Origin of the sequence: Enterobacter sp. T1-1, assembly GCF_000710795.1 — a bacterium.
In the GTDB taxonomy this organism is placed as follows: domain Bacteria; phylum Pseudomonadota; class Gammaproteobacteria; order Enterobacterales; family Enterobacteriaceae; genus Enterobacter; species Enterobacter cloacae.
Genome location: NZ_JALW01000065.1, coordinates 1 through 55,680, shown reverse-complemented (window position 1 = coordinate 55,680; position 55,680 = coordinate 1). Strand labels below are relative to the sequence as shown.

General features: G+C 57.8%; 59 protein-coding genes and 1 pseudogene (1 of these 60 only partly in view). 30 read left to right on the top strand and 30 right to left on the bottom strand.

Translation table 11 applies throughout. The features are described from left to right. The 5 genes in view from arnA to arnF are tightly spaced (each overlapping or abutting the next) and all read left to right on the top strand, a layout consistent with a single transcriptional unit that may run on beyond the window. Window positions 1-671: the final stretch of a bifunctional UDP-4-amino-4-deoxy-L-arabinose formyltransferase/UDP-glucuronic acid oxidase ArnA gene (arnA, locus tag AK59_RS0120000; RefSeq protein WP_029883621.1), read on the top strand. The gene continues 1,312 nt to the left of window position 1, outside the view; the window shows 671 of its 1,983 coding nt (coding positions 1,313-1,983); its start codon lies off the left edge, out of view; it ends in the stop codon at window positions 669-671. After that, a complete protein-coding gene (gene arnD, locus AK59_RS0119995; protein WP_013099174.1) occupies window positions 668-1,570 on the top strand; it encodes a 4-deoxy-4-formamido-L-arabinose-phosphoundecaprenol deformylase in 903 nt (300 codons plus the stop codon). The genes arnA and arnD overlap by 4 nt, the downstream gene beginning before the upstream one ends. Then, the gene (arnT, locus tag AK59_RS0119990; RefSeq protein ID WP_029883620.1) at window positions 1,567-3,222 is read left to right on the top strand and encodes a lipid IV(A) 4-amino-4-deoxy-L-arabinosyltransferase; all 1,656 of its coding nucleotides are present in this window, start codon (window positions 1,567-1,569) and stop codon (window positions 3,220-3,222) included. Before arnD ends, arnT begins: the two co-directional genes overlap by 4 nt. Continuing rightward, entirely contained in the window at window positions 3,219-3,557 is a 339-nt protein-coding gene (arnE, locus tag AK59_RS0119985) for a 4-amino-4-deoxy-L-arabinose-phosphoundecaprenol flippase subunit ArnE (protein ID WP_029883619.1), read from the top strand. The genes arnT and arnE overlap by 4 nt, the downstream gene beginning before the upstream one ends. Further along, on the top strand, window positions 3,554-3,958 hold the full coding sequence (gene arnF / locus AK59_RS0119980; protein ID WP_013099171.1) for a 4-amino-4-deoxy-L-arabinose-phosphoundecaprenol flippase subunit ArnF: 405 nt from the start codon (window positions 3,554-3,556) through the stop codon (window positions 3,956-3,958). The genes arnE and arnF overlap by 4 nt, the downstream gene beginning before the upstream one ends. Here the strand turns inward: arnF and acpT are convergent. The 18 genes from acpT to AK59_RS0119890 all read right to left on the bottom strand — a co-directional run bounded on the left by acpT (window position 3,891) and on the right by AK59_RS0119890 (window position 19,170). After that, window positions 3,891-4,508 carry a 4'-phosphopantetheinyl transferase AcpT gene (gene acpT, locus AK59_RS0119975; RefSeq protein ID WP_029883618.1) on the bottom strand — a complete coding sequence of 206 codons (618 nt, stop codon included), beginning with the start codon at window positions 4,506-4,508 and terminating at the stop codon, window positions 3,891-3,893. The genes arnF and acpT overlap by 68 nt on opposite strands. A gap of 2 nt (window positions 4,509-4,510) precedes the next feature. Further along, window positions 4,511-5,740, bottom strand: a complete 1,230-nt coding sequence (locus AK59_RS0119970; RefSeq protein WP_020687725.1) for a beta-ketoacyl-ACP synthase — start codon at window positions 5,738-5,740, stop codon at window positions 4,511-4,513. Continuing rightward, a complete protein-coding gene (locus tag AK59_RS0119965) occupies window positions 5,737-6,468 on the bottom strand; it encodes a 3-ketoacyl-ACP reductase FabG2 (protein WP_013099168.1) in 732 nt (243 codons plus the stop codon). The genes AK59_RS0119970 and AK59_RS0119965 overlap by 4 nt, the downstream gene beginning before the upstream one ends. After that, the gene (locus AK59_RS0119960; protein ID WP_023620062.1) at window positions 6,465-6,938 is read right to left on the bottom strand and encodes an ApeP family dehydratase; all 474 of its coding nucleotides are present in this window, start codon (window positions 6,936-6,938) and stop codon (window positions 6,465-6,467) included. Before AK59_RS0119960 ends, AK59_RS0119965 begins: the two co-directional genes overlap by 4 nt. After that, window positions 6,935-8,104 (bottom strand): beta-ketoacyl-[acyl-carrier-protein] synthase family protein, encoded by a 1,170-nt coding sequence (locus AK59_RS0119955; protein ID WP_029883617.1) that lies wholly within the window; start codon window positions 8,102-8,104, stop codon window positions 6,935-6,937. The genes AK59_RS0119960 and AK59_RS0119955 overlap by 4 nt, the downstream gene beginning before the upstream one ends. A gap of 1 nt (window position 8,105) precedes the next feature. Then, complete coding sequence (locus tag AK59_RS0119950; RefSeq protein ID WP_032618696.1) at window positions 8,106-8,684, bottom strand: DUF3261 domain-containing protein; 579 nt, start codon at window positions 8,682-8,684, stop codon at window positions 8,106-8,108. Continuing rightward, on the bottom strand, window positions 8,684-11,005 hold the full coding sequence (locus AK59_RS0119945; protein ID WP_029883616.1) for an MMPL family transporter: 2,322 nt from the start codon (window positions 11,003-11,005) through the stop codon (window positions 8,684-8,686). The genes AK59_RS0119950 and AK59_RS0119945 overlap by 1 nt, the downstream gene beginning before the upstream one ends. Beyond that, complete coding sequence (locus AK59_RS0119940) at window positions 10,974-11,579, bottom strand: LolA family protein (protein WP_020687731.1); 606 nt, start codon at window positions 11,577-11,579, stop codon at window positions 10,974-10,976. The genes AK59_RS0119945 and AK59_RS0119940 overlap by 32 nt, the downstream gene beginning before the upstream one ends. After that, complete coding sequence (locus tag AK59_RS0119935) at window positions 11,576-11,998, bottom strand: acyl-CoA thioesterase (protein ID WP_020687732.1); 423 nt, start codon at window positions 11,996-11,998, stop codon at window positions 11,576-11,578. Before AK59_RS0119935 ends, AK59_RS0119940 begins: the two co-directional genes overlap by 4 nt. A gap of 3 nt (window positions 11,999-12,001) precedes the next feature. Next, entirely contained in the window at window positions 12,002-13,693 is a 1,692-nt protein-coding gene (locus tag AK59_RS0119930; protein ID WP_029883615.1) for a glycosyltransferase family 2 protein, read from the bottom strand. Beyond that, complete coding sequence (locus tag AK59_RS0119925; RefSeq protein WP_029883614.1) at window positions 13,684-14,037, bottom strand: ApeI family dehydratase; 354 nt, start codon at window positions 14,035-14,037, stop codon at window positions 13,684-13,686. The genes AK59_RS0119930 and AK59_RS0119925 overlap by 10 nt, the downstream gene beginning before the upstream one ends. Beyond that, window positions 14,024-15,373 carry an AMP-binding protein gene (locus AK59_RS0119920; RefSeq protein WP_029883613.1) on the bottom strand — a complete coding sequence of 450 codons (1,350 nt, stop codon included), beginning with the start codon at window positions 15,371-15,373 and terminating at the stop codon, window positions 14,024-14,026. Before AK59_RS0119920 ends, AK59_RS0119925 begins: the two co-directional genes overlap by 14 nt. Further along, complete coding sequence (locus tag AK59_RS0119915; RefSeq protein ID WP_032618692.1) at window positions 15,366-15,962, bottom strand: hypothetical protein; 597 nt, start codon at window positions 15,960-15,962, stop codon at window positions 15,366-15,368. Before AK59_RS0119915 ends, AK59_RS0119920 begins: the two co-directional genes overlap by 8 nt. Next, window positions 15,934-16,185: an acyl carrier protein gene (locus tag AK59_RS0119910; protein ID WP_020687737.1), complete on the bottom strand. Its 252-nt coding sequence runs from the start codon at window positions 16,183-16,185 to the stop codon at window positions 15,934-15,936. Before AK59_RS0119910 ends, AK59_RS0119915 begins: the two co-directional genes overlap by 29 nt. A 12-nt stretch (window positions 16,186-16,197) precedes the next feature. Continuing rightward, the gene (locus AK59_RS0119905) at window positions 16,198-16,455 is read right to left on the bottom strand and encodes a phosphopantetheine-binding protein (protein WP_010436544.1); all 258 of its coding nucleotides are present in this window, start codon (window positions 16,453-16,455) and stop codon (window positions 16,198-16,200) included. Next, window positions 16,436-17,251 (bottom strand): lysophospholipid acyltransferase family protein, encoded by an 816-nt coding sequence (locus AK59_RS0119900; RefSeq protein WP_029883611.1) that lies wholly within the window; start codon window positions 17,249-17,251, stop codon window positions 16,436-16,438. Before AK59_RS0119900 ends, AK59_RS0119905 begins: the two co-directional genes overlap by 20 nt. After that, window positions 17,248-17,970, bottom strand: a complete 723-nt coding sequence (locus tag AK59_RS0119895) for a beta-ketoacyl synthase chain length factor (RefSeq protein WP_029883610.1) — start codon at window positions 17,968-17,970, stop codon at window positions 17,248-17,250. Before AK59_RS0119895 ends, AK59_RS0119900 begins: the two co-directional genes overlap by 4 nt. A gap of 150 nt (window positions 17,971-18,120) precedes the next feature. Then, window positions 18,121-19,170: an AI-2E family transporter gene (locus AK59_RS0119890; RefSeq protein ID WP_013099154.1), complete on the bottom strand. Its 1,050-nt coding sequence runs from the start codon at window positions 19,168-19,170 to the stop codon at window positions 18,121-18,123. Between the two features lie 109 nt (window positions 19,171-19,279). Between AK59_RS0119890 and AK59_RS0119885 the strand changes: the two are divergent. Next, window positions 19,280-20,532, top strand: a pseudogene (locus AK59_RS0119885) (MFS transporter). Window positions 20,533-20,536: 4 nt separating this feature from the next. Here the strand turns inward: AK59_RS0119885 and AK59_RS0119880 are convergent. Beyond that, entirely contained in the window at window positions 20,537-21,094 is a 558-nt protein-coding gene (locus tag AK59_RS0119880) for a DcrB family lipoprotein (protein ID WP_013099152.1), read from the bottom strand. 72 nt (window positions 21,095-21,166) lie between these two features. After that, a complete protein-coding gene (locus AK59_RS0119875; protein WP_013099151.1) occupies window positions 21,167-21,832 on the bottom strand; it encodes a 7-cyano-7-deazaguanine/7-aminomethyl-7-deazaguanine transporter in 666 nt (221 codons plus the stop codon). A gap of 167 nt (window positions 21,833-21,999) precedes the next feature. Between AK59_RS0119875 and tusA the strand changes: the two genes are divergently transcribed. Then, the gene (tusA, locus tag AK59_RS0119870; protein ID WP_014833603.1) at window positions 22,000-22,242 is read left to right on the top strand and encodes a sulfurtransferase TusA; all 243 of its coding nucleotides are present in this window, start codon (window positions 22,000-22,002) and stop codon (window positions 22,240-22,242) included. 5 nt (window positions 22,243-22,247) lie between these two features. Here tusA and AK59_RS0119865 read toward each other — a convergent pair whose 3' ends face one another. The 5 genes from AK59_RS0119865 to AK59_RS0119845 form a co-directional block, all read right to left on the bottom strand. Then, the gene (locus AK59_RS0119865; RefSeq protein ID WP_029883609.1) at window positions 22,248-23,534 is read right to left on the bottom strand and encodes a TRAP transporter large permease; all 1,287 of its coding nucleotides are present in this window, start codon (window positions 23,532-23,534) and stop codon (window positions 22,248-22,250) included. Between the two features lie 10 nt (window positions 23,535-23,544). Next, window positions 23,545-24,054, bottom strand: a complete 510-nt coding sequence (locus AK59_RS0119860) for a TRAP transporter small permease (RefSeq protein ID WP_013099148.1) — start codon at window positions 24,052-24,054, stop codon at window positions 23,545-23,547. 11 nt (window positions 24,055-24,065) lie between these two features. After that, a complete protein-coding gene (locus AK59_RS0119855; RefSeq protein ID WP_013099147.1) occupies window positions 24,066-25,037 on the bottom strand; it encodes a TRAP transporter substrate-binding protein in 972 nt (323 codons plus the stop codon). A gap of 196 nt (window positions 25,038-25,233) precedes the next feature. After that, the gene (zntA, locus tag AK59_RS0119850; protein ID WP_029883608.1) at window positions 25,234-27,408 is read right to left on the bottom strand and encodes a Zn(II)/Cd(II)/Pb(II) translocating P-type ATPase ZntA; all 2,175 of its coding nucleotides are present in this window, start codon (window positions 27,406-27,408) and stop codon (window positions 25,234-25,236) included. A gap of 76 nt (window positions 27,409-27,484) precedes the next feature. Further along, the gene (locus AK59_RS0119845) at window positions 27,485-28,111 is read right to left on the bottom strand and encodes a lysoplasmalogenase (protein WP_013099145.1); all 627 of its coding nucleotides are present in this window, start codon (window positions 28,109-28,111) and stop codon (window positions 27,485-27,487) included. Between the two features lie 129 nt (window positions 28,112-28,240). On the opposite strand from AK59_RS0119845, the gene AK59_RS0119840 reads away from it, so the two are divergent. After that, a complete protein-coding gene (locus tag AK59_RS0119840; protein WP_029883607.1) occupies window positions 28,241-28,597 on the top strand; it encodes a DUF2500 domain-containing protein in 357 nt (118 codons plus the stop codon). Between the two features lie 48 nt (window positions 28,598-28,645). Here AK59_RS0119840 and AK59_RS0119835 read toward each other — a convergent pair whose 3' ends face one another. Both AK59_RS0119835 and rsmD read right to left on the bottom strand, forming a co-directional pair. Further along, window positions 28,646-28,927, bottom strand: a complete 282-nt coding sequence (locus AK59_RS0119835; protein ID WP_013099143.1) for a DUF1145 family protein — start codon at window positions 28,925-28,927, stop codon at window positions 28,646-28,648. Then, on the bottom strand, window positions 28,911-29,513 hold the full coding sequence (gene rsmD / locus AK59_RS0119830) for a 16S rRNA (guanine(966)-N(2))-methyltransferase (protein WP_029883606.1): 603 nt from the start codon (window positions 29,511-29,513) through the stop codon (window positions 28,911-28,913). The genes AK59_RS0119835 and rsmD overlap by 17 nt, the downstream gene beginning before the upstream one ends. Before the next feature lie 127 nt (window positions 29,514-29,640). Here rsmD and ftsY point away from each other — a divergent pair, with 127 nt between their 5' ends. The 6 genes from ftsY to livJ all read left to right on the top strand — a co-directional run bounded on the left by ftsY (window position 29,641) and on the right by livJ (window position 36,622). Further along, on the top strand, window positions 29,641-31,098 hold the full coding sequence (ftsY, locus tag AK59_RS0119825) for a signal recognition particle-docking protein FtsY (protein ID WP_029883605.1): 1,458 nt from the start codon (window positions 29,641-29,643) through the stop codon (window positions 31,096-31,098). A gap of 2 nt (window positions 31,099-31,100) precedes the next feature. After that, a complete protein-coding gene (ftsE, locus tag AK59_RS0119820; protein ID WP_013099140.1) occupies window positions 31,101-31,772 on the top strand; it encodes a cell division ATP-binding protein FtsE in 672 nt (223 codons plus the stop codon). Further along, the gene (gene ftsX, locus AK59_RS0119815) at window positions 31,759-32,814 is read left to right on the top strand and encodes a permease-like cell division protein FtsX (RefSeq protein WP_013099139.1); all 1,056 of its coding nucleotides are present in this window, start codon (window positions 31,759-31,761) and stop codon (window positions 32,812-32,814) included. The genes ftsE and ftsX overlap by 14 nt, the downstream gene beginning before the upstream one ends. Window positions 32,815-33,065: 251 nt before the next feature. Next, window positions 33,066-33,923 (top strand): RNA polymerase sigma factor RpoH, encoded by an 858-nt coding sequence (gene rpoH / locus AK59_RS0119810; protein WP_008500093.1) that lies wholly within the window; start codon window positions 33,066-33,068, stop codon window positions 33,921-33,923. A 136-nt stretch (window positions 33,924-34,059) separates the two neighbouring features. After that, window positions 34,060-35,325 carry a 4-aminobutyrate--2-oxoglutarate transaminase gene (locus tag AK59_RS0119805; RefSeq protein ID WP_013099137.1) on the top strand — a complete coding sequence of 422 codons (1,266 nt, stop codon included), beginning with the start codon at window positions 34,060-34,062 and terminating at the stop codon, window positions 35,323-35,325. A gap of 196 nt (window positions 35,326-35,521) precedes the next feature. Beyond that, on the top strand, window positions 35,522-36,622 hold the full coding sequence (gene livJ / locus AK59_RS0119800) for a branched chain amino acid ABC transporter substrate-binding protein LivJ (protein ID WP_014833593.1): 1,101 nt from the start codon (window positions 35,522-35,524) through the stop codon (window positions 36,620-36,622). Between the two features lie 91 nt (window positions 36,623-36,713). Here livJ and panM read toward each other — a convergent pair whose 3' ends face one another. Beyond that, on the bottom strand, window positions 36,714-37,097 hold the full coding sequence (gene panM / locus AK59_RS0119795) for an aspartate 1-decarboxylase autocleavage activator PanM (RefSeq protein ID WP_023621800.1): 384 nt from the start codon (window positions 37,095-37,097) through the stop codon (window positions 36,714-36,716). A gap of 424 nt (window positions 37,098-37,521) precedes the next feature. Between panM and livK the strand changes: the two genes are divergently transcribed. From livK to ugpQ, 10 genes are all read left to right on the top strand, one after another. Next, on the top strand, window positions 37,522-38,631 hold the full coding sequence (gene livK, locus AK59_RS0119790; protein WP_028028112.1) for a high-affinity branched-chain amino acid ABC transporter substrate-binding protein LivK: 1,110 nt from the start codon (window positions 37,522-37,524) through the stop codon (window positions 38,629-38,631). A 46-nt stretch (window positions 38,632-38,677) separates the two neighbouring features. Next, on the top strand, window positions 38,678-39,604 hold the full coding sequence (livH, locus tag AK59_RS0119785) for a high-affinity branched-chain amino acid ABC transporter permease LivH (protein WP_013099131.1): 927 nt from the start codon (window positions 38,678-38,680) through the stop codon (window positions 39,602-39,604). Further along, on the top strand, window positions 39,601-40,878 hold the full coding sequence (gene livM, locus AK59_RS0119780) for a branched chain amino acid ABC transporter permease LivM (protein ID WP_013099130.1): 1,278 nt from the start codon (window positions 39,601-39,603) through the stop codon (window positions 40,876-40,878). Before livH ends, livM begins: the two co-directional genes overlap by 4 nt. After that, window positions 40,875-41,642 (top strand): high-affinity branched-chain amino acid ABC transporter ATP-binding protein LivG, encoded by a 768-nt coding sequence (livG, locus tag AK59_RS0119775; protein WP_013099129.1) that lies wholly within the window; start codon window positions 40,875-40,877, stop codon window positions 41,640-41,642. The genes livM and livG overlap by 4 nt, the downstream gene beginning before the upstream one ends. Window position 41,643: 1 nt before the next feature. Beyond that, the gene (gene livF / locus AK59_RS0119770) at window positions 41,644-42,357 is read left to right on the top strand and encodes a high-affinity branched-chain amino acid ABC transporter ATP-binding protein LivF (protein WP_013099128.1); all 714 of its coding nucleotides are present in this window, start codon (window positions 41,644-41,646) and stop codon (window positions 42,355-42,357) included. A gap of 244 nt (window positions 42,358-42,601) precedes the next feature. Further along, on the top strand, window positions 42,602-43,918 hold the full coding sequence (gene ugpB, locus AK59_RS0119765; RefSeq protein WP_029883603.1) for a sn-glycerol-3-phosphate ABC transporter substrate-binding protein UgpB: 1,317 nt from the start codon (window positions 42,602-42,604) through the stop codon (window positions 43,916-43,918). Between the two features lie 102 nt (window positions 43,919-44,020). Beyond that, complete coding sequence (gene ugpA / locus AK59_RS0119760; RefSeq protein ID WP_013099126.1) at window positions 44,021-44,908, top strand: sn-glycerol-3-phosphate ABC transporter permease UgpA; 888 nt, start codon at window positions 44,021-44,023, stop codon at window positions 44,906-44,908. Further along, window positions 44,905-45,750, top strand: a complete 846-nt coding sequence (ugpE, locus tag AK59_RS0119755) for a sn-glycerol-3-phosphate ABC transporter permease UgpE (RefSeq protein WP_013099125.1) — start codon at window positions 44,905-44,907, stop codon at window positions 45,748-45,750. The genes ugpA and ugpE overlap by 4 nt, the downstream gene beginning before the upstream one ends. Before the next feature lies 1 nt (window position 45,751). Continuing rightward, window positions 45,752-46,822, top strand: coding sequence for a sn-glycerol-3-phosphate import ATP-binding protein UgpC (locus AK59_RS0119750; protein WP_029883602.1), 1,071 nt, complete (start codon window positions 45,752-45,754; stop codon window positions 46,820-46,822). Continuing rightward, window positions 46,819-47,565: a glycerophosphodiester phosphodiesterase gene (ugpQ, locus tag AK59_RS0119745; RefSeq protein ID WP_013099123.1), complete on the top strand. Its 747-nt coding sequence runs from the start codon at window positions 46,819-46,821 to the stop codon at window positions 47,563-47,565. Before AK59_RS0119750 ends, ugpQ begins: the two co-directional genes overlap by 4 nt. Here the strand turns inward: ugpQ and AK59_RS0119740 are convergent. Next, on the bottom strand, window positions 47,549-47,926 hold the full coding sequence (locus tag AK59_RS0119740; protein WP_013099122.1) for a DUF2756 family protein: 378 nt from the start codon (window positions 47,924-47,926) through the stop codon (window positions 47,549-47,551). The genes ugpQ and AK59_RS0119740 overlap by 17 nt on opposite strands. Before the next feature lie 122 nt (window positions 47,927-48,048). Here AK59_RS0119740 and ggt point away from each other — a divergent pair, with 122 nt between their 5' ends. After that, entirely contained in the window at window positions 48,049-49,794 is a 1,746-nt protein-coding gene (gene ggt / locus AK59_RS0119735; RefSeq protein WP_013099121.1) for a gamma-glutamyltransferase, read from the top strand. 54 nt (window positions 49,795-49,848) lie between these two features. Here the strand turns inward: ggt and yhhY are convergent, their stop codons facing one another. Next, window positions 49,849-50,337, bottom strand: a complete 489-nt coding sequence (gene yhhY / locus AK59_RS0119730; protein ID WP_013099120.1) for an N-acetyltransferase — start codon at window positions 50,335-50,337, stop codon at window positions 49,849-49,851. A gap of 309 nt (window positions 50,338-50,646) precedes the next feature. Between yhhY and AK59_RS0119725 the strand changes: the two genes are divergently transcribed. From AK59_RS0119725 to gntU, 5 genes are all read left to right on the top strand, one after another. After that, window positions 50,647-51,684 (top strand): oxidoreductase, encoded by a 1,038-nt coding sequence (locus AK59_RS0119725; RefSeq protein WP_029883600.1) that lies wholly within the window; start codon window positions 50,647-50,649, stop codon window positions 51,682-51,684. Window positions 51,685-51,807: 123 nt separating this feature from the next. Next, window positions 51,808-52,503: a pirin family protein gene (locus AK59_RS0119720; protein WP_000639796.1), complete on the top strand. Its 696-nt coding sequence runs from the start codon at window positions 51,808-51,810 to the stop codon at window positions 52,501-52,503. 101 nt (window positions 52,504-52,604) lie between these two features. Beyond that, window positions 52,605-53,600 (top strand): gluconate operon transcriptional repressor GntR, encoded by a 996-nt coding sequence (gntR, locus tag AK59_RS0119715; protein ID WP_014833579.1) that lies wholly within the window; start codon window positions 52,605-52,607, stop codon window positions 53,598-53,600. Window positions 53,601-53,726: 126 nt separating this feature from the next. Beyond that, window positions 53,727-54,254, top strand: a complete 528-nt coding sequence (gntK, locus tag AK59_RS0119710; protein ID WP_029883599.1) for a gluconokinase — start codon at window positions 53,727-53,729, stop codon at window positions 54,252-54,254. A 3-nt stretch (window positions 54,255-54,257) separates the two neighbouring features. Further along, complete coding sequence (gene gntU, locus AK59_RS0119705; RefSeq protein ID WP_014833577.1) at window positions 54,258-55,598, top strand: gluconate transporter; 1,341 nt, start codon at window positions 54,258-54,260, stop codon at window positions 55,596-55,598. Window positions 55,599-55,680 lie beyond the last annotated feature (82 nt).

Below are 55,680 nucleotides of genomic sequence, written 5' to 3'. Positions count from 1 at the left end.
TGTGTACCGATAAAAACTTCGATGAAGATACCTCTAACCTGGTAGTCGGGCCGATCAACAAGCAGCGCTGGATTTACTCCGTCTCTAAACAGCTGCTGGACCGCGTAATTTGGGCCTACGGCGAGAAAGAAGGGTTGCGCTTTACCCTGTTCCGGCCGTTCAACTGGATGGGGCCACGTCTGGATAACCTGAACGCGGCGCGCATTGGTAGCTCCCGCGCCATTACCCAGCTGATCCTGAACCTGGTAGAAGGCTCGCCCATTAAGCTCATTGAAGGCGGTAAACAAAAACGCTGCTTCACCGACATCAGCGACGGCATCGAAGCCCTGTTCCGCATCATTGAAAACAAGGATGGCCGCTGCAACGGGGAGATCATCAACATCGGCAACCCGGATAACGAAGCGAGCATTCGTGAACTGGCCGAAATGCTGCTGGCAAGCTTTGAGCGCCATCCGCTGCGTAACCAGTTCCCGCCGTTTGCAGGATTCCGCGAAGTGGAAAGCAGCAGCTACTATGGCAAAGGCTACCAGGACGTTGAGCACCGCAAGCCGAGCATTCGCAATGCGAAGCGCTGCCTGAACTGGACGCCAACGGTGAAGATGGAGCAGACCATTGATGAGACGCTCGATTTCTTCCTGCGCACCGTGGAGCTGTCGGAACAGGCCTCATGAAAAAAGTCGGTTTACGCATTGATGTCGATACCTTCAGGGGAACGCGTGACGGCGTTCCCGGACTGCTGACGCTGCTGAGCAAGCACGATGTGCGTGCCAGCATCTTCTTCAGCGTGGGGCCAGACAACATGGGACGTCATTTATGGCGTCTGGTTAAACCGGCATTTCTGTTCAAAATGCTGCGCTCGCGCGCAGCATCGCTCTACGGCTGGGATATTTTGCTGGCCGGTACCGCATGGCCCGGCAGGCGTATCGGCGCGGGTAACGAAGCCATCATCCGTGAAGCGGCGCAGCACCATGAGGTCGGCCTGCATGCCTGGGATCACCATGCCTGGCAGGCCTGGGCGGGCGTCTGGGACATTCCTCGCCTGGCCCGGGAAATCGAGCGTGGTCTGCGTGAGCTGGAGGCCATTATCGGGCAGTCGGTGCGTTGCTCCGCCGTGGCCGGATGGCGTGCGGATCAACGCGTCGTGAAAGCCAAAGAGCCGTTCGCGTTTCGCTACAACAGCGATTGCCGGGGCAGCGGACCGTTTTTACCGCAGCTCGGTGAAAACCGCGTTGGCACGGTGCAAATCCCGGTCACACTGCCCACCTGGGATGAAGTGGTGGGGCGCGAGGTGACCGCCGACGGCTTCAACCGCTACATTCTGGACTGTATACATCGCGACACCGGCACGCCGGTCTACACCATCCACGCCGAGGTGGAAGGGATTGCGTATCAGCATGATTTCGATGCGCTGTTGACGCTGGCGGCGCAGGAGGGGATTCAGTTCTGCCCGTTGATCGACCTGCTGCCAGACGATCTCAGTACGCTGCCCGTCGGCAAAATTGTGCGAAGTGAAATGGCTGGCCGGGAAGGCTGGCTTGGCTATCAACAAACCGTGAGTCCGGTACCATGAAAGTCGCCCGTTATGGCTTAGGGCTTTTCGCCCTGTTTATTGTTTACTATCTCATTCCGGTTGATATCCGTCTGTTATGGCAGCCTGATGAAACGCGCTATGCGGAAATCAGCCGTGAAATGCTCGCCTCCGGCAACTGGATTGTGCCGCATTTTCTGGGGCTGCGTTACTTTGAAAAGCCGATTGCTGGCTACTGGGTCAACAGTCTCGGGCAACTGCTGTTTGGCCATACAAACTTTGCCGTGCGCGCCGGGGCCATCTTTTCCACCGGCCTGACGGCGCTACTGGTTATCTGGATGGCCTGGCAACTCTGGCGCGATAAACGCGTTGCCCTGTTCTCCGGCCTTATCTTCCTGACGCTGTTTCTGGTCTATGGCATTGGCACCTATGCCGTGCTCGACCCCATCATCTCCCTGTGGCTGGCGGCGGCGATGTGCAGTTTCTGGCTGGCCTCGCAGGCGCAGACCCTGGCTGGCAAAGCGGGGGGCTACATCGTGCTGGGGCTGGCCTGCGGCATGGGGGTGATGACCAAAGGCTTTCTCGCCCTGGCGGTGCCGGTCCTTGGCGTCCTGCCGTGGGTGATTGCCCAAAAGCGCTGGAAAGAGGTGCTGATTTTTGGCGGGCTTGCGATCCTGAGCTGCGTGCTTATTGTCTTGCCCTGGGGGCTGGCGATTGCCCAGCGTGAACCCGATTTCTGGCGCTACTTCTTCTGGGTTGAACACATTCAGCGTTTTGCCCAAAGCGACGCCCAGCACAAAGCCCCGTTCTGGTATTACCTGCCATTCCTGGTCGCGGGCAGTCTGCCGTGGCTGGCGCTGTTGCCCGGTGCGCTGCGTCTGGGCTGGCGTGAAAAACATCCGGCAGGCGGCGGGCTTTATCTGCTCGGTTGGGTGGTGATGCCGCTTTTATTCTTCAGCATTGCCAAAGGCAAGCTGCCTACCTACATCCTGCCGTGTTTTGCCCCGCTGGCGATCCTGATGGCGCGCTATGCCTGCCTCGCTGCGGAAAAGGGGGCCAGCGTGTTACGCATCAATGCCGGGATCAACCTGGCGTTCGGTACCCTCGGTGTCATCGCGGCGTTAGTCGTGTCGCCGTGGGGGCTGGCTAAGCACCCGGTCTGGACATCGGTCGAGCTGTTTAAAGTCTTCTGCGCGGTGGTGGCCTTCCTCGTCTGGGCCGTGGTGGGCTGGTTTAGCTTCAGACGGAGCCAGCAGCGCTGGTGGCTGGCGGCGCTGTGCCCTGCCGGGCTGGCGTTGCTGATTGGTTTTGCCATTCCCAACCTGGTGGTGGACTCCAAACAGCCACAGTCGCTGGTGGATACCGTGCGCGACCCGCTCCAGCAGAGCCGGTTTGTGCTGGCCGATAACGTCGGCGTGGCGGCAGGGCTGGCGTGGGAGCTTAAGCGTAATGACATCATCATGTTTGGTCAGAGCGGTGAACTGCGTTACGGGCTGGATTATCCGGACGTGAAAGACCGCTTTATCACTAAAGATGACTTTGCGCAGTGGCTGGCGAGGCATCGCCAGCAGGGGAACGTGTCGCTGGTGATCCTGCTGTCGAAGAACGACGATCTGAACCGGGATAACCTGCCAAAGCCGGACTACCTGTATATCCAGGGGCGGCTGGCTTACCTGCAGTATCTGCCGCAATGATGACCTGGCTTTGGCTGGTGCTGGCAAGTCTGCTGACCTGCGCGGGACAGCTCTGTCAGAAGCAAGCGACCCGTCCGGCGAAAATCGGGCGGCGTGGCGCGCATATTGTGCTGTGGCTGGGGCTCGCCTTGCTGGCGCTGGGCTGCGGCATGCTGGTCTGGCTGGTGGTATTGCAGCGTCTTCCCGTCGGGGTCGCCTATCCCATGCTGAGCCTTAATTTTGTCTGGGTGACGCTGGCGGCGAAGGGGCTCTGGCATGAGAAGGTGGCCCGACATCACTGGCTGGGCGTAGGGTTGATTATGATCGGGATTGTTCTGCTGGGAGGAAGCCTGTGAAAGGGGCGTGCTGGGCGTTATGCAGCGTGGCGTTAGTCAGTGCCGCGCAGCTGCTGCTGCGCAGCGCCATGCAGGCGCTTCCGCCCGTCGGCGAGGCGCTGGCATTTTTCAGGGCTCTCTGGCATTTTTCGTCCGGTACCGGCGCGCTGCTGCTGGGGCTGATGGGCTATGTGGCCTCTATGGGCTGCTGGTATCTGGCGCTGCATCGCATGGCGCTCAGCAAAGCGTATGCCTTGCTGAGCCTCAGTTATATTCTGGTGTGGGGCGCGGCGATCCTGCTGCCCGGCTGGGGCGAGTCGTTCTCGTGGCAGGGGCTGGCGGGTGTCGGGTTGATTATGCTGGGCGTGCTGGTGATATTCCTGCCCCGGACATCTCGTGGTGAAAAATCGCCCCGGGGGTAAGGGTGAACGGAGTGGGCGTGCAGACGGCGAGACTCAGCGAGCCAAACTGAAGCTGGCTGACCGAGTGGGCCTCAGAGGTACTGTCGATGCTGACAATCTGCCAGGCGCTGCCGCCTCGTTGCTTCACAATTGCCTCTTTACGCGTCCAGATCCCCCAGAAAGCCGGGAGCTTCGCTTCCTGCGCTTCGCGTTCCAGCTCTGCATGCTCCGCCACGCTGAAAACCGCGTTCGCCAGTGCCTGCCAGTTTTCACGCGGGCGTATCACTTCGATATCGCAGCCTACTTCACCTTCATCGCTCACCAGCAGGGCAATGTCGTCCCCGCTGTGGCTCAGGTTAAACCAGAGCCGATGATCTTTCGCAAAGGCGGGTTTCCCCTGTTCACCGTACACAATGTCGGGCAGCGGAGACGGGGATAATGTCCGGGCGAGCAGCGTCCTGCCTGCCAGCCAGGAACGGTTTCGCGCACCCTGAGGTGCCATATCTGCGAGCGTTGACGCCAGCGGGTCCGCGCAAAGGGTGGAGATTTTTCCCAGTATAAACTGGTACATAGTTACGCCCAGCGTTTGATAATGATTGAGGTATTGATGCCGCCAAACGCGAAGTTATTGCTTTGCAGATACTCGCAGTCAATCTGACGGGCTTCCCCCATAATATAATCTAAAGCACCACATTGCTCATCCGGTTGTCTTAAATTGAGCGTCGGGGCAAACCAGCCTTCACGCATCATCTGCACGCTCATCCATGCTTCCAGCGCACCGCAGGCACCTAACGTATGGCCAAAATAGCTCTTCAGCGAGGAGAGGGGGACCCTGTCGCCAAAGATGGCCGCAGTGGCCTGGCTTTCGGCGATATCACCCCGATCGGTGGCGGTGCCGTGGGCGGAAATATACCCGATGTCCGTGGCGCCTAAACCGGCCATTGCCAGCGATTGCTCCATGCAAATCTGCATGGTTTCACGCTGCGGCTGGGTGATATGCGCTGCATCGCAGTTGGTGGCAAAGCCCACGATTTCGCCGTAGATGGTCGCCCCGCGTGCTTTGGCGTGCTCCAGTTCTTCCAGAATCAGCGTGCCTGCCCCTTCGCCGATGACCAGACCATCGCGCGCGGTATCGAAGGGCGACGGCGTGGTTTTCGGCGCGTCGTTGCGCTGGCTGGTGGCGAACAGCGTATCAAATACCGCCGCCTCTGAAGGACAAAGCTCCTCGGCGCCCCCGGCGACCATGACGGTCTGATAACCATGGCGAATGGCTTCCCAGGCGTAACCAATCGCCTGGCTGCCGGAGGTACAGGCACTCGACGTGGGAATGACGCGCCCCCGCAGACCAAAGAACAGGCCGGTATTGACCGCGGTGGTGTGCGGCATCATCTGCACATAGGTGGTGCCGGTGATGTTATTGGTGTGTTTTTCCATCAGCATGGAGGCAAAGTCGCTTACCGGGCCCGTGCTGCCCGTGGACGACCCATAGGCGATGCCGGTTTGCCCCTGCGTCAGTACCGGGTCATCGATCAGGCCCGCCTGCTCAAGCGCCAGTTCGGTGGCGCGGGTGGAGAGCAGCGACACGCGGCCCATGGCGCGAATGCGCTTGCGGGTATAGTGTGCCGGAAGGGTGAAATCCTCGATGGGGGCTGCCAGCAGCGTTTGCAGACCGGCATACTCTTGCCACTCCGTCATGGTGCGCACGGCGTTTTCGTAGCCGAGCAGCCGCTGTGAAATGGTCGGCCAGTCCTCGCCAAAGGCGGTCACACCTCCCATTCCCGTAATCACCACCCGACGCGTCATAACATCCCCCCGTTGATCGAGATCACCTGGCGTGTCACATAGCCTGCCCGGTCTGACATCAGATAACTCGCCAGACCGGCCACCTCGTCCGCCTGACCCATGCGCTGCATCGGGATCATGGACATGGCCTCTTTCAGCGCGGCCTCTTCCATCTCGATCATGCCGGTATCAATCAGCCCGGGCGCGATGCAGTTGACGGTAATTTTGCGTTTTGCCAGTTCAATGGCCAGCGCTTTGGTGGCGCCGATAATACCGGCCTTGGCGGCACTGTAGTTCACCTGTCCGCGGTTGCCCATCACGCCTGACACGGACGACAGGGTGATAATCCGCCCGCCCTTGCGGGTTGCGATCATCGGCATGATGCAGGGATGAATAACGTTATAAAAACTGTCGAGGTTGGTGTGGATGACGCTATCCCAGTCCTCGTCGCTGAGCGCCGGAAACGCGCCATCGCGGGTTATCCCGGCATTGCTGACCACGCCATACCATGCGCCAAAGGTGCTGATTTCCTGTTCCAGAACCTCGCGGCACTGCTCGCGGTTGCCCACGTCAAAGGTCAGTAAACGACCCGTTCCGCCAGCCTGAACAATGGCCTCCAGCGTCTCATGCGCGCCATCAGCATCGCGATGGTAATGCACGCCTACGGTGAAACCGTCAGCGGCAAGCTGACAGGCGATGGCGCGGCCAATGCCTTTGCTGGCGCCCGTGACCAGTACGGAACGTGTCATGATGAAGCTCCCTGAGAGAAAAGTGAGGTTAATTCGTCCTCGCTGGGCTGGAACGTATTCACACGGCCCGTGGCAAGGGGGGCGTTATCCGTCTGGATTGTGCATTCAAAGCTGCCAAAGCGTTCGTCCTGCATCAGGCGCTCAATGGTAATGGTTAACGTAGTGCCTGCAGCAAAGCGGCCCGTGCTGCACACCAGCTCGCGCGCGCCCAGCACCATGCCCAGCGGGCTGTGGGGCAGGCCTTTTTGCAGACGGTGCCATTCAGACCAGACGCCCACGGTCTGGGCCATCAGTTCCAGCGCAAACCAGCCCGGCAGATCGCCGTCAACGTTCAGGAACGGCGCAAGCACACCGTGCCCGTCGACCGTGACGCTGCACACCGCGCTGCTGTCGGTGACACGCTCAACGCGCTCCAGCAGCATCATCGGTGCGTCGTGAGGCAGGTAGTCGGCGGGGGATAAATAACTCATGACACTCTCCCCAGCAGAAGGCTGGAGTTGTTACCGCCAAAGGCGAATGAGTTCGATAAAATCACCGGTTTTGTCAGCGGCGCACGCTGATGCAGCAGGCCGCAGGGCGGCAGCGTGTCGTCCGGCGCGTAGCGGGAAAAATCCTGCGGCGGCAATGGCAGGTCACGGGTCAGGATCAGCCAGCTTAATGCGGCTTCAGTGATCCCGGCCGCGCCAAGCGTATGGCCGGTGAGGTGTTTGGTGGAGCTACACGGTACCCGGTCGCCAAAGAGGGCGTTAATCACGTGCGCCTCAATCCGATCGTTGAGGGGAGTGGCGGTGCCGTGCAAATTAATATAGCCCACGTCATCTGCCGTCATGCCTGCCTCCTTCAGCGCCTGGGTAATGGCGCGAATGGCGCCTTCTCCCTCGGGATGTGGGGCAGAGATATGGTACGCATCGCTCGATTCACCCGCCCCCAGCAGCGCAACCTGATCCGGTTCGCGCGTCAGCACCATGAGGGCCGCCGCTTCACCGATGGTGATCCCCCGGCGGTCTCGGCCAAACGGCTCGCACTGCGTGGGCGAGAGCGATTCAAGGCTGTTAAAACCATTGACCGGCATACGGCTTAAGCTGTCTGCCCCGCCTACAAGGGCGACATCCACCAGTCCGGCCTCAATCAGACGCTGTCCGCTGATGATCGCCCGGGCGCTGGAGGAGCAGGCAGTCGAAATGGTATACGCCGGGCCATCCAGCTGCAGCCAGTTGGCGAGGAAGCGGGAGGGGTCGCCCAACTCCTGCTGCGGGTACTGCCATTGCGGGCTGCGTTCGCCGTTCAGGGAGAGGCGCACGTACTCATCGCCTTCATCCAGCCCTGAGGTGCTGGTGCCCAGCACCACCGCCACGCGGTCGCGGCCCACGCGGGCGATGGCTGCCTCAACGGCAGGCTGAATCTGTGCCAGCGCCGCCAGCAACAGCTGATTATTACGGCTGCGGTGTGCTGCCAGGCTATCCGGTATCGGCGGCAGTTCACCCTCAACGCCGCCCAGCATGGCATCAGGTAATCCTTGCAGCCATCCGGCGCGATGACGCATACCCGGCGCAATCCCGGCGTTCAGGTTGGCCGCGATCTCATCGGCCGAGTTGCCCAGCGCGTTGACCATGCCAACAGCGGAAATGTAAATCATCTCAGTCACCCAGATATTGAATGGTGATGTGGTATTTAAAGACGTGCTGCGCAATGCTGATCGGCTCGCGCTTACCGTTGCGTTGCAGGTAGACAATCTCGGTGACCAGCTTGCCGTCAGGGTTACGCAGTTCGCGTCGGGTGTCAGTATCCTTTAGCGTCCATCCCTTCGGCAACTGCGGCTGCCAGGCGCTGAGCGGCCAGTGGCTGAGCATCACATCCGCCAGCACCTGGCTGGCGGGCGGTAGCTGGGGCATAACGACCGACTGCTCGGTATGGATCCCGGTGTTGTCATAGGTCGCGAGAAACAGGCGGATCCCCACCGACGAGAGCCCGGCAAGCGTCACTTTTTGCCCGTCAGCGTTCAGCAGAACCAGCAGCGACTGAGTCTGACCGTTAAATCGGCCGGTCAGCAACTGCTGAGAACGGATGGCTGGCGTAATGCCCGGCGGTGGCAGCGTCACCTGCGTGCCCGGCTGAAGCCAGGCCTGCGGGCGAGTTTCTTCAGTATCGGTCGAATGGCTGCAGCCTGCCAGCAGCAGCGTCGCAGCCAGCGCGGCGACGCGGTAAAAAGCGTTCATCATGGTTTTCTCTCGTTCCTGGCTGGCATCGCCAGCGGGGCCAGCAGGAAGGCGGTGAAAATACCGCTTACCAGCACAATTCCAAAGCTGCTGATGGCCTGCGTCGCGCTGAACACCAGCATGCCCAGCGTCAGCAGCGTGGTCATCATCGCCAGGGTGATAGCCAGCATCGACGTCAGCGGCGTGCCGCGCGGGTTGCTGAAAAACAGCGTGTAGTTGATGCCAATGCCGAGCACCAGCACCAGCGCCAGCAGTGAAAACAGATTGACGGAATGCCCGGCGACGGCCAGCGCCGCCAGCCCGCAGCTGAGCGACAGTACCGACGGCACCAGGCTGATAAGCCCCTGACGCCAGCCAAGTCGGATTATGGCGCCGCAGGCAATCGCCGCCAGCGCTACGCACAGTAGCCCCGTCAGCAGGGTGCGGTAGAGGGCAAACAGGCTGTCAAAACTGGCCTTACGATCGATCCAGACGACCCCTTCATGCTGTGCCGCCCGTTCACTTAGCGCCGTACTGTTTTTGACGCCGTCCACCGGGACGAGCACGCCGCTTTCGCCGCCCGGCAGGGTCAGCCAGAGCAGACGCCAGCCTTCGCTGGCCGGGCTGGCAAGCCAGGCGTCCACGCTGACAGGCATTGGCGTCAGATCCGGTGAGACGGTGTTCAGTCCGGCGCTGTGCAGCACGTTCATTACCGCAGGCGCAGCGTGGTGCAGCAGCGCCAGATCGCTTTTTTGACGCTTCATGGAGTTCAGCGGCAGGGTTCGCCAGCTTGCCAGCTCACCCGCTTTTTGCGCCTGTGCCAGCGCAGGGGTAAAGGCCTCCAGCCGCTCCAGCGTCTGCTGGGCTGACGTGCCGTAAACCACAAACCATTTCTGATCGACGCGCTGGCCGGTCAGGGCGGTAATGGTCTTCTCCTGCGCCAGAATCGTTTTCGGCAGCGCCTGCAGCTGGGCGATATCGTCGTCCACCTTCAGGGTGGCAATACCTGCGGCGGAAAGGAGCGCCAGCGTGACGGGCAGGCCAACCGCGAGTGTTTTATTACGTCGCCAGGCGGTCAGCCAGCTCGACATCGCTCTGCTGGCCGGAACCGGGCGTACCGGCAATCCACGGCACAGCCAGGGGTGCCAGAATATCACCGTCAGGCACGAGGCGCTCAGCCCCACGGCGGCAAATAGCGCCATCTGGCGGATCCCGGGGAAGGGGGCCAGCATCATAATCAGGTACGCCACGACGGTCGTCAGAAGCGCCAGCAGCAGGGCATTACGCACTTTATCCAGACTTTGCCACGGCGAGTTTTCGCCACCGTGCACCAGCCGTTCGGTCAGGTAGTAGAGGGTGTAATCGGCCGAAATACCGATGATGCTCATGCTCATCACCAGCGTCATCAGATGCAGCTCGCCAAAGAACAGCAGGGTGGCGACCGTGCCCGCCAGCGCGCCGATGCCAATGGAGATCGCGCACAGCAGCAGCGGACGCAGGGAGCGGAATGTCGCCACAATCAGCAAGAGTACGCCCAGAAGGGTGGCGACACCCAGCGTGGAGATATCCCGTTTGGCCTGCTGGCTGGCGTAATCGCTGTAAAACACCGTGCCGCGAGACAGCAGTTGCGCCTGTGGGTAATGCGTTTTCAGCGTCGCCTGCAGCGCGTTCAGGGTGGTCACCAGCCGGTGGGTTTGCTGCATATCAAAAGAGGAACCGGCCAGCTCGCCGTGCAGCAGATACCAGTAGTTTCCGGCGTCATCCTGCGTCACCAGCCAGCCGTCCATCAGCCGCAGCTTCTGGCCGTTTTGCGCCAGCGCGAGCTGCGCGCCGCGCATCAGCATCAGCGGATCGTTTTGCAGCTCCTTGCCGCTCACGCCGGAAAAGGCCGAGTAAAGCTGAGATAAAACCCACTGCGCCTGCGCTTCACCGCCGTTTTGCAGGCGGGCGCGGGTGGCGGGGTCAATCATCCCGTTGCGGTGCTGCCAGAAAAACTCGCCCCAGGCTTGTTGCCCGGCGGCGTCCATGGGCCCTTTGACCTCGCTCAGTGCTCCGCTGCGTTGCAGCAGCGTCAGCCACTGCTGCGCCACGCGCGGATCGGGTTTTTTGCCGGGGCTGACCAGCCAGACCAGCTGACGGTCGAGCCGCTGCATAAAGCCGTCGTTGAGCGCCGGAGGGATCGCCCCCAGCGTCTGTGTCGGTAACATGGCCAGCACGCTGCTGTTCAGGCGCGCGCCGGGCAGCAGCGACACCAGCAGGCCCAGCATAATCAGGCATCCCGCGGCCCATAGCAGCGCCGGGCGCAGCGATTTACGGTGCGGCAAAGCGTTGGCGTTCGTCATCGGTCAGGCTGGCGGGTGTCAGTCGGTGACTGGAGAGGGTGATATCCGTACGGTCGCCCTGTTTGTCGTTAAGACGAATAGACTCCAGAAAGGTCGCACCGCCCAAATCGAGGGTGGCGAAAATGGTGTTCAGCGGCGTCGTGGTGGGCGTGAGCACCAGCGACCAGCGGCCTTCCCCCAGGTCTTGAAAATCGATGCGGAAATTCTCTTCCAGCACCTTGCGGTCGGCCTGGAACAACGCCCGCAGCAGGTGGTTGAACTGGAACATCTGCGGATTATTGTCGGCGGTAATGGTCTGCGGCGGCTGGCCGTTGATGGTCTGCACCATCCGTTTGTCATCCAGCAGCAGCGTCATGGGGAACGGGGCTTTTTGATCCCACAGCAGGCCGCTGTCACGGGCGATCACCATCTCGCCCTGCGAACGCAGCGGCTGCGGCATGTCTTTGATCGTACGAACCTGCTCGAAGTGAGCGCGCACCACGGGCTGTTGCGTAAACCGCTGCTGCAGTTCATCCAGCGTCACGGCGCTGACCAGCGGGCTAAACATCAGCGCCAGCAAAGGCAACCATTTCATGGCGTGACTCCCATACGTTCAAACAAGATCCCCGGGCTGACAAAGCACATTTCGCGGGTGGCTGCGTCGACCGCCACCTGGATGGTGTAACCGGTGGTGGTGCGTTTACCGGTCTGCGCGTCGAAGATTTGATAGGCAATGCGCAGGCGGTTTTCATACTCTTCAATCTGCGCCCGGACCCGGATGCGTTGTTCAAAGGTCACCGCATCGCGGTATTTCACCCGCGTATCGACCACCGGCCAGACATAGCCGGAGGCTTTCATCTGGCGATAGCCGTAGTCGAACTGATTGAGCAGCGCTTCGCGGGCTATTTCAAAGTAGCGGAAATAGTTGCCGTGCCAGACCACGCCCATCATGTCGACGTCGTGGAACGGGACGGTGATTTCAACTTCCGTCGTAAAGCGGGGATCGGTCAGCACCCTTTACTCCTTCTCGCTGATTTCGGGCAGTTGCCAGAAATCGAAAAAATTAAACCAGTCGAGCGGTGACAGTAAGGCGTAATGTTCCAGCCGCTGCGCGTAGCGATCGACGGTATGTTGCAGCGCCTGCTGACGTTCACCGCGCGGCAGCAGCAGCGGGTCGGCGAACGGTTCGCAGTGCAGGGTCAGCGTCCCCTGCTGGCTGAGGGCAAAAATCAGCACCACCGGACAGCGCAGAATGGAGGCCAGGATAAACGGCCCCTGTGGGAACGGCGCGGGCTGGCCCATAAACGCGCTCCAGATCACGCGCCAGCTGCCGCCGCGCTGCGGCGTGACGGCGATACGATCGCCCACGATGGCCACCCATTCGCCGCGATCCAGCTTTTCTTTGATCAGGATAGCGGTCTCCGGGCCGATGTCAGTGACGGGCATCAGGTGAATGCCCGCCTGCGGAGCCATCTCTTCCATAATCTGCTTAAAGCGTTGGGCGTTATCGCTAAAGACCAGGGCGTTGATGGTTTTCCCCCCTTCACGCTGCGCCAGCGCCCGGCAGGCTTCCACGTCGCCAAGATGCGAGGCCAGCAGCAGTTTACCCTGTGGATCGTCCAGCCCCAGCGCCTCGCGGGCACCCGGTGCAAACACCAGATCGCGATGCAGCTTCATCTCGCCGCGCCAGCTGGCCACCTTGTTCAGCATGGCATGACCAAAACGCAGGAAGTGAAAAAAGCTGTTCAGCCGGGGGGGCGGTAGGATCTGTCGCTGTGCCATGACCTCTTTAACCCGCCTCAGCCATTGCCGCGACGCCTGACGCGCCGAACGGGCGGTAAGCCAGTAAACGGCGGTGACCGGCCACAGCAGGAGGGTGAAGGCCTTGCGCCCAAGCAGTTGCCAGACGCGTAACATCAGGCGCATACCCCATAGCCCTTTGACCTCCTGCTGTTGCGCCCAGTGCTGCGGGCGACGGCGCATCAGCAGGGAAGGGATGCGCGGCAGCATCCCCAGGAACAGACGGGTATGCATCAGCGAGATGCGCACGTTGTCTTTTAGCGCATCGAAGTGGGATACACCGTCTGCCGGGTAGGTGACGCGGGTGGGCAGAAAATAGCTGGGCGTGCCCTGCCAGTAGAGGCGGACCATCACTTCAGTATCAAAGTCCATGCGCTTGCCGAGCGGGGTACGTGCGGCAAGCTGCATCACCGGCGTGATCGGATAGACCCGAAAGCCGCACATGCTGTCTTTAAGCTGTAGGGACAACGTTTCAATCCAGACCCAGACGTGCGTTATCCAGCGTCCGTAAAGGCGCGAACGGGGTATGGAGTCATCATAAACGGGCTGACCGGAAATCAGCGCCTCGGGGTGACGTTGCGCCAGCGCCAGAAAGCGGGGGAGATCTTCAATAGCGTGCTGGCCGTCGGCATCCACCTGGATTGCATGAGTGAAGCCACGCTCTGCGCAGGCTTTCAGCCCTGCCATTACCGCCGCGCCTTTGCCGCTGTTTTTCGTCAGACGCAGCAGCGTAACCTGCGGATGCTGCTCCGCTAAGTGCGCCAGGGTGTGGCGCGTGCTCTCTTCGCTGCCATCGTCAACCACCAGGCACGGGAGGTCAAACGGTGCCAGACGTGCGAGCACCGCGGCCATCATCGCACCGTGGTTGTAGCAGGGGATCAACACGCAGGGGCGGAACGTTACTGACATAGGCGAATCTTCCCGCTGCTGGCGGTATGGCGTTCACTGCCCGCATGGCGCTGGTAGCTGAAGCTGAGCATCTGACGGGCAAGGTGCCAGTCAAGGATCAGCGTCACCGTGTTGTCCGGCAACAGCGGGGCCGCAAACTTCACATTCTGAATGCTGTGAAAACGGTAGCCTGGTGCCATCAGGGTGGTAGCGTAATGCATCACCCAGTCGAGTTGTGCAACGCCAGGGAGCAGGGGCTGGACAGCAAAATGTCCCTTAAACCAGAGCAGGTCAGGATCAAGATAAAGCGTTATCTCCAGATGCTCCGGATGAGTCTGGTGGCGTTCGATTTCATGAATCTTCATGAAATAACTCCTGTAGCTGTGCAGTCACACGCTTGTTCATGCTGTTGACCGGGATTTCATCGACAATGCGCCAGTAGCGGGGCACGGCAACCGGTTCAAGGCAGGGGCGAAGGGCGCGACGCCACGCGGATTCCTGGGCATTTTTACCCCCGTTGTCTCTGTGCAAGCGCGCCGCGTCACTGAGCACCAGCAGCACGCCAATGGCCTGACGACCACGGCGAGTGACCGCCAGCGCGGCAGCGTCGCAGATGCCGTCCAGCGCCAGTAACCGCTGCTCAATCTCATCGAGCGAAATGCGTTTGTCTTCAATTTTAACCACCCGGCCACGGCGTCCGATGATGTTGAACTGCCCGTCAGCCGCGAAATGCAGGATATCATCCAGCACGATTCCTTCAGCCTCGCGGATCAGTGGCGACGTCACCCGATCGCCGTGGAACGTTACGCCGGGAAACGGCTGCCAGAGCGTTGTCTCATCCAGACGGTGACGCCAGGCCATAACGCCCGTTTCGGTGCTGCCGTAAATTTCATCAGGCCAGACGTTCAGCCAGTCATGGCAAGGAATGATGTCGCGCCAGGGCAGTTCGCCCCCGGCTGAGAGCAGCAGGGCAACCGGAGGCGGCACAAGCGAGGTGTCGAGCCGCTTGAGGAATGCCGGGCTGCTGATAAAGAGATACCGTTTGTCCTGCGGCAGCGCTGACAGCTGTTCTGCGTACTGCAGCAGGGAGGCATGCAGCGGCAGGCCAAGCGCCATGGGTAAGACAACACGAAACGTCAGGCCATACAGATGATGCAACACCACGGAGGCCACGACGTGACAGCCTGTCAGCCGTTCGCCAAACCGATCGGCGAGCAGACGGGCTTCCCGATCCAGGCCGATCACCGGCTTAATCACCCGCTGCGGCGTGCCGGTGGAGCCAGAGGTAAAGAGCTCGATAACGCGCGTCTCGTCAATGGCAGGCAAGGGGGAAAAGGGGGTGTTTGTCGGCGCAGTGGCGGTGACCAACCGCAGTCGCCCTGAAAACTCAAGCGTGGTGTCGCTCAGGACGCCGCTGAACATAGCCCGCTGTTCGTTAAGCTGCGCCCCCCGGCTGTGCCCGGGGAGCACGGGGGTTTTACCCGCATGAAGCGCCGCCAGCAGGGCGACGATAAAAAGATAGCCGTTTTCAAAACAGAGCGCCCAGCGCTCGCCCTCTTCCTGACGCAGCGCGTCGACCAGCTGCGTTACATCGTGGCGCAGATCGCCCAGCGTCCAGATACGATCGTCAAGCCAGGCGACAGGCGTCTCATCAGGACGCGGGGCGTTTAGCCACTGGCTCAGAGGAAGCGGTTTATCCATCGTTTTTTATTACCCGTTGTCGCACCAGCCATTCACCCGCCATTAACGTTCCCATCAGGATGTAGGAAAGCATCCCGTTCCACAGCGTCCACAGGCGCAGGTCGGCGTACAGCACGGTAAACAGCGCGACTGCGCCATTGCCGATAAAAAAGCCGCACCAGACTTTCGTCACTTTACGCGTGTAACGAACCCCGGCAGGAGACAGCTGGGGCTCCCGTATCCGCGCCAGCCGTTCCACCATCGGCATGGATGTCCACAGCGAGCCCCCAAAGACCACCAGCATCACCAGATTAACGACCACCGGATAAAACAGCACCCACAGGTGAGCGTGAAAAAGGCTCGCCACGCACAGCACTGCCCCGGCCAGCGTCACGCTCAGGAAAACGTAGCGCAAGGGGCCGCGCTGCTGGCGCGTCTGCCAGACACGCAGCAGCAACACCAGCGCCATCAGGGGCAATATCCATTGCAAATGGTGGCTTGCAAGGCCATAGCCAATCAAAAACGGCCAGGCCAGCAGCATCAGACCCGTCAGTATCGGGATGAGCGGAATGGCAGGCACGTCAGGCGTCGCGCTGGAGTTGTTCCACAACGTCGACGATGTCCTGAACGGTACGCACCGCTTTGAAGGTTTCAGGCTTAATTTTATGCCCCGTCTTCTTCTGCAGGTTAACCACCATATCTACGGCATCAATGCTGTCGAGATCCAGGTCTTCGTAAAGCCGGGCCTGCGGCGTAATGAGCTCAGGGTCGAGTTCAAAAAGTTTAATAAGAAGCGCAGAGACTTCCTGATAAAGGGTTTCTTGTTCTGTCATAGCGGGTCATTCTCAGGCGCGTTGTTGATGAATAAAAGCGGCGAGCGTGGCAACGGAATAGAAGTGCTGACGCATCTCGTCGCTCTCGGCAGAAAGCACTACGCCGTACTGATTTTTCACAGCCAGCCCCAGCTCCAGGGCATCAATAGAGTCCAGACCCAGTCCATCACCAAACAGCGGAGCGTCGGTGTCGATATCCTCTGGGGTAAGTTCTTCCAGATTCAGCGTAGAGATAATGAGATTTTTAATTTCAAGATAGAGCGCTTGCATCTTTCATTCCTGACAAAGATTGAAGACCGGATGTTAATTGCTGCTGCATATGCCGGTTTAGCTGCCTTGCCGCCAGCGCAGGTTCGTGCTGGCTCGCATCGTAAAAATCATGAATGTTGATGCGTTCGCGAACATCCACGGTAAAAATGGGTTTTTTGGGCGGCACATTGTACCAGCGACTCTGTTTATCCAGCATGCGTTCGCTACAGTGGATCACCACCACGCGCAGAGAGCTGTTGCAACGAACGGCAATATTCGCCGCTCCCCGCTGCAGGGTAATGGCTTCGCCCACGCGGGTGCGGGTGCCTTCCGGGAAAATCAGCAGGGTGTCGCCCTGCGCCAGACGCTGCTGGCTGGCACGAAGCAGCGTTTCTGCTTCGCTGTTGATCAGGTAATCGGCTGCACGGATCACGCCGCTGACAAAGGGGTTACGCAGCAGCGCGCTTTTCACCAGACAGTCGGTTTCGTTCATCACCGAGGCGAGGATCACATAGTCCAGCAGCGAAGGATGGTTGGCTATCACCAGGCAGCCGCGCTCGGCGCGCAGAACATCCAGATTGTTAAAGCGGTAATCCAGCACGCCGGTTCCGCGAACGACCGCCAGGAACAGCCGAAAACTGGCGGAGATGCTGCGTCGCGCCAGTCGGCGGCGTGCCGTGCGATCGCGCTGAAAAATCAGCAGCAGGTTAAACCAGACCAGCGACAGCAGTAGTCCGCCAAGGCCAAACAGGGCGAAGCAAAACCCGGTCATCAGCATGCGCCATAACCGATCGAGGCGGGAGAGGATCCGGCTCATTGGCGCGTCCACTGCCACTGCAAACGCTCGCCTGCCAGGGCAAATTGCCGCGCGTCGCTCAGGTAATGTCGCAGGAACTGAAGGCTTTGCGGCAGCGCGGGCTCTTCCCCTGTGCTTTCGCGATGGGTTTCACAGCAGAGCGCGTCCCCGGCTTCAATCACCAGCGCAAGGGCGTAAGGCCAGACGGGCATCTGCGGCGGGAGCCCGGCGTGATAAAACTCGGGCAGGACGCCGTCAAAATCCACCAGCAAAACGCGGGAATAGCCCGCGTGAAGCAGACTCAACACTTCGCACAAACTTTGCTGGAAGGTGTCCATCCCGGCGGAGACCGAGGATGAGACAATCGGCTGACCTGCAGTGATCGTAAGATTGCCGACCGCGGCGTTATGAACAGACATTGCAAAATCGGTGGGGGAGACGGGTTGCTCCGTCGCCAGCGCTTGCAGAATACGGTAGTTGCGTTCCAGCTCGCCATGGCGGCTGCTGTAGACCACGGCATCGATACGATGTTTGCGCAGCATCGCAAGACCAATATCCACCGCCAGCTTACTGCCCGAATTGAGGCGGCGGGCGGTCATCATCGGCAGATCGGTCAGTTTTGCAAGCGGCGCGGCGGGATCGATGGCGTCAGACTGGCGCGACCATGCCTGCCATGCGTCGGCATCGCTGAGTCCTGGCGCTCTGGCCTGCCAGTCGATAATGGTGAGGGTAAATTTCATCTACGCGCGTCCGCGATAAACCTGTTTCTGTGATTTTTACTTCGCAAGCGCGATGTTACAGCGTACATCGTACAGTGTTGTCGCAGGCTTGCGAATAACGTTTCTCCTAAAAATTTCCCGTAGAGTCATGTTCCGTCTCACCCCAGACGTTTAACCGGGAAGCCGACTCTTGGGTCGGCCCGGCCCCAGCAGTATCGCCAGTTTGCTGCCGCCTTTGGTGGTCTCCATCCAGATTTTACAGACGCTGGTGAGCGGTACCGACAGCAGCATCCCAACCGGGCCCAGCAGCCATCCCCAAATCAGTAAGGATAAGAACACCACCAGCGTCGACATGCCCAGCCGGTGGCCCATCATCCTTGGCTCAAGAATATTCCCCAGCACCATATGCACCACGAGGAACAGCGCCCCCACCAGCATGCACTCATAGAAGCCATTAAACAGAAACGCCTGAATCATGGGCGGCACGGCGGAGAGTACCGCGCCAATGTTGGGCACGTAGTTCAGCAAAAACGCCAGCACTCCCCACATCAGCGCGAACTGCACGCCCATCAGCATCAGCCCCAGCCAGACAATCACGCCGGTCCAGACGCTCAACAGGGTTTTTAAGGCCAGATATTTTGAGACGCCCTTTAACGCGCGGTGTAAACCGGCGATGTGAATTTGCGGATTATTCAGCGCAAAGCGCAGCTTATAGGGCACGTGGCGCACTTCGAACAGCATAAACACCACCGTCATGACCAGCAGCAAAATGCTGGCCATAGCGCCGGACAGGCCGGTCATCAGCGTGGTGGCGTAGGTCATGATTTTTTCTGAATCCATCCGGCGCAACATCCGTTCCGGCGAAATATGCAGATTCAGGAACGGCATCATCTCCTGAAGCGCCACGATCTTGCGCGTCAGCTCTTTGTTGTATTGCGGCAGCATCGTGGAGAATTCGCTCAGCGAGGCGGCCAGCACGCCGAAAAGGGCGGTGAGGGCAATCAGCATCACGATAACCACAATGGTTATGGCCACCGGGCGGCTGATACCCCGGCGCAAAAACCAGGTCACCAGCGGGTTAAGCACAATGGCAAAAAAGAGCGCCAGCAGAAGCTGGACAATAATATCGGCGGCAGCATGGATACCGGCGAGGATCACCACCAGAGAGGCGAGTTTTAACAGGATGTGGAGTCCTGCTTTGTCGGGCGGGTTAGGGGTCATTCGTGTTCCTTAATGTGATTGCCCGTTAAGTGTAGTGCGCGGGTTCCGCTTCGTCTGGCACCGTTAATCTGAAAGTCGCTGCTGATTTTCTGCTGGCGTCGTGGTAATAGTGAAACACTGTTGCAAAAATCCAGGTAAAACCTCATGCCCGAACCCGCCGCCGAACCGGCATTAAGCGGATTACGCCTTAATCTGCGCATTGTCTCCGTTGTGATTTTTAACTTTGCCAGTTATCTGACGATTGGCCTGCCGCTGGCGGTGTTGCCGGGCTACGTTCATGACGTGATGGGGTTTAGCGCATTCTGGGCGGGGCTGGTGATTAGCCTGCAGTACTTCGCCACGCTGTTGAGTCGCCCGCATGCGGGTCGCTACGCGGATCTGTTCGGGCCGAAGAGCATTGTGATCACAGGATTATGCGGCTGTTTTCTCAGTGGCCTGAGTTACCTGCTGGCGGCAACGACCAGCCACTGGCCGTTGGTCAGCCTGGTGCTGCTGTGCCTGGGCCGGGTGATCCTCGGTATTGGGCAAAGCCTGGCAGGAACCGGCTCGACGCTGTGGGGCGTAGGCGTGGTCGGGGCACCGCACATTGGCCGGGTCATCTCCTGGAACGGCATTGTCACCTACGGGGCAATGGCGCTTGGCGCCCCGCTTGGGGTGATGTGCTATGCGTATGGCGGACTGTACGGGCTGGCGGGCACCATTATGGTGGTCGCGCTGGTGGCGATCCTGTTTGCCCTGCCGCGCCCGAAAGTGAAGGCCAGCAAAGGTAAACCGCTGCCGTTCCGGGCAGTGCTGGGGCGCGTCTGGCCGTATGGTATGGCACTGGCGCTGGCAACTACCGGCTTTGGGGTGATCGCCACCTTTATCACGCTGTTTTATGACGCCAAAGGCTGGGATGGGGCGGCCTTTGCGTTAACCCTGTTCAGCTGTGCGTTTGTGGGTGCCCGTTTGCTCTTCCCGAACGGTATTAACCGCCTGGGCGGGCTGAATGTGGCGATGATCTGCTTTGCGGTTGAGATTGTCGGGCTGCTGCTGACCGGTATAGCGACCGCGCCGTGGATGGCAAAAGTTGGCGTGTTCTTCGCCGGAGCCGGTTTTTCGCTGGTCTTCCCGGCGCTGGGTGTGGTGGCGGTGAAAGCCGTGCCGCCGCAGAATCAGGGGGCGGCGCTGGCAACCTACACGGTGTTTATGGATATGTCGTTGGGCATTACCGGGCCGCTGGCAGGGCTGGTCATGGCCTGGGCAGGTGTGCCGGTTATCTATCTTGCGGCTGCGGGTCTGGTGGTGATGGCCCTGATGCTCACGTGGCGGCTAAAAAAATGGCCCCCGGTGCAGGCACCGGAGGCCACGTCATCATCCTGACGTGTTACTGAATCACGATGGTGTTGATGATGTTTTCAGCGGCAGTCTGCGCTTTCTGCTGATCTTCCGCTGGCAGGGTGATCTGCAGGGTCAGCAGTTTGTTATCAACCTTACCCAGCACCACGGAAGAGTAAGCTGTCTGACCTTTTGCAGAGATAATGCTGTCCAGCTGCTGCAGCGTGTGGCCTTTCAGTTCGATGGACTTGTTCGTCACCACCTGCAGCTGCGGGTCGCGGCTGCGCTGCTGATCTTCCAGACGTTTGGACAGCACGGCCAGGTCTTCGCTGGTATCGTCGCCCACAATCACAATCACCGCTTTCTGCCCGGTTGCATCGGAATAGACGTGCATGTTGTTCGCCTGGGTACCCAGCTTGCCGCTCTGGTCAGTCATATCCGCTGGCAGAGAGAAGCTGAGTTTACCGTCCAGCAGGTTCACCGGCTGACCGGTTGCGTTGCTCTCTGCAGACGCGCCCTGAGCAGGCGTTTTCGTGTCGCTGTTATCACAGGCTGCAAGGCCGACAACCAGCAGGCCAATCCCGACATATTTAACCAGATTGCGCATTGACTTCTTCCTTTCGATAAACGGCCATAACGGCTCATTTGTCCATCTTATCACAACTGATAAAGCGAACCCTTAACCAGCCTGCAATGCTGTGATTTCAGATTTATCTGCCAGTCTTTTCAGCAGCATATTCAGCAGCACGCCGTACATCGGCAGGAAGAAGACAATGCTGATAAGCACCTTGAAGCAGTAGTCCACCAGCGCAATTTCCATCCAGTGTTCGGCCATAAACGCATCCGGGCTGTGCCAGAAGGCAATGAAGAAGAAGGCCAGCGTATCGCTGACGTTGCCGAACAGCGTCGAGGCGGTGGGGGCCATCCACCAGCGGTGATTCTGACGCAGGCGGTTAAATACGTGCACGTCGAGGATCTGCCCCAGCGCATAGGCCATAAAGCTTGCGGTGGCGATACGGGCGACAAACAGGTTGAAGTGGGTTAACGCCTCAAAGCCCTGCCAGCTTCCCATGTAAAACAGGGAGGAAATGACGTACGACACGAACAGCGCCGGCAGCATGACCGCAAAAATAATGCGGCGAGCCAGCGGTGCGCCAAAAATACGCACGGTCAGATCGGTGGCGAGAAAAATAAACGGGAAGCTGAACGCGCCCCAGGTGGTATGGAAACCAAAGATGGCGATCGGCAACTGCACCAGATAGTTACTGGAGGTGATCACCAGCAGATGAAAAAGCGAAAGCCAGAACAACGCTTTTACGCGCTGCGATTCAGAAAACGGCGTCATATTGTGACCTTTTTATACGTTGGGGTGAGGGAACCCAATAAAAACCGCAGCATGATACTGCTTTGGCAGGACAATGCAATGGTTGGTTTTTACGCAACCGTTAACCTGGTTTGCATTGCTGGCTACGGGGCGTAAACTACAGCCGTTTTTATCTGACCGAGAACACCATGACCGATCTGTTTTCCACTCCAGACCACACCCTTGATGCGCAGGGCCTCCGCTGCCCTGAGCCGGTAATGATGGTGCGCAAAACCGTGCGCAATATGCAAACCGGCGAAACGCTGCTGATCATCGCTGACGATCCGGCAACCACCCGCGATATCCCCGGTTTTTGTACCTTTATGGAGCATGAACTGGTGGCACAGCAGACCGAAGCGCTGCCGTACCGGTATTTGATCCGCAAGGGGTAACCCCCTTACTGCATGCCTAACAATCCCGGCAGCCACAGCGAAATCGCCGGGATGTACGTTATCATTCCCAGCACCAGCAGCAGCATGCCGTAAAACGGTAGCATCGCGCGCACCACATGTTCGATTTTCTGCTTGCTTACCGCACTGGCCACAAACAGCACCGAACCCACTGGCGGCGTGATAAGCCCGATCCCCAGATTCACCATCATGATCATCCCGAAATGGACCGGGTCGATCCCAAGCGACTGGGTCACCGGCAACAGCACCGGCGTCAGGATCAGAATGATCGGCGCCATATCCATCAGGGTGCCAATCAGCAGCAGCATGATGTTGAGGTACATCAGGATCACGTACTTGTTATCCGAGAGCGAGGTGAAGAACGCCGTGATGCGCACAGGTAACTGCATGTAGGTCATCACCGCGCCAAACGCCGCCGCAAATCCAATCAAGATCATCACGATAGTGACCGTTTTCACCGTCCGGCACATCAGCTTCGGCAGTTCGCTCCACGTGTAGTCGCGATAGATGAACATGGTGACAAAGAATGCCCACAGACAGGCGACTGCCGCGGATTCGGTGGCGGTGAATATCCCGGACATGATCCCGCCGAGGATAATTACCACCGTCATCAGCCCCCAGAGAGCGTCCAGCAAAATCTTCAGCGCCTGTTTTAAGGGGATCTTTTCGCCTTTTGGATAGCCGCGCTTATGGGCAAAGCACAGACACAGCGTCATCAGGCACAGTCCCAGCAGCAGCCCCGGCAGCACGCCTGCGATAAACAGCGTGGCAATGGAGACCGTACCGCCTGCGGCCAGCGAGTAGATCACCGAGTTGTGGCTGGGCGGGATTAAAATCGCCTGCACCGACCCGCTGGCGGTGACCGCCGCCGCATACTCGCGGGGATACCCCTTTCTCTCCATCTCCGGGATCATCACGCTGCCGATGGAGGCCGTATCCGCCACCGATGAACCGGAAATCGCGCCGAAAAAGGTGGAGGCCACAATATTCACCAGCGACAGCCCGCCGCGAATAAAACCGACAAAGACATACGCGAAATTCACCAGCCGTCGGGCAATGCCGCCTTCCGCCATGATCGCCCCCGCCAGGATGAAAAACGGGATCGCCAGCAGGGTAAATTTGTTAACCCCGCTGGTGATCTGGATCATCAGCGCTTCGAGCGGTAACTCGATCCACAACGCGCCCGCGACGGCGCTTAAGCCGACGGCAAACGCCACCGGCATACCCAGCGCCAGCAAAATGGCGAGGGTGAATAACAAAACGAATGCATCCATTGTTCACCCCTTAACTGTGGTTGCCGATCAGCACCACAGGACGGTTTTCCTGTGAGCCAAACAGCAGACGTTCAATGACAAACAGGATCAGCACCGCAGAACCAATCGGCAGCGGCAGATAACTCTCCCCTGACGTCAGGATCGGAAACTCGGCGACCGGCTGCTCCCAGAGTTCGACACACAGCCAGTAGCTGTACCAGAACATAATCAGCGAGATCAGCAGCATCAGCAGATCCACCACACGCGCACACGCTGTTTTCAGCATGTCTGGCAGTCGGTCGGTCAGCATGTTCACCGCGATGTGTGACCCGGCACGGTAGCTCACCGCCGCGCCGATAAACGTAAAGGTCACCATGCAGATGATGGCAATCGGCTCCGGCCAGGATTCACCGCGATTCAGCACATAGCGCGAGAAGATGCCAATCGGGATCACCACCGTCATGACCAGCAGCGCGCATCCCGCTACGCCCATGGCGAGCAGATACAGCCGGTCCATCCACTTCAGGTAGAGTTCGGACATACGTTCTCCGTTTACTGAACGTCAGCAATGGCTTTCATCAGGTCCTGATGCTTTTCGCCATACTGCGCGCGCACCGGCTCTGTGGCTTTGATAAATACCGATTTGTCGATCTCGTGGAACTGCACGCCACCGGCTTTCATCTTCGCCAGCGCCTCGGCGTTATAGGCCTGCCACAGCTTGCGCTGTTCGAACTGCGCTTCGCGCGCCAGGGTCAGGATTTTCTGCTGTTCGTCTGCGCTGAGCTTGTCCCATTTCACTTTTGAGTAGAGCAGCATTTCCGGGGTAATGAAGTGGCCGCTGAGGGTATAGTTTTTGGCGATCGGCATATAGTTATGGGCGATGAAGGTCGGCGGATTATTCTCAGCGCCGTCGATTACGCCGGTCTGCATGCCGCTGTAGACCTCACTGACCCCCATTGCCACCGAGTTAGCCCCCATGTCTTTCAGTGTCGCCAGCGCCACCGGGCTTCCCTGAACGCGGATTTTTTTGCCTTTCAGATCCTCCGGTTTGACGATCGGCGTTTTGGTGATCAGGTTACGGGTGCCGGAATCCATCCAGCCGAGAAACACCAGCCGCGATTTGGGGTTGGCGGTCAGTTTGTCGCCAATCTGCTTGCCGATATCGCCGTCGATGACTTTGTGCATGTGGTCTTCATCGCGGAACACATAGGGCAGGGTAAAGACTTCGATATCGGGCAGGATCGCCGCCACCGGAGCCATGGAGACACGGATCATGTCGATCGCCCCCATCTGCGCCTGTTCAATCATCTGCTTTTCATCCCCGAGCACGCCGCCGGGAAAGACCTTGATCTCCAGCTTGCCGTCGGTTTGTTGTTTGAGTTTCTCCCCCATGTGCTGTACGGCTACCACGTTCGGGTAGCCTTCAGGATGCACATCGGCGGCTTTAATGGTTTGCGCAGAAACGGAGCAGGCAAAAGCAGACAGACACAGAGCGGCCAGTAACGGCTTGAGGGTCGTTTTCATCAAGTCAACTCCAGGGTAGTGAGGTAAGTGTTAAAACGGTGTTTTAGTTTTGTACGTTTAAAAATTACACTATGGCCTGGAAAACGGAGGTGAAGCGCCTCACAAAAGCGTGAATTTCTGAAACGCTGGTTTAGATTTTTGAGAAGGGAAGGCCGGGTTGCCGTTACGCTTTACCCGGCCAGGCGTGCATTGCGTGTTATTTGCGTCGTAGTAAGCGGAGCGCGTTGGCCGTCACCAGCACCGTCGCGCCGGTATCCGCCAGCACCGCCAGCCACAGGCCGGTGATGCCGAGCAGGGTGGTGACGAGGAAAATCCCTTTCAGCCCCAGGGCGATGCTGATGTTCTGGCGAATATTGGCGCGCGTGGCGCGTGCCAGGGAAATCATCTGCGCCAGCCCGGTCAGGCGGTTATGGGTGAGCGCGGCATCGGCGGTTTCCAGCGCCACGTCGGTACCACTGCCCATGGCAATCCCGATGGTGGATGCTTTCATCGCTGGCGCATCGTTGATTCCGTCGCCGATCATCGCCAGCGGAGCATGGCTGTTCAGCTCCGTCACGGCACTGACCTTGTCCGCAGGCAGTAATCCGGCCTTAAAGTCCAGCCCCAGCTCTCCGGCAATCGCGGCGGCGGCGCGCGGGTTATCGCCGGTGAGGATCACACCCTGGATGCCCAGCTGATGGAGCGCCGCGACGGCCTCTTTCGCATCATCACGCAGGGTATCGCGCAGTGCCAGCATGCCTTTGGCGACGCCGTCCTGCATGACGGTTACGACAGTTTGTCCGGTCTTTTCTAACGCCTCAACCTCTGGGTTAGAAGACTTACCCGCCGCGACAATCAGCACCTTTTTACCGTCGATGTCGGCCTCAATCCCGGACCCAACCAGCGCCCGCTGCGCCGTTGCCGCCGGAATGGCCAGCCCGCGCGACTGCGCTTCACGCACAATCGCCTGCGCCAGCGGGTGAGTGGAACCCTGCTCTACGGCGGCGGCCAGCGTAAGCAGTTCATCTTCACCGATATCCTGCGGATACACGCCGGTGACCTGCGGCTTGCCGACGGTCAGCGTGCCGGTTTTATCGAACGCCACCTGCTGCACCTGGCTTAACTGTTCCAGCGCCGCGCCGCCTTTTATCAGGGCACCACGACGCGCCGCTGCCGCCAGACCGGAGGTAATGGCCGCCGGGGTGGAGATCACCAGCGCACACGGACAGCCAATCAGCAGCAGGGTCAGACCTTTGTAAATCCAGCCTTCCCACGGCGCACCAAAGAACAGCGGCGGAACGATAGTGACCAGCAGGGCAACCAGCATGATGGCGGGGGTGTAAATCCGGCTGAAGCGGTCAATAAATCGCTCGACGGGGGCGCGACGCTCCTCGGCCTCTTCGATCAGCTTCAGGATACGGTCGATGGCGCTGTCACCGGGTTCGGAAAGTACCGTGAGCTGGACCAGACGGTCGACGCTGGTGGCGCCCGCAGGTACTTTTTCACCGGCCGTGCGTTCAACCGGAATCGACTCCCCGGTGAGGGCGCTTTCGTCGAAGCTCGCGGTGGCGGTGAGCAGGGTACCGTCCGCAGGCAGGCGCCCTCCGGCAGCGACTTCAATCACATCGCCCGGACGCAGTGCGTTAATGGCCACAGTCTGGCGTTCGTTTCCGGCTACTCGTGTGGCGGTTTCAGGCTTAAGCGCCATCAGGGCGCTGACCCCTTTACGCGCCCGGCTTGCCGCCCAGCCTTCAAGACGTTCGCCAATTAAGAACAGCAGCAGCACCATGGCCGCTTCCGCTGTGGCACCAATGAACAGCGCGCCGATAGCTGCCACGCTCATCAGCGTTTCGATAGCGAACCAGCTGCCGCTTTTCATCAGCCGCAGCGCCTGACGGGCAATGGGATACAACCCGACAAGCGTGGTGGCGATAAACGCCAGATTGCCAAACGGGTGGTTGATCTGCTCCAGACCCCAGCTCAGGGCCATCATCATCACGAGCGCGATAAGGGGCAGATTTTCTCGCAGCGGAGCGGTTTTTTCGGCGGGGGTCGTTTCGCTACGCAGGGAATAACCGGCCTGGCTGACGGCGTACACAACCTGCTCGCTAACGTCACTCTCGGCGCTGACCAGCAGTTTTTCGGTCGCAAAGCGCACCTGCACGTGGCTGACGCCGGGGATCTGTTTTACCGCATTTTCGACTTTGCGGGCGCAGGCCGCGCAATCCATGCCGTCAACCACCCAGCTGTAATGGTTTCCGCTTTCAGGCAGCGGCTGCGCGTTTTGCGTTTCGCATGCCCCGTCACAGCAGCAGTCATCTTTCGCTGGCACCGGGCTGAGCTTAAATGCTGAAAATTGTGGGGCTTTTTTAGGTGTTTCTGGAGTCGACATGGCACTCTCCGGTAATGATAATTTTCTCATTAACCGCAGCATACACTCTGGAGTCGACTCCAGAGTCAAGGCTTATTTAGATATACAGCGAACGCACAATCAGGAAGTGCCCCGCAAAGTAACAGGCGGAGGCAATCGCGTTATCAGCCCGGAAACGACGGCGATAGTGGCTGCCCAGCCAGACGATATTGCCGATTAACAGCAGCGCCGCGCCAAAGAAAGCGGACATCGCCTGTGAGGTTGGGCGGAAGAACCACAGTTCACCGGCCAGCCACACCATCACCAGCGTCATGGCAATAAACGTGCAAACAGGCAGACGCATCTCTTCCAGGCGTGACCAGATCACCGCGATAAGCAGCGCGCCGATCACCAGCAGCACCAGCGGGAGCGGCCAGAAGAAGGATAGCGTCATCTGGCTGGCAAAATAGATGGTGTAAAGCAGGTGCGACAGGAAGAACGCCCCCACGGCATACAGCAGACGCTGACGCGGCAACAGGGTTAAGGCATCGCCAATCAGAGAAGCACACAGCCCGGCGAGGACCAGGTAGCTGATGGCGTTAAACATCGGCGCTTGCCAGGCAAGCAGCAGGAGCAGCAACAGCGTGACGGGTTTAAACAACCAGCGCTGCCAGGCCGGACCGCGGTATGACGCATCGACATAAAGCCATGCGGAAAAACAGACAGCGATAAATGACCAAAGCATATTAACTCCCTGTATCTGTTAAGGCTGAATAATCAGTTTCATCTTCAGTGTAGTGATGCGGGCAGGCGTTTGGCAATGCCGGGGGAGTCAGGGTATCCTGAATTCCGCATAATCTTATGGGATTGTTGAATGAGCAAGATGCCGCTGTTTTTCATTATCGTGGTGGCGATTATCGTCATTGCCGCCTCGTTCCGTTTTGTGCAGCAGCGCCGCGAGAAGGCGGATAACGACGCCGCGCCGTTGATGCAAAAGCGCGTGGTGGTGAGCAATAAACGCGAAAAACCCCTTAATGACCGGCGCTCGCGCCAGCAACAGGTTACCCCTGCGGGAACGACCATGCGCTATGAAGCGAGCTTTAAGCCGGAAACGGGCGGCCTGGAGATGACTTTCCGCCTGGAGGCGCAGCAGTACCATCAGCTGACGGTAGGTGAGAAAGGGATGCTGAGTTACAAAGGGTCGCGGTTTGAGGGGTTCAGGGCTGAATAATACGATCCCCTCTCCCAGTGGGAGAGGGTTAGGGCATCAGATCGCACCTTACTTCTTCACCTGCGCCTTAAACTTCTTCATCCACACCAGCAGTTCAAACACGCCGAAAATAAACACGCGCAGCTGCTGCCAGCCGGTCATCTGCGGGCCGTCTTTTGGCAGGCCATTTTTCAGCATCACCATCTGCAGGGCATGCATGAAGGTGGTAAAGATAAACGCCACGTTCACAAAGATATTCATCGGGCGCGGGAACGGATGCACCAGATTGAGCAGTAAAAACGCCCAGACGCACAGCATCAGCAAACGTCCCAGATTAATCAGTACTGGCATTGGATTCTCCTTGTGCCTGACGATGATACAGACGATAAGCGACCTGACCCGCCACTTTTTCGCGGTGTAAATCCCAGTGAACCGGCACTGGCGGTAGCCCGTTTTCCACTTCGCTTTCAACGTAAATCAGCGCGTCATCCGCCAGCCAACCGTTGCTTTCCAGCAGGGATAACGTCTCTTCCAGCAGCCCCTTACGGAACGGCGGATCGACAAACACCACGTTGTGCGGCGTGCCTGGCTGCGCGAGGAAACTGAGCGTATTGGTGTTCACCACTTTGGCGTTGGTGGCTTTCAGCGTCGCCAGATTTTGCTGCAGCGTCTGCGCGACGCCGCGCTCCATCTCCAGCAGCGTGGCGCTGGCGGCGTAGCGCGAGAGGGCTTCCAGCCCTAATGCGCCGCTGCCAGCAAAGCAGTCGAGGCAGTGGGCGTCTACCATTGACGGGGCCAGCCAGTTAAACAGCGTTTCACGCACGCGGTCGGTGGTTGGGCGTAAACCGGGGCTGTCCGGCACCGGGAGTTTCCGGCCTCGCCACTGACCACCGATAATACGAATTTGACCGGCTGGGGCGCGGTTGGGTTTCTTCATCTCAGGAAAGCTCTGTTAACAATTGGCCTGCGATTGCGGGCGGTGATGTCAATTAAGTAAAGTGTTAGACTATTTCATCATTTTTTTAGCTTCCATGTATATAGCGCCGCGAGGAGTGTAGTCGCAGATGGCAAAACAAAAAAAACGTGGCTTCTTTTCCTGGCTGGGTTTCGGTGAAAAAGAGCAAGAAACAGAACAGAAAACCGAAGAACAACAAGCCGTTGAAGAACAGTCTCAGCCTGAAACGCCTGTAGAAACCGCCGCGGTTGTCGAAGCGGAAGAGCATGCGCACAGCAAAGAAGAGACTGAAGCCTTTGCTGAAGAGGTGGTTGAGGTCACCGAACAGGTTCAGGAGAGCGAAAAGCCAGAACCTGTTGTTGAAGCGGTTACTGAAGCGCCGCAGGCCGTTATCGAACATGAAGAGTTGCCGCTGCCGGAAGAGGTAAAAGCGGAGGACGTTTCCCCTGAAGAGTGGCAGGCCGAAGCGGAAACCGTGGAAATTGTCGACGCGGTGGAAGAAGAAGCGGCACATGAGCCGGTGCTGACCGACGAAGAGCTGGAAGCCCAGGCGCTGGCCGCTCAGGCGGCTGAAGAAGCGGTTATCGTCGTGCCGGTGGAAGAGCAGGCCGAAGAGGAGATCGTTCAGGAGCAGGAAAAACCGACCAAAGAAGGTTTCTTTGCCCGCCTGAAACGCAGCCTGTTAAAAACCAAAGAAAATTTAGGTTCCGGATTTATCAGTCTGTTCCGCGGCAAAAAGATCGACGACGATCTGTTTGAAGAGCTGGAAGAGCAGTTGCTGATTGCGGACGTTGGGGTGGAAACCACCCGTAAGATCATCGCCAACCTGACCGAAGGGGCGAGCCGCAAACAGCTGCGCGACGCCGAAGCGCTGTACGGCCTGCTGAAAGACGAGATGGGTGAAATTCTCGCAAAAGTTGACGAACCGCTTAATATTGAAGGCAAAACGCCATTTGTTATTCTGATGGTTGGCGTTAACGGTGTCGGGAAAACCACCACCATCGGCAAACTGGCGCGTCAGTTCGAGCAGCAGGGTAAAACGGTGATGCTGGCGGCGGGTGATACCTTCCGCGCGGCGGCGGTTGAACAGCTGCAGGTGTGGGGCCAGCGCAACAACATTCCGGTGATTGCGCAGCACACCGGTGCGGATTCCGCGTCCGTGATCTTTGACGCCATCCAGGCGGCGAAGTCGCGAAATGTGGATGTCCTGATTGCCGATACCGCAGGGCGTTTGCAGAACAAATCGCACCTGATGGAAGAGTTGAAGAAAATCGTCCGCGTCATGAAGAAGCTGGACGAAGACGCACCGCATGAAATTATGCTGACCATCGATGCCAGCACCGGACAGAACGCCGTCAGCCAGGCGAAGCTGTTCCATGAAGCGGTAGGACTGACCGGGATCACGCTGACCAAACTGGACGGCACCGCGAAAGGCGGGGTGATCTTCTCCGTGGCCGATCAGTTCGGCATTCCTATTCGTTACATCGGTGTGGGCGAGCGTATTGAGGATTTGCGTCCGTTTAAGGCGGACGACTTTATTGAGGCATTATTTGCCCGAGAGGACTAACAATGATTCGCTTTGAACACGTCAGCAAGGCCTATCTCGGTGGGAGACAAGCGCTGCAGGGGGTGACCTTCCACCTGCAGCCAGGCGAGATGGCATTCCTGACCGGCCATTCCGGCGCGGGGAAAAGTACCCTGCTCAAGCTTATCTGTGGGATTGAACGGCCAAGCGCCGGGAAAATCTGGTTCAGCGGCCATGAAATTAGCCGTCTTAAGAACCGCGAAGTGCCGTTCCTGCGTCGCCAGATCGGGATGATTTTCCAGGATCACCACCTGCTGATGGATCGCACCGTTTTCGATAACGTGGCGATCCCGCTGATTATTGCCGGTGCCAGCTATGATGATATCCGCCGTCGCGTCTCTGCGGCGCTGGATAAGGTCGGGCTGCTGGACAAAGCGAAGAACTTTCCGATCCAGCTCTCTGGCGGTGAACAGCAGCGTGTGGGCATTGCCCGTGCGGTGGTGAACAAGCCTGCGGTATTGCTGGCGGATGAACCGACCGGTAACCTGGACGACGCCCTTTCTGAAGGGATTTTGCGTCTGTTTGAGGAATTCAACCGCGTTGGGGTGACGGTATTGATGGCGACGCACGACATCGGGCTCATTTCCCGCCGTTCGTACCGCATGCTGACCCTGAGCGACGGGCATTTGCATGGAGGCCACGGTGAACAAGCGTGATGCAATGAACCAGATTCGGCAGTTCGGGAACCGGTTTGACCGTTTCCGTAAGCCGCAGGGTGGTGGTGACGGTAACCGTAATGCGCCGAAGCGGGCGAAAGCCGCGCCGAAGCCAAACTCCCGCAAAACCAACGTGTTCAATGAACAGGTACGCTACGCCTTCCACGGCGCGTTGCAGGATCTGAAAAGTAAACCGCTGGCGACGTTCCTGACGGTGATGGTTATCGCCATTTCGCTGACGCTGCCAAGCGTCTGCTATATGGTCTATAAGAACGTGAATCAGGCGGCGTCGCAGTATTATCCGTCTCCGCAGATCACGGTCTATCTGGACAAAGCGCTCGACGATAACGCCGCGGCGCAGGTGGTGGGGCAAATCCAGGCCGAGAAGGGCGTGGAGAAGGTGAACTACCTTTCCCGCGAAGAAGCGCTGGGTGAGTTCCGTAACTGGTCAGGCTTTGGCGGCGCGCTGGATATGCTCGAAGAGAACCCGCTGCCGGCCGTGGCGGTGGTGATCCCGAAGCTCGACTTCCAGGGAACGGATTCGCTTAATACGCTGCGCGACCGCATCTCTACCATTAAAGGCATTGATGAAGTGCGCATGGACGACAGCTGGTTTGCGCGTCTTGCCGCACTGACCGGGCTGGTGGGGCGCGTGTCGGCGATGATTGGCGTGCTGATGGTGGCGGCGGTGTTCCTCGTCATCGGTAACAGCGTGCGCCTGAGCATTTTCGCCCGCCGCGATACCATCAACGTGCAAAAGCTGATTGGTGCGACGGATGGCTTCATCCTGCGTCCGTTCCTTTACGGCGGCGCATTGCTCGGTTTTTCCGGCGCATTTCTTTCACTGATATTGTCAGAAATTTTGGTGATGCGGCTCTCCTCCGCCGTGACCGAGGTGGCGCAGGTCTTCGGAACTAAGTTTGATATCAGTGGCTTAGGGTTCGATGAGTGCCTTCTTCTGCTGCTCGTCTGCTCCATGATTGGCTGGGTGGCAGCATGGCTGGCGACGGTTCAACATTTACGCCACTTTACTCCCGACTAAGAAAAGCGTGATATAATCTTTCCCTGCACCGAGATGTTCGCTCTGCAGGGAAAGCGTCCCTGTTGTCTCTTCCCCTGTTATCATCTCCATGTCACATTTTGTGCGTAATTTATTCACCGTTGCACCTGGAACTTGTGGATAAAATCACTGTCTGATAAAAGAGTGAATGCTAATCTCGTTGCTCAAACGCTTTGGCATGGTTGTTGCCTGATGGGGACAACCTGGACCAGAAGAAACATTGAGAGGAATGAATGACCAAAGAAATGCAAACTTTAGCTTTAGCCCCTGTTGGTAACCTGGAATCGTATATCCGGGCTGCGAACACCTGGCCGATGTTAACGGCCGAGGAAGAAAAGGAGCTTGCTGAAAAGCTGCATTACCAGGGCGATCTGGAAGCAGCGAAAAAGCTGATCCTGTCTCACCTGCGCTTTGTTGTTCACATTGCTCGTAATTATGCGGGCTATGGCCTGCCGCAGGCGGACTTGATTCAGGAAGGTAACATCGGCCTGATGAAGGCTGTACGTCGCTTTAACCCGGAAGTGGGTGTACGACTGGTCTCCTTCGCTGTGCACTGGATCAAAGCAGAGATTCACGAATACGTGCTGCGCAACTGGCGTATCGTGAAAGTCGCCACGACAAAAGCGCAACGCAAACTCTTCTTCAACCTGCGTAAAACCAAGCAGCGTCTGGGCTGGTTCAATCAGGATGAAGTAGAAATGGTGGCGCGCGAGCTGGGTGTTTCCAGCAAAGATGTGCGTGAGATGGAATCCCGTATGGCCGCGCAGGACATGACTTTTGACATGTCTTCCGATGACGATGCGTCCGACAGCCAGCCAATGGCGCCGGTACTGTATCTGCAGGATAAGACCTCTAACTTTGCTGACGGCATTGAAGAGGACAACTGGGAAGATCAGGCCGCGAACAAGCTGAGCTATGCGATGGAAGGCCTTGACGAGCGTAGCCAGGATATTATCCGTGCCCGCTGGCTGGACGAAGACAACAAGTCCACGCTGCAGGAGCTGGCCGACCGCTACGGCGTGTCCGCTGAACGTGTGCGTCAGCTTGAAAAGAACGCCATGAAAAAACTTCGCGCCGCGATTGAAGCGTAATTTCCGCGAAGTATGACGAGAGCCCCTGGATGCGAATCCGGGGGTTTTGTTTTTTTAGCGCCCGCTCTGGCGAATTTCTCCCCCCTGGCAAACACTTACTGATGCGCTAAGCAGGCGACTTTCTCAGGGGGACAGGGTGAAAAATAACGAACTGAACGACCGGCGTTTACAGGCGACGCCGCGCGGCATCGGCGTGATGTGTAACTTCTATGCCGAAAAAGCTGAAAACGCCACGGTGTGGGACGTCGAGGGCAACGAGTATATCGACTTCGCCGCCGGAATAGCGGTGCTGAACACCGGGCATCGCCATCCAAAAATCATTTCCGCCATTGAAAAACAACTTCATGCCTTCACCCACACGGCGTACCAGATTGTGCCGTACGAAGGCTATGTGTCGCTTGCCGAGCGAATCAACGCGCGTGTGCCGATTGACGGCCCGGCCAAAACCGCCTTCTTCTCAACGGGGGCAGAAGCCGTCGAAAACGCGGTAAAAATTGCCCGCGCATACACCAGACGCCCTGGCCTGATCGCCTTTGGCGGTGCTTTTCATGGACGCACCTCGATGACCATGGCGCTGACGGGGAAAGTTGCCCCTTACAAGCTGGGTTTCGGGCCGTTTCCTGGCTCGGTATATCACGCCCAATACCCCAATGAACTGCACGGTGTCAGTACGGCGGAGGCATTAAAAAGCCTGGAGCGTATCTTCAAAGCGGACATTGCCCCGGACCAGGTGGCAGCCATCATTCTTGAACCGGTTCAGGGCGAGGGCGGTTTCAACATTGCACCGGCGGATTTTATGCAGGCCTTGCGCGCCCTGTGCGATACCCACGGTATTTTGCTGATTGCCGACGAGGTGCAAAGCGGTTTTGCGCGTACCGGAAAACTGTTCTCGATGGAACACCACTGCGTGAAGCCGGATCTGATCACCATGGCGAAAAGCCTGGCGGGTGGCATGCCGCTCTCGGCGGTGTCGGGCCGCGCCGAGGTGATGGACGCGCCTGCGCCTGGCGGACTGGGCGGTACCTACGCCGGTAACCCACTGGCGATCGCCGCCGCACATGCCGTGCTGGACGTGATTGATGAAGACGACCTTTGCACGCGCTCGGCGCACCTGGGTCATCATCTGGTGGAAGTACTGAACAAAGCGAAGGAACACTGTCCGTATATCGCGGATATCCGCGCACAAGGCTCAATGGTGGCGGTGGAGTTTAACGATCCGCAATCCGGGCTGCCGTCACCGGAATTCACCCGTCAGGTTCAGGAGCGAGCCCTGCAGGAAGGCCTTCTGCTTCTGAGTTGCGGCGTGTACGGTAACGTCATCCGTTTCCTCTATCCGCTCACAATCCCTGAAGTGCAGTTCCGTAAAGCGCTGGACATTATTTCTGCGTCGCTGACTCGTTAAAGCCAGAAGCCCGGTGAAATTCCTGCCGGGCTTATCATATATTCATTTCAAATTTGCTATTCCAAAATCATAAAAATGGGGTATGTTTTAGCAGAGTATGCTGAAAAAGCGCGACTGGTATACCTATAACTGAAATAAAGCGTTACACAACAACATCACAACAATCGTAATAACCATAATAATGGGGAATCTCAGGATGAACATGAAGGGTAAAGCGTTACTGGCAGGATGTATCGCGTTGGCATTCAGCACCATGGCGCAGGCCGATATTAAAGTGGCCGTGGTGGGCGCGATGTCCGGTCCGGTAGCACAGTATGGCGACCAGGAATTCACGGGCGCAGAGCAGGCGGTTGCCGACATTAATGCGAAGGGCGGTATCAAAGGCGAAAAACTGCAGATCGTAAAATATGATGATGCCTGTGACCCGAAACAAGCGGTTGCCGTGGCGAACAAAGTGGTGAACGACGGCATCAAATACGTTATCGGTCACCTGTGCTCCTCTTCCACCCAGCCTGCGTCTGATATCTACGAAGACGAAGGCATCCTGATGATCACCCCGGCGGCAACGGCACCGGAGCTGACGTCGCGCGGCTATAAGCTGATCCTGCGCACCACCGGTCTGGACTCCGATCAGGGCCCAACGGCCGCCAAATACATTGTCGAAAAAGTGAAGCCGAAGCGTATCGCGATCGTTCATGACAAACAGCAGTACGGTGAAGGTCTGGCGCGCTCCGTGCAGGACAACCTGAAGAAAGCGAATGCTGACGTCGTCTTCTTTGATGGTATCACCGCCGGTGAGAAAGACTTCTCTACCCTGGTGGCGCGTCTGAAGAAAGAGAATATCGACTTCGTTTACTACGGTGGCTACCACCCGGAAATGGGGCAGATCCTGCGTCAGGCTCGTGCAGCGGGTCTGAAAACCCAGTTCATGGGGCCGGAAGGGGTGGCGAACGTTTCCCTGTCTAACATTGCCGGTGAGTCTGCGGAAGGCCTGCTGGTGACCAAGCCGAAGAACTACGACCAGGTCCCTGCGAACAAACCGATTGTAGATGCCATTAAGGCGAAGAAACAGGATCCAAGCGGCGCGTTCGTCTGGACAACCTACGCAGCACTGCAGTCTCTGCAGGCGGGTCTGAACCAGTCAGCCGATCCGGCTGAGATTGCCACCTGGCTGAAAGCGAACTCTGTTGATACCGTGATGGGGCCGCTCTCCTGGGATGAGAAGGGCGATCTGAAGGGCTTCGAGTTCGGCGTGTTTGACTGGCATGCCAACGGTACTGCTACTGACGCCAAATAAAAGCAAAAAGGCAACGTAAGTTGCCTTTTTTAATGTTTGCCCCCTCTCCCCGTGGGAGAGGGCTGGGGTGAGGGCATCAGGCCGCACAAATCTAACGCTTCTCCCACCCATTTTTCTGCGCCGTAAACCCTAACGCCTGCATAAACGCCGCCATCACACTACGGTCCTCCACGCCTACGTCGGCCATCCACCAGGAGGTAATGCTCGGGTTTTCACGGATCACTTCTTCAATCAGGTACTGTCCTACGCCGCGACGACGGGTGACGTCGCGCACGCGCAGAGAGTCCAGCGCCCCTTCCGTGCCGCTCAGCGTCACGCGCACAGCAGCCAGCAGACGCTCGTTGAAGCGCGCGGCATAAATACGGTGGGTTTCGTCAACGCTCAGCGACGAAGGGGAATATTCCGGCCAGATCTTGCCCAGGTCGATATGATCCTGGTCGCTAAAGGTCACCAGACGAACGATAGTCAGTTTCATTAGCTGCTTGTCCAAATCAAATTGAGTAGAGGCAGTGTACTCAATTTATTCGCTCAGCGGCTTCCTCTTTTTATTCCCCGTTACCAGGTGATTAGTTTTTTGCCAGGGCGAAGTGCAGTTTGAAAATACATGGATCGAAAAATAAGCAGAATTTTAACCTGAATGGCAGTGATTTATTCGGCGCTTTGTGCCGTTATTTTATGCTGCAAACTGCACTTTTATTTGTTTATCTCTGCCTGATTTCAGAATATTATCTTTGCTTAATCGCCTGAAAAATAGAGATTTTAGTCTGGTTTTTGATAAAAACCTGCGCTAAACCATTAAAGGCACTGGTAAAAATAGCGTTGTGCATTAAAAGTACAGAATGCTTTTTAACCATAATAAAACAAAATATATACACGACATCACGAATGGGGATTCAGAGATGAAAAGGAACGCGAAGACGTTAATCGCGGGCATGGTTGCATTGTCTCTCTCGCATGCAGCCATGGCGGAAGAGATTAAAGTTGCGGTGGTCGGTGCCATGTCCGGGCCTGTTGCCCAGTGGGGTGACATGGAGTTCAACGGCGCACGTCAGGCAATTAAAGACATCAACGCCAAAGGTGGCATCAAAGGCGACAAGCTGGTAGGCGTGGAATACGACGACGCCTGCGATCCAAAACAGGCCGTCGCGGTGGCGAACAAAATCGTGAACGATGGCATCCAGTATGTGATCGGCCATCTGTGCTCATCGTCCACTCAGCCTGCGTCTGATATCTACGAAGACGAAGGTATTCTGATGATTACCCCTGGTGCCACCAACCCGGAGCTGACCCAGCGCGGCTACCAGCACATTATGCGTACCGCCGGTCTGGACTCCTCCCAGGGGCCAACCGCGGCGAAATACATCCTCGAGACGGTTAAACCGCAGCGCATTGCCATTATTCATGACAAACAGCAGTACGGCGAAGGCCTGGCGCGTTCCGTTCAGGACGGGCTGAAAAAAGGCGGCGCAAACATCGTCTTCTTCGACGGGATTACTGCGGGTGAGAAAGATTTCTCTGCGCTGATCGCCCGTCTGCAAAAAGAGAATATCGACTTCGTTTACTACGGTGGTTATTACCCGGAAATGGGCCAGATGCTGCGCCAGGCGCGCTCGGTCGGTCTGAAAACCCAGTTCATGGGGCCAGAAGGCGTGGGTAACGCCTCCCTGTCTAACATCGCCGGGGATGCCGCTGAAGGCATGCTGGTGACGATGCCAAAACGCTATGACCAGGATCCGGCGAACAAGGCTATCGTGGATGCGCTCAAGGCGCAGAAGAAAGATCCAAGTGGTCCATACGTCTGGATCACCTACGCCGCCGTGCAGTCACTGGCCACCGCGCTGGACCGTACTGGCAGCAAAGAACCGCTGGATCTGGTGAAAGATTTAAAAGCACACGGGGCGAACACCGTGATTGGGCCGCTGAACTGGGATGAGAAAGGCGATCTGAAGGGATTTGAATTTGGTGTCTTTAAGTGGCACGCCGACGGTTCGTCTTCGGCCGCCAAATAATTATCCCGCCGCCCGGACCGCCGGGCGGGTATAAAAAGGTTTGCATATGTCCGAGCAGTTTCTCTATTTCCTGCAGCAGATGTTTAACGGCGTCACGCTGGGAAGCACCTACGCGCTGATTGCCATCGGCTATACGATGGTGTACGGCATTATCGGCATGATCAACTTCGCCCACGGCGAGGTGTACATGATCGGTAGCTACGTCTCCTTTATGATTATCGCCGCCCTGATGATGATGGGTATCGACAGCAGCTGGCTGCTGGTCGCCGCCGGGTTTGTCGGCGCGATTGTGATTGCCAGCGCCTACGGCTGGAGCATCGAGCGGGTGGCCTACCGGCCGGTACGCAGCTCCAAGCGCCTGATTGCCCTGATCTCCGCGATTGGGATGTCTATCTTCCTGCAAAACTACGTCAGCCTGACCGAAGGCTCGCGCGATGTGGCGCTGCCAAGCCTGTTCAACGGCCAGTGGATTGTCGGTGCCAGCGAAAACTTCTCTGCCTCTATCACCACCATGCAACTGGTGATCTGGGTGGTGACCTTTATTGCGATGCTCGCCCTGACGCTCTTCATCCGCTACTCGCGCATGGGACGCGCCTGCCGCGCCTGCGCGGAAGATTTGAAGATGGCGAGCCTGCTCGGGATCAACACTGACCGCGTGATTGCGCTCACTTTTGTGATCGGCGCGGCGATGGCGGCGGTGGCGGGTGTCCTGCTTGGCCAGTTCTACGGCGTTATTAACCCGTACATCGGCTTTATGGCCGGGATGAAAGCCTTTACCGCGGCGGTACTGGGCGGTATCGGCAGTATTCCTGGCGCGATGATTGGCGGCCTGATTCTGGGCGTGGCAGAAGCGCTCTCCTCAGCGTATCTGAGTACCGAGTATAAAGACGTGGTCTCGTTTGCCCTGCTGATTCTGGTTCTGCTGGTGATGCCTACCGGTATTCTGGGTCGTCCGGAGGTAGAGAAAGTATGAAACCGATGCATTTTGCAATGGCGCTGCTCTCTGCCGCCATGTTCTTCGTGCTGGCGGGCGTCTTTATGGGCGTTCAGTTAGAGCTGAACGGCACAAAGCTTGTGGTAGACACCGCCGCTGACATTCGCTGGCAGTGGGTCTTTATCGGCACCGCCGTGGTGTTCCTGTTCCAGCTGCTGCGTCCGCTGTTCCAGAAAACGCTGAAAGGCGTCTCGGGACCGAAGTTTGTCCTGCCAGCTATCGACGGCTCCACCGTTAAGCAGAAGCTGTTCCTCGTGGCGCTGCTGGTGGCTGCGGTGGCGTGGCCGTTCGTGGTCTCGCGCGGCACGGTAGATATCGCCACCCTGACCATGATCTACGTTATTCTGGGTCTGGGCCTGAACGTGGTGGTGGGGCTCTCTGGCCTGCTGGTACTGGGCTACGGCGGTTTCTACGCCATTGGCGCGTATACCTTTGCCCTACTGAACCACTATTACGGTCTCGGCTTCTGGACGTGCCTGCCGCTGGCGGGGCTGGTCTCTGCCGCGGCAGGTTTCCTGCTTGGCTTCCCGGTGCTGCGCCTGCGCGGTGACTACCTGGCGATTGTGACCTTAGGCTTCGGCGAAATCGTCCGTATCCTGCTGCTCAACAATACCGAGGTGACCGGCGGCCCGAACGGGATTAGCCAGATCCCGAAACCAACCTTCTTTGGTCTGGAGTTCAGCCGTACCGCCCGTGAAGGCGGCTGGGATACCTTCAGCAACTTCTTCGGCGTGAAATACGATCCGTCCGATCGCGTGATTTGGCTCTATCTGGTGGCGCTGCTGCTGGTGGTCATCACGCTGTTCGTGATTAACCGCCTGCTGCGTATGCCGCTGGGCCGCGCGTGGGAAGCGCTGCGTGAAGATGAAATCGCCTGCCGCTCCCTGGGCCTCAACCCGACCCGCATAAAGCTGACTGCGTTCACCATCAGCGCCGCGTTTGCCGGTTTTGCCGGCACGCTGTTTGCCGCGCGTCAGGGCTTTGTCAGCCCGGAATCGTTCACCTTTGCCGAATCCGCCTTTGTGCTGGCGATTGTGGTGCTCGGCGGGATGGGTTCGCAGTTTGCCGTTATCCTCGCCGCCATTCTGCTGGTGGTTTCACGCGAGCTGATGCGTGACTTTAACGAATACAGCATGCTGATGCTGGGTGGTTTGATGGTGCTGATGATGATCTGGCGTCCGCAGGGTCTGCTGCCGATGACCCGTCCACAGCTGAAGCTGAAGAACGGGCAAGCAAAAGGAGAGCAGGCATGAGTCAGCCATTATTATCCGTTAACGGTCTTATGATGCGTTTTGGCGGCCTGCTGGCGGTCAACAATGTGAATCTGGATCTGCACAAGAAAGAGATCGTCTCCCTGATTGGCCCGAACGGTGCGGGAAAAACCACGGTCTTTAACTGCCTGACCGGTTTCTACAAGCCGACGGGCGGCACCATCATGCTGCGCGACCAGCATCTGGAAGGGCTGCCGGGCCAGCAGATTGCCCGCATGGGCGTAGTGCGTACTTTCCAGCACGTGCGTCTGTTCCGCGAGATGACGGTGATTGAGAACCTGCTGGTGGCACAGCATCAGCAGTTGAAAACCGGTCTGTTCTCCGGCCTGCTGAAGACGCCAGCCTTCCGCCGGGCGCAGAGCGAAGCGCTGGATCGTGCGGCAACATGGCTTGACCGTATCGGTCTGCTGCCGCATGCCAACCGCCAGGCAAGTAACCTTGCGTACGGTGACCAGCGTCGCCTTGAGATTGTGCGCTGCATGGTAACGCAGCCGGAAATCCTGATGCTCGATGAACCCGCTGCGGGTCTGAACCCGAAAGAGACCAAAGAGCTGGACGAGCTGATTGCTGAGCTTCGCGATCATCACGACACCACTATCCTGCTGATTGAGCACGATATGAAGCTGGTAATGGGTATCTCTGACCGTATCTACGTGGTGAACCAGGGGACGCCGCTGGCAAACGGCACGCCGGATGAGATCCGCAACAACCCGGACGTGATCCGCGCATACCTGGGTGAGGCATAAGATGGAAAAAGCGATGTTAACGTTTGACAAGGTAAGTGCCCACTACGGCAAGATCCAGGCGCTGCACGACGTCAGCCTGCATATCAATCAGGGCGAAATCGTCACCCTGATTGGGGCTAACGGCGCGGGCAAAACCACGCTGCTTGGTACCCTGTGCGGCGACCCGCGCGCCACCAGCGGTCGGATTGTGTTTGATGGCAAAGACATCACCGACTGGCAGACCGCCAGAATCATGCGTGAAGCGGTGGCGATAGTCCCTGAAGGGCGTCGCGTCTTCTCGCGCATGACGGTGGAAGAGAACCTGGCGATGGGCGGCTTCTTCGCTGACCGCGACCAGTATCAGTCCCGTATCAAGTGGGTGTACGAACTCTTCCCGCGCCTGTGGGAGCGTCGTATTCAGCGTGCGGGGACCATGTCCGGCGGTGAGCAGCAAATGCTGGCGATCGGCCGCGCCCTGATGAGCCAGCCGCGCCTGCTGCTGCTGGATGAACCGTCGCTGGGTCTTGCGCCAATTATCATTCAGCAGATCTTCGACACCATTGAACAGCTGCGTAAAGAGGGAATGACCATCTTCCTCGTTGAGCAGAACGCCAACCAGGCGTTGAAGCTCGCCGATCGCGGTTACGTGCTGGAGAACGGCCACGTGGTGCTTGAGGATACCGGCGATGCGCTGCTGGCCAATGAAGCGGTGCGGAGTGCGTATTTAGGCGGCTGAGCCGTCTGTATTGCCCGGTGGCGCTTACGCTTACCGGGCCTACGGGATCGAGTAGGCCGGGTAAGGCGAAGCCGCCACCCGGCTTTTTCACATATACCCCTTCACACAACCATCATCCCGCTGACCTTTTGTTGTCACTTATCTGTAAACAAACAGTTATTTTTCTGTCATTCGAGCATGTCATGTTACCTCGCGAGCATAAAACGCGTGATATCGCGCATCCGGCACAATAAGAGAGATGACAATGACATCGTTACGACACACAGCTTTGGGTCTGGCACTGGGTCTGGCTTTTGCGACGAACGCAATGGCTGTGACGACCATTCCGTTCTGGCATTCCATGGAAGGGGAGTTGGGTAAAGAGGTTGACTCCCTGGCGCAGCGTTTCAACGACTCCCATCCGGATTACAAAATTGTGCCGGTGTACAAAGGTAACTACGAGCAGAGCCTGAGCGCGGGCATTGCCGCCTTCCGTACCGGTAATGCGCCTGCCATTTTGCAGGTGTACGAAGTAGGCACCGCGACCATGATGGCCTCCAAAGCCATCAAACCGGTCTACGAAGTGTTCAAAGAGGCGGGGATCAACTTCGACGAATCCCAGTTTGTGCCGACCGTAGCGGGTTACTACACCGATTCTAAAACCGGCCATCTGCTGTCTCAGCCGTTTAACAGCTCGACGCCGGTGCTGTACTACAACAAAGACGCCTTTAAGAAAGCCGGTTTAGACCCGGAGCAGCCGCCAAAAACCTGGCAGGATCTGGCGGAGTACACCGCGAAGCTGAAAGCGGCGGGGATGAAGTGCGGCTACGCCAGCGGCTGGCAGGGCTGGATCCAGATTGAAAACTTCAGCGCCTGGCACGGCCTGCCGGTAGCCACCAAAAACAACGGTTTCGATGGCACCGACGCGGTACTGGAGTTCAACAAGCCAGAGCAGGTGAAGCACATCGCGCTGCTGGAAGAGTTGAACAAGAAGGGGGATTTCAGCTACTTCGGACGTAAAGACGAATCCACCGAGAAGTTCTACAACGGTGACTGCGCCATTACCACCGCCTCGTCCGGCTCGCTGGCGGATATCCGTCACTATGCCAAATTCAACTACGGCGTGGGCATGATGCCGTACGACGCAGACGTGAAAGGCGCGCCACAGAACGCCATCATCGGCGGAGCAAGCCTGTGGGTGATGCAGGGTAAAGACGCCGGCACCTACAAAGGAGTGGCCGAGTTCCTCGACTTCCTGGCGAAACCTGAAAACGCGGCCGAATGGCACCAGAAAACCGGCTACCTGCCGATCACCAAAGCTGCCTATGACCTGACCCGCGAGCAGGGCTTCTACAGCAAGAATCCGGGTGCGGATATCGCGACGCGTCAGATGCTGAACAAGCCGCCGTTGCCGTTCACCAAAGGCCTGCGTCTGGGCAACATGCCGCAGATCCGCACCATTGTCGACGAAGAGCTGGAAAGCGTCTGGACCGGCAAGAAAACGCCACAGCAGGCGCTGGATTCAGCGGTAGAGCGCGGGAATCAGCTGCTGCGCCGCTTTGAGCAGTCCACCAAATCGTAAAAAAATGCCCGGTAGCGCTGCGCTTACCGGGCCTACGACGTGCCATATGTAGGCCGGGTAAGGCGTAGCCGCCACCCGGCACTGTTCAGGAACCAAATCTCAATGTCATCATCCCGTCCGGTGTTTCGTTCCCGCTGGCTGCCGTATCTGCTGGTCGCGCCTCAGCTGGTCATCACCGTTATCTTCTTTATCTGGCCTGCGGGCGAAGCGCTCTGGTACTCGGTGCAAAGCGTTGATCCTTTTGGACTCTCCAGCCAGTTTGTTGGCCTGGACAACTTCACCGCGCTGTTCCACGACAGCTACTACCTGGATTCTTTCTGGACGACGATCAAATTCAGCGCGCTGGTCACCGTGAGCGGCCTTGTTGCCTCGCTGTTCTTCGCCGCGCTGGTGGATTACGTGGTGCGTGGCAGCCGTCTGTATCAGACCCTGATGCTGCTGCCCTACGCCGTAGCACCAGCGGTCGCCGCCGTGCTGTGGATCTTCCTGTTTAACCCCGGACGCGGGTTAATAACCCATTTTCTGGCGGAATTCGGATACGACTGGAACCACGCCCAGAACAGCGGCCAGGCGATGTTCCTGGTGGTGTTCGCCTCGGTGTGGAAGCAAATCAGCTACAACTTCCTGTTCTTCTTTGCCGCGCTACAGTCCATTCCGCGTTCGCTGGTGGAAGCCGCCGCCATTGACGGCGCAGGCCCGATCCGCCGTTTCTTCAGGCTGTCGCTGCCGCTGATTGCCCCGGTGAGTTTCTTCCTGCTGGTGGTGAACCTGGTGTATGCCTTTTTCGACACCTTCCCGGTCATCGACGCGGCCACCGCCGGTGGCCCGGTGCAGGCCACGACGACGCTGATTTATAAAATCTACCGCGAAGGGTTTGCCGGGCTGGATCTCTCGGCCTCCGCCGCGCAGTCCGTCGTGCTGATGTTCCTTGTCATCATCCTCACGGTGGTGCAGTTCCGCTATGTCGAAAGTAAGGTGCGCTACCAATGATTGAGAACCGTCGCGGGCTGACGATTTTCAGCCATACCATGCTGATTCTGGGGATTATCGTCATCCTCTTTCCGCTGTACGTGGCGTTTGTCGCCGCCACGCTGGACACCAAAGCGGTGTTCGACACGCCGATGACGCTGATCCCAGGCACGCATCTTTTTGAGAACATGAAAACCATCTGGACCCAGGGCGTGGGGGCCAACAGCGCGCCGTTCTGGCTGATGATGCTCAACAGCTTCATCATGGCGTTTGGCATCACTGTCGGCAAAATCACGGTGTCGATGCTTTCGGCCTTCGCCATCGTCTGGTTCCGCTTTCCGCTGCGTAACCTCTTCTTCTGGATGATTTTTATCACCCTGATGCTGCCGGTGGAGGTGCGTATCTTCCCGACGGTGGAGGTGATCGCCAACCTGAAGATGCTCGACAGCTACGCGGGCTTAACCCTGCCGCTGATGGCGTCTGCGACTGCCACCTTCCTGTTCCGCCAGTTCTTTATGACGCTGCCGGACGAGCTGATTGAAGCCGCGCGCATTGACGGCGCCTCACCGATGCGCTTTTTCCGCGACATCGTGCTGCCGCTGTCGAAAACCAACCTCGCGGCGCTGTTTGTGATCACCTTTATCTACGGCTGGAACCAGTACCTGTGGCCGCTGCTGATTATTCAGGACGTCAACCTCGGCACCGCCGTGGCGGGCATCAAGGGCATGATCGCCACCGGCGAAGGCACCACCCTCTGGAACCAGGTGATGGCGGCGATGCTGCTCACCCTTATCCCCCCGGTCGTTATCGTTTTAGCCATGCAGCGTGCGTTTGTGCGTGGTTTAGTGGACAGTGAGAAATAAGATGGCAGGTTTAAAACTTCAGGCAGTGACCAAAAGCTGGGATGGCAAAACCCAGGTGATTCAGCCGCTCACCCTCGACGTGGCGGACGGGGAGTTCATCGTGATGGTCGGCCCGTCCGGTTGCGGCAAATCCACGCTGCTGCGCATGGTGGCCGGGCTTGAGCGCGTCTCCTCCGGCGATATCTGGATTGACCGCCAGCGCGTGACCGAGATGGAGCCCAAAGATCGCGGCATCGCGATGGTGTTCCAGAACTACGCCCTCTATCCGCACATGAGCGTGGAAGAGAACATGGCCTGGGGGCTGAAAATCCGCGGCATGGGCAAGGGGCATATCGAGGAGCGGGTGAAAGAGGCGGCGCGCATTCTGGAGCTGGATGGCCTGCTTAAGCGCCGTCCGCGCGAGCTCTCCGGCGGCCAGCGCCAGCGCGTGGCAATGGGGCGTGCCATCGTGCGCGATCCGGCGGTGTTCCTGTTCGATGAACCGCTCTCTAACCTCGACGCCAAGCTGCGCGTGCAGATGCGTCTGGAGCTGCAGCAACTGCATCGCCGTCTTAAAACCACCTCCCTGTACGTGACGCACGATCAGGTCGAAGCCATGACCCTTGCCCAGCGGGTGATGGTGATGAACAAAGGCGTTGCCGAGCAGATTGGCACGCCGGTGGAGGTGTACGAAAAACCGGCCAGCCGTTTTGTGGCGAGCTTTATCGGCAGCCCGGCAATGAACCTGCTGGAAGGGCGGATCAGCAGCGCGGGCACCCACTTTGAGCTGGAAAGCGGGATGGCATTGCCCATCAACTGGTACTATCGTGGCTACGCCGGGCGTAAGATGACGCTCGGTATTCGCCCGGAGCATATTGGTTTAACCTCTCAGGCGGACGGCGGCGTGCCGCTGGTGATGGAGACGCTGGAGATGTTGGGTGCAGATAACCTGGCGCACGGACGCTGGGGCGAGCAAAAAATGGTGGTGCGTCTGCCGCATCAGGAACGCCCGAAAGCAGGCAGCACGCTGTGGCTGCACCTGCCGGAAAATCACCTGCACTTATTTGACGGTGAAACAGGACAACGAGTATGAGCAACTGGCCTTATCCCCACATCGTCGCCCACCGTGGCGGCGGTAAACTGGCGCCGGAAAATACCCTGGCTGCAATTGATGTTGGCGCACGCTACGGCCACACGATGATTGAGTTCGACGCCAAGCTGTCGAAAGACGGCGAAATTTTCCTGCTGCATGATGACAATCTCGAACGCACCAGCAACGGCTGGGGCGTGGCGGGGGAACTGCCGTGGCGCGATCTGCTGAAGGTGGATGCCGGAAGCTGGTTCAGCGGCGAGTACAAAGGCGAACCGCTGCCGCTGCTGGCGGAAGTGGCCGACCGTTGTCGTCAACACGGGATGATGGCCAACATCGAAATCAAACCGACGACCGGTACCGGGCCGCTCACGGGCAACGTGATTGCGCTGGCCGCGCGCGAGCTGTGGGAAGGCATGACGCCACCGCTGCTGTCGTCATTTGAAATTGATGCCCTTGAAGCGGCACAGGCTGCGGTGCCGGAGCTGCCGCGCGGGCTGCTGCTGGACGAGTGGCGCGAGGACTGGCGTGAGCTGACCACCCGCTTAGCGTGCGTGTCGATCCATCTCAATCATAAGCTGCTGGATGAGGCGAGGGTTAAGATGCTGAAAGCGGCAGGGCTGCATATTCTGGTGTATACCGTCAACAAACCCCAGCGTGCGGCTGAGCTGCTGCGCTGGGGTGTGGACAGCATCTGTACCGATGCGATTGACCTGATCGGTCCGGACTTTAGTTCTGCGGATTAAGCATACTGCCATTCGACTGCGACGGCAGCATATGCTGCTGTCCGCTGCCTGACGAACTCATCCCTCCCAGCATCCCGCCGTTTTTATTCGGCAGCGGTTGCTCGCGCATCTGCCCCTGCTGCACGCGCTGGGTGTTAGTGTTCATCTGATTTTGCAGGCTCTGCTGCTGCATTCGGGTCTGCGTGTTCAACTGCTGGTTTAGCATTCCTTTTTGCTGTTGCTGCTGACTCATCATCTCCGTCTGCATACGCTGCTGGCTCGGAATGACATAGCCCGGCTGGTTAGGGTTATTCATCGTATTGAGTGGCTGTGCAAGTGCGGCAAACGGGAGCAACGCCGTAAGGATCAGGAAGCGTTTCATGATCATCTCCTTCTTTGAGGTTTCTCTTAAGTTTACCCCGAATTCACCATGACGATGATTTTTTAGGAGTTGTGAACCAGGCTTAAGCGGGGAATATGGCTCCCTTCACCTGGAGAACAATAATGATGAAACCAACCCTTTTGCGCTGGGTCGCCATCGCTGCGCTGATGGCAGGCGGTACATTTAGCGTGGCGGCTAACCCGCCTGCGGCTCCTCCGGTCTCTTATGGCGTGGAGGAAGATGTGTTTCATCCCGTGCGGGCCACGCACGGGATGGTGGCCTCGGTGGATGCGCTGGCAACGAAAGTGGGCGTCGATATTCTCAAACAGGGCGGTAATGCGGTGGATGCCGCGGTGGCGGTCGGCTATGCGCTGGCGGTAACACACCCGCAGGCGGGGAATCTGGGCGGCGGCGGCTTTATGATGCTGCGCACCAAAGACGGGAAGACGACGGCTATCGACTTCCGCGAAATGGCGCCAGCTCAGGCCTCCCGCGATATGTTCCTTGACGATCAGGGCAATCCGGACAGTAAAAAATCGCTGACCTCGCACCTTGCGTCCGGCACGCCGGGCACCGTCGCAGGCTTCTCGCTGGCGCTGGAAAAATACGGCACGATGCCGCTGAACAAAGTGGTCCAGCCTGCCATTAAGCTGGCACGCGACGGCTTTGTGGTGAACGACGCCCTGGCCGATGACCTTAAAACCTACGGCAGCGAAGTCATTCCGAACCATGAAAACAGTAAGGCGATCTTCTGGAAAGACGGAGAGCCGCTGAAGAAGGGCGATAAGCTGGTGCAGAAGAACCTTGCCAAAAGCCTGGAGCTGATTGCGGAGCATGGCCCGGACGCCTTCTACAAAGGGGCGATTGCCGACCAGATTGCCGAAGAGATGCAAAAGAACGGCGGGCTCATTACCAAAGCGGATCTGGCAGAGTATAAGGCGGTGGAGCGCGAGCCAATTAGCGGCACCTACCGTGGCTATGAGGTCTTCTCCATGCCGCCACCGTCCTCCGGCGGGATCCACATCGTGCAGATCCTCAATATTCTGGAAAACTTCGATATGCACAAGTTTGGCTTCGGCAGTGCCGATGCCATGCAGGTGATGGCCGAGGCGGAAAAACGCGCCTATGCCGACCGCTCGGAATACCTTGGCGACCCGGACTTTGTGAAGGTGCCGTGGCAGGCGCTGACCAACAAAGCGTATGCCAAATCCATTGCCGATCAGATCGACATCAATAAGGCTAAGCCGTCGAGCGAGATCCGCCCCGGCAAGCTGGCACCGTATGAAAGTAACCAGACCACCCACTTCTCGGTGGTGGATAAAGACGGTAACGCGGTGGCGGTTACCTATACGCTCAATACCACCTTTGGAACCGGGATTGTGGCGGGCAACAGCGGCATTCTGCTGAACAACGAGATGGATGACTTCTCTGCCAAACCGGGCGTACCGAACGTCTACGGGCTGGTCGGTGGGGATGCCAACGCGGTGGGGCCGAAGAAACGTCCGCTGTCGTCGATGTCACCAACCATTGTGGTGAAAGACGGCAAAACCTGGCTGGTAACCGGCAGCCCCGGCGGCAGCCGAATTATCACCACCGTGCTGCAGATGGTGGTGAACAGTATCGATTTTGGTATGAACGTGGCGGAGGCGACCAACGCCCCACGCTTCCATCATCAGTGGCTGCCGGATGAACTGCGCGTCGAGAAGGGCTTTAGCCCGGACACCCTCAAACTACTGGAGCAGCGCGGACAGAAGGTAGCGGTGAAAGAGGCGATGGGCAGCACCCAGAGCATTATGGTGGGGCCGGACGGGGCGCTGTTTGGCGCGTCAGACCCGCGGTCGGTGGATGATTTAACGGCGGGGTATTAATCTGTTGTGTAATTCCCTCTCCCGGTGGGAGAGGGTTAGGGTGAGGGCAACAAACTACTTCATTCGCGCCATATAATACGCATCCACATACTCGCCGTTGCGCAGGGCATAACGCTTGCCTGTGCCTTCAATCTCAAATCCGTGTTTTTTGTACACCGCAATCGCCGGCTCGTTATCGACAAACACCGTCAGCTCAATGCGGTCAACGCGCAGCCAGTTATCGCACATATCAATCATGGTGCGCATCAGTGCGCTGGCAACGCCCCGGTTTTGCCACTGCGCGCCTACACAGATCCCAAAATCAGCCACATGGCTGCGGCGCGGGCGTTGCGCAACGGCGATGCACAGGTGTCCGGCAACGGTGCCGTCGATACATGCGACCAGCTGTTTAATGCCCGGCTGGTCGGATAGCCGCTCTTGCCACATCTGCTCAGAGGGATGAGGAACCTGTAGCGTGTTGTGGTACACCTCCGGCTGGGCGTGGATCTGACGAATGGCGTCATAATCTTTCGGTTCCGCATGGCGTATCACTATCTCACTCATTCCTTATTCCTCAGTCAGTTAAACATCCTTTCCAACATCAGTGACTTTGAAATTTGAGTCAACCGCTATTTTTTGCAAAAAGTATTGGACAAGTGCGAATGAGAATGATTATTATTGCTCTGCATTCAGGAAGACCACTACGGGAACCTGAAAGCACGACATTGCTCACATTGCTTCCAGTATTACTTTAGCCAGCTTTTAGCTGGCTTTTTTTTGTCCATTTTCGCCCTCTCCCCGTGGGAGAGGGCTGGGGTGAGGGCAAAACATGCGCTATGGTAAAACCCAGTAACCTTCCAAAAGGACTGAGCTATGACCTTACATTGCGCATTTATTGGATTTGGTAAAAGTACGACCCGCTATCACCTTCCGTATGTTCTCAACCGTAAAGACAGCTGGCATGTGGCGCATATCTACCGCCGCAGCGCGAAGCCGGAAGAGCAGTCTCCGCAGTATTCCCATATTCATTTCACCAGCGATCTCAATGAAGTACTGGGCGACCCGCAGATTACACTGGTCATCGTCTGTACCCATGCCGACAGCCATTTCGACTATGCGAAACGCGCGCTCGAGGCGGGTAAAAACGTGCTGGTAGAAAAACCCTTCACCCCGACCATCGCTGAAGCGAAAACCCTCTTCGCACTGGCGAAAAGCAAAGGGCTGACCGTCACGCCGTATCAGAACCGTCGCTTCGACAGCTGCTTCCTGACGGCGAAAAAGGCGATTGAGAGCGGCAAGCTTGGCGACATCGTCGAAATGGAAAGCCATTTTGACTATTACCGCCCAGTGGCGGAGACCAAACCCGGCCTGCCGCAGGACGGTTCCTTCTACGGTCTTGGCGTCCATACCATGGACCAAATCATCTCCCTGTTTGGCCGCCCGGACCACGTGGCGTATGACATTCGCAGCCTGCGTAATAAAGCCAACCCGGACGATACTTTTGAAGCGCAGCTGTTCTACGGCGACCTGAAAGCCATCGTTAAAACCAGCCATCTGGTGAAAATCGACTACCCGAAATTTATCGTTCACGGCACGAAAGGTTCGTTTATCAAGTACGGTATCGATCAGCAGGAGACCAGCCTGAAGGCCAATATCATGCCGGGTGAAGCGGGCTTTGCGGCGGATGATTCGGTTGGCGTACTGGAGTATGTGAACGCAGAAGGTGTGACGGTCAGAGAAGAGCTGACGCCTGAAACCGGCGACTATGGTCGCGTCTACGACGCGCTGCATGCAACCCTGACCCGCGGCGTGGCGAATTACGTCAAGGAATCTGACGTTCTGACCAACCTCGAAATCCTCGAACGGGCCTTCGAACAGGCTTCTCCTGCCACGGTAACCCTTGCGAAATAAGCAAAAATGGCTCCTCTACACTTGTTCATAATTTTTGAACAGAGGAGTCAATTTTCACCCTCTATGATCCCAGGCTGTTTGCGTCCACACTTACTCCATCGAAACGAACTGAGGGTGAAAACAATGATCTACTTACGCAAAGCAAACGAACGTGGTCACGCGAATCATGGCTGGCTGGACTCATGGCATTCATTCTCGTTTGCCGACTACTACGACCCGAACTTCATGGGCTTCTCCGCACTGCGCGTGATTAACGATGACGTGATTGATGCAGGCCAGGGCTTTGGTACCCACCCGCATAAAGACATGGAAATCCTGACCTATGTGCTGGAAGGGGCGGTTGAGCACCAGGACAGCATGGGCAACAAAGAGCAGGTTCCGGCGGGCGAGTTCCAGATCATGAGTGCGGGTACCGGTGTTCGTCACTCGGAGTACAACCCGAGCAAAACGGAAAAACTGCACCTGTATCAAATCTGGATCATTCCAGAAGAAACCGGCATCACGCCGCGCTACGAGCAGCGCCGCTTCGACGCCAAACAGGGCAAACAGCTGGTGCTCTCCCCGGATGCGCGTGAAGGTTCGCTGAAAGTGCATCAGGATATGGAACTGTACCGCTGGGCGCTGGCGAAAGACGAACAGTCTGTACACCAGATCGCCGCGAACCGCCGCGTCTGGATCCAGGTGGTGAAAGGTGAAGTGTCCATCAACGGCACCAAAGCGACAACGGCGGATGGTCTGGCCATCTGGGATGAGCAAGCGCTCTCCGTGCATGCCGACAGCGAAAGTGAAATTCTGCTGTTTGATCTGCCACCGGTGTAATAAATCATAAATAAATGCCCATCCTTCCCTTTGACAGGGGAAGGATGGGCTTTGTCCGTGATAAACTGAGCAAATCTCTCTCTTCAAGATTTCTCAGGACGATGAAAAAGAAACGCCCCGTACTTCAGGATGTCGCCGATCGTGTTGGTGTGACCAAAATGACGGTCAGCCGTTTTTTACGTAACCCGGAACAGGTTTCCGTAGCGTTGCGTGGCAAGATTGCCGCTGCTCTCGATGAACTGGGTTATATCCCCAACCGCGCACCCGATATTCTTTCTAATGCCACCAGTCGTGCGGTGGGCGTCCTCCTGCCTTCTTTAACTAACCAGGTCTTTGCCGAAGTGTTGCGCGGTATTGAAAGCGTCACGGATGCGTTTGGTTACCAGACCATGCTGGCACACTACGGCTACAAACCGGAACTGGAAGAAGAACGTCTTGAATCGATGCTTTCCTGGAACATCGATGGCCTGATTTTAACTGAACGTACTCACACCCCCCGTACGCTGAAGATGATCGAAGTGGCCGGGATACCGGTGGTGGAACTGATGGACAGCCAGTCGCCGTGCCTTGATATTGCCGTGGGTTTTGACAACTTCGAAGCGGCGCGGCAGATGACGGCGGCGATCATCGCGCGCGGTCATCGTCATATCGCCTACCTGGGTGCGCGTCTTGATGAACGTACTATCATCAAACAGAAGGGATACGAGCAGGCGATGCTTGACGCAAATTTAACCCCGTACAGCGTGATGGTGGAGCAGTCCTCTTCCTATACGTCGGGTATTGAGCTGATGCGGCAGGCACGGCGCGAGTATCCACAACTGGACGGTATTTTCTGTACCAACGATGACCTTGCGGTCGGTGCAGCGTTCGAATGCCAGCGTCTGGGGCTGAAGATCCCCGATGATATGGCGATAGCCGGTTTCCACGGCCATGACATCGGCCAGGTGATGGAGCCGCGTCTGGCGAGCGTCCTGACACCGCGTGAACGCATGGGTCGCATTGGCGCAGAACGCCTGCTGGCGCGCATTCGCGGTGAAGCGGTTACGCCAAAAATGTTAGATTTAGGTTTCACCTTGTCACCGGGTGGATCTATTTAATCCGACAAATTTGAAGTAGCTCACACTTATTCACATCGCGCACGTTTGGATATTGCTTCTCTTTTGCCCCGGCAGGACAATGTTACCGATAACTGTTACCCGTAACAATTGACTGAGGGACACCCTTTGAGCACGACTAATCATGATCACCACGTTTACGTCCTGATGGGCGTTTCCGGTAGCGGTAAATCTGCCGTGGCAAGCGAAGTGGCGCATCAACTTAATGCGGCGTTTCTTGATGGCGACTTCCTCCATCCGCGCAGCAACATCATGAAGATGGCCTCCGGCGAGCCGCTGAACGACGACGACCGTAAACCGTGGTTACAGGCGCTGAACGATGCCGCGTTTGCCATGCAGCGCACCAATAAAGTTTCCCTGATCGTCTGCTCTGCGCTGAAAAAAACCTACCGCGATCTGCTGCGTGACGGCAACCCGAACCTCTCTTTCATCTACCTGAAAGGCGATTTCGACGTCATCGAAAGCCGTCTCAATGCGCGCAAAGGCCACTTCTTCAAAACCCAGATGCTGGTCACACAGTTCGAAGCGCTGCAGGAGCCAGGTGAAGATGAAAAAGACGTCTTAGTGGTTGATATCGATCAGTCACTGGAGGGTGTTGTTGCCAGCACCATCGAGGTCATTAATAAAAGGCAGTAAGTTTTGAGTACATTAACGCTAGTTTTGACAGCAGTGGGTTCGGTATTGCTGCTGCTGTTTTTAGTGATGAAAGCGCGTATGCATGCTTTTGTTGCTTTGATGGTGGTTTCTATTGGTGCAGGTCTCTTTTCCGGTATGCCGCTCGACAAGATCGCTGCGACGATGGAAAAAGGGATGGGGGGCACACTGGGCTTCCTGGCTATTGTGGTCGCGCTGGGCGCGATGTTTGGCAAGATCCTGCATGAGACGGGCGCGGTCGACCAGATTGCCGTCAAGATGCTGAAATCGTTTGGTCACAGTCGTGCACACTATGCGATTGGGCTGGCCGGTCTGATCTGCGCGCTGCCGTTGTTCTTTGAAGTGGCCGTGGTGTTGCTGATTAGCGTGGCGTTCTCCATGGCGCGCCATACCGGTACTAACCTTGTGAAGCTGGTTATTCCGCTGTTTGCGGGTGTGGCCGCGGCGGCGGCGTTTCTGCTGCCGGGGCCTGCGCCGATGCTGCTGGCTTCCCAGATGCACGCCGACTTTGGCTGGATGATCCTGATTGGCCTGTGCGCGGCAATCCCGGGAATGATTATCGCCGGTCCGCTGTGGGGCAACTTCATCAGCCGCTACGTTGAACTGCATATTCCTGATGATATTACCGAGCCGCACCTGGGCGAAGGTAAAATGCCGTCCTTCGGCTTCAGCCTGTCTCTGATCCTGCTGCCGCTGGTGCTGGTGGGTTTGAAAACCATTGCCGCGCGCTTTGTACCGGTGGGCTCTACCGCGTACGAATGGTTCGAATTTATCGGTCACCCGTTCACGGCAATTCTGGTGGCGTGTCTGGTGGCGATTTATGGCCTGGCGATGCGTCAGGGGATGCCGAAAGACCGCGTGATGGAAATCTGCGGTGCTGCGCTGCAGCCAGCGGGCATTATCCTGCTGGTGATCGGTGCGGGTGGCGTGTTCAAGCAGGTGCTGGTGGATTCAGGCGTCGGTCCGGCGCTGGGTGAAGCGCTGACCGGAATGGGACTGCCCATCGCGGTCACCTGCTTTGTGCTGGCGGCGGCGGTGCGTATCATTCAGGGCTCCGCGACCGTTGCCTGTTTAACGGCTGTTGGCCTGGTGATGCCGGTGATTGAACAGCTGAACTATTCCGGTGCGCAGATGGCGGCGCTGTCTATCTGTATCGCGGGTGGTTCGATTGTGGTGTCGCACGTGAACGATGCGGGCTTCTGGCTGTTCGGTAAATTTACCGGTGCGACCGAAGCGCAAACCCTGAAAACCTGGACGCTGATGGAAACTATCCTCGGCACTACGGGTGCGATTGTCGGGATGATTGCGTTTACGCTGCTGAGCTAACCCCGGTTTTCTCCCTCTCCCTGTGGGAGAGGGTTGGGGTGAGGGCATCAGGCCGCAGAGATATTATTTTGTCGGGTGGCGG

Coding starts and splice junctions, on each gene's coding strand:
- acpT (WP_029883618.1), bottom strand. CDS start 4,508: ATGTACCAGTTTATACTGGGAAAAATCTCCACCCTTTGCGCGGACCCG.
- AK59_RS0119835 (WP_013099143.1), bottom strand. CDS start 28,927: ATGCCAGTACTGATTAATCTGGGACGTTTGCTGATGCTGTGCGTCTGG.
- livK (WP_028028112.1), top strand. CDS start 37,522: ATGAAAAGGAACGCGAAGACGTTAATCGCGGGCATGGTTGCATTGTCT.
- panM (WP_023621800.1), bottom strand. CDS start 37,097: ATGAAACTGACTATCGTTCGTCTGGTGACCTTTAGCGACCAGGATCAT.
- AK59_RS0119900 (WP_029883611.1), bottom strand. CDS start 17,251: ATGAGCCGGATCCTCTCCCGCCTCGATCGGTTATGGCGCATGCTGATG.
- AK59_RS0119920 (WP_029883613.1), bottom strand. CDS start 15,373: ATGGATAAACCGCTTCCTCTGAGCCAGTGGCTAAACGCCCCGCGTCCT.
- ftsE (WP_013099140.1), top strand. CDS start 31,101: ATGATTCGCTTTGAACACGTCAGCAAGGCCTATCTCGGTGGGAGACAA.
- ugpE (WP_013099125.1), top strand. CDS start 44,905: ATGATTGAGAACCGTCGCGGGCTGACGATTTTCAGCCATACCATGCTG.
- AK59_RS0119860 (WP_013099148.1), bottom strand. CDS start 24,054: ATGTCCGAACTCTACCTGAAGTGGATGGACCGGCTGTATCTGCTCGCC.
- arnT (WP_029883620.1), top strand. CDS start 1,567: ATGAAAGTCGCCCGTTATGGCTTAGGGCTTTTCGCCCTGTTTATTGTT.
- AK59_RS0119970 (WP_020687725.1), bottom strand. CDS start 5,740: ATGACGCGTCGGGTGGTGATTACGGGAATGGGAGGTGTGACCGCCTTT.
- livM (WP_013099130.1), top strand. CDS start 39,601: ATGAAACCGATGCATTTTGCAATGGCGCTGCTCTCTGCCGCCATGTTC.
- AK59_RS0119950 (WP_032618696.1), bottom strand. CDS start 8,684: ATGAACGCTTTTTACCGCGTCGCCGCGCTGGCTGCGACGCTGCTGCTG.
- livJ (WP_014833593.1), top strand. CDS start 35,522: ATGAACATGAAGGGTAAAGCGTTACTGGCAGGATGTATCGCGTTGGCA.
- arnE (WP_029883619.1), top strand. CDS start 3,219: ATGATGACCTGGCTTTGGCTGGTGCTGGCAAGTCTGCTGACCTGCGCG.
- livG (WP_013099129.1), top strand. CDS start 40,875: ATGAGTCAGCCATTATTATCCGTTAACGGTCTTATGATGCGTTTTGGC.
- AK59_RS0119845 (WP_013099145.1), bottom strand. CDS start 28,111: ATGCTTTGGTCATTTATCGCTGTCTGTTTTTCCGCATGGCTTTATGTC.
- zntA (WP_029883608.1), bottom strand. CDS start 27,408: ATGTCGACTCCAGAAACACCTAAAAAAGCCCCACAATTTTCAGCATTT.
- gntR (WP_014833579.1), top strand. CDS start 52,605: ATGAAAAAGAAACGCCCCGTACTTCAGGATGTCGCCGATCGTGTTGGT.
- ftsY (WP_029883605.1), top strand. CDS start 29,641: ATGGCAAAACAAAAAAAACGTGGCTTCTTTTCCTGGCTGGGTTTCGGT.
- AK59_RS0119960 (WP_023620062.1), bottom strand. CDS start 6,938: ATGAGTTATTTATCCCCCGCCGACTACCTGCCTCACGACGCACCGATG.
- AK59_RS0119940 (WP_020687731.1), bottom strand. CDS start 11,579: ATGAAATGGTTGCCTTTGCTGGCGCTGATGTTTAGCCCGCTGGTCAGC.
- ugpA (WP_013099126.1), top strand. CDS start 44,021: ATGTCATCATCCCGTCCGGTGTTTCGTTCCCGCTGGCTGCCGTATCTG.
- tusA (WP_014833603.1), top strand. CDS start 22,000: ATGACCGATCTGTTTTCCACTCCAGACCACACCCTTGATGCGCAGGGC.
- AK59_RS0119910 (WP_020687737.1), bottom strand. CDS start 16,185: ATGACAGAACAAGAAACCCTTTATCAGGAAGTCTCTGCGCTTCTTATT.
- AK59_RS0119880 (WP_013099152.1), bottom strand. CDS start 21,094: ATGCGCAATCTGGTTAAATATGTCGGGATTGGCCTGCTGGTTGTCGGC.
- livF (WP_013099128.1), top strand. CDS start 41,644: ATGGAAAAAGCGATGTTAACGTTTGACAAGGTAAGTGCCCACTACGGC.
- AK59_RS0119740 (WP_013099122.1), bottom strand. CDS start 47,926: ATGAAACGCTTCCTGATCCTTACGGCGTTGCTCCCGTTTGCCGCACTT.
- AK59_RS0119945 (WP_029883616.1), bottom strand. CDS start 11,005: ATGACGAACGCCAACGCTTTGCCGCACCGTAAATCGCTGCGCCCGGCG.
- livH (WP_013099131.1), top strand. CDS start 38,678: ATGTCCGAGCAGTTTCTCTATTTCCTGCAGCAGATGTTTAACGGCGTC.
- AK59_RS0119905 (WP_010436544.1), bottom strand. CDS start 16,455: ATGCAAGCGCTCTATCTTGAAATTAAAAATCTCATTATCTCTACGCTG.
- arnD (WP_013099174.1), top strand. CDS start 668: ATGAAAAAAGTCGGTTTACGCATTGATGTCGATACCTTCAGGGGAACG.
- AK59_RS0119965 (WP_013099168.1), bottom strand. CDS start 6,468: ATGACACGTTCCGTACTGGTCACGGGCGCCAGCAAAGGCATTGGCCGC.
- AK59_RS0119895 (WP_029883610.1), bottom strand. CDS start 17,970: ATGAAATTTACCCTCACCATTATCGACTGGCAGGCCAGAGCGCCAGGA.
- AK59_RS0119720 (WP_000639796.1), top strand. CDS start 51,808: ATGATCTACTTACGCAAAGCAAACGAACGTGGTCACGCGAATCATGGC.
- AK59_RS0119725 (WP_029883600.1), top strand. CDS start 50,647: ATGACCTTACATTGCGCATTTATTGGATTTGGTAAAAGTACGACCCGC.
- rsmD (WP_029883606.1), bottom strand. CDS start 29,513: ATGAAGAAACCCAACCGCGCCCCAGCCGGTCAAATTCGTATTATCGGT.
- AK59_RS0119925 (WP_029883614.1), bottom strand. CDS start 14,037: ATGAAGATTCATGAAATCGAACGCCACCAGACTCATCCGGAGCATCTG.
- AK59_RS0119955 (WP_029883617.1), bottom strand. CDS start 8,104: ATGATTTACATTTCCGCTGTTGGCATGGTCAACGCGCTGGGCAACTCG.
- yhhY (WP_013099120.1), bottom strand. CDS start 50,337: ATGAGTGAGATAGTGATACGCCATGCGGAACCGAAAGATTATGACGCC.
- AK59_RS0119750 (WP_029883602.1), top strand. CDS start 45,752: ATGGCAGGTTTAAAACTTCAGGCAGTGACCAAAAGCTGGGATGGCAAA.
- AK59_RS0119840 (WP_029883607.1), top strand. CDS start 28,241: ATGAGCAAGATGCCGCTGTTTTTCATTATCGTGGTGGCGATTATCGTC.
- AK59_RS0119875 (WP_013099151.1), bottom strand. CDS start 21,832: ATGACGCCGTTTTCTGAATCGCAGCGCGTAAAAGCGTTGTTCTGGCTT.
- AK59_RS0119865 (WP_029883609.1), bottom strand. CDS start 23,534: ATGGATGCATTCGTTTTGTTATTCACCCTCGCCATTTTGCTGGCGCTG.
- AK59_RS0119930 (WP_029883615.1), bottom strand. CDS start 13,693: ATGTCAGTAACGTTCCGCCCCTGCGTGTTGATCCCCTGCTACAACCAC.
- rpoH (WP_008500093.1), top strand. CDS start 33,066: ATGACCAAAGAAATGCAAACTTTAGCTTTAGCCCCTGTTGGTAACCTG.
- AK59_RS0119855 (WP_013099147.1), bottom strand. CDS start 25,037: ATGAAAACGACCCTCAAGCCGTTACTGGCCGCTCTGTGTCTGTCTGCT.
- ugpB (WP_029883603.1), top strand. CDS start 42,602: ATGACATCGTTACGACACACAGCTTTGGGTCTGGCACTGGGTCTGGCT.
- ugpQ (WP_013099123.1), top strand. CDS start 46,819: ATGAGCAACTGGCCTTATCCCCACATCGTCGCCCACCGTGGCGGCGGT.
- AK59_RS0119890 (WP_013099154.1), bottom strand. CDS start 19,170: ATGACCCCTAACCCGCCCGACAAAGCAGGACTCCACATCCTGTTAAAA.
- ggt (WP_013099121.1), top strand. CDS start 48,049: ATGATGAAACCAACCCTTTTGCGCTGGGTCGCCATCGCTGCGCTGATG.